The following is a 57,671-nucleotide window of genomic DNA, read 5'->3' on the forward strand; positions in this document are numbered from 1 at the left end:
TCGAAATTGGGAGGGGTTTCGCCCGCTGCCTGTCAAGAGAGGAGCTTACCACTATTACCGTCCTAATGAAAATAGCACACAGCAAGCTCAGAATTTTATTAAAACTGCTAAGCTAAAATCCGGTGACATGATTCCTGTACTGGATATCGAAAAACACAGCACGATTCAGTCAAAAGACAAGCTAAGGGAAGGATTGAAAAATTGGCTGAAAATCGTCGAAGAACACTATGGTGTCAAGCCGATGATCTACACCGGAGACCGGTTTTTTTGGGAAGTACTTCATGACCATGGATTTGATGAATACCCGATTTGGGTTGCCAATTACAATCAGATCGTAGAACCGGAAACGGAGGACTGGATCATCTGGCAATTTTCAGAAAATGGGAGTTTGCCTGGAATAGGGGAGAAAATAGATTTGAATGTTTTGGTAGGTGGGGAAGAAACACTTGAAGGGCTTTTGATTCAGTAGGTTTGTGTGCTGCTTGAGGTTTGCAACCTTGAGAAATTATCCAAGGATTTGTAATCAAAACCTTTTGCTTATCAAATTAAAATCTGGAGCTTGAACTATCGGATTTTTTTCTCTCGCTAAGCCGCGAAAGACGCAAAGTTTTGCTGTCAAGTCATTTTCTAAAAGCAGGAATTCAAAGTAATCAGATTCCACTCTTTGCGCCTTACCGTCTTTGCAAGAAGTATTTCAACTCGGCTAAGTTCAACCGCTATTCGAGGTTTGGAAGCTCGAGAACCTATCAATGGATTTATTTTCCCTATCATTTCATCAGAAAAATATTCCGTTGTAGGTCGTGATTACCTTGGTTTTATTTTAAGTCGATAAATAAAATAGGACTCCGCATAATTTGTAGAAAGCCGATGTTTGAAAGAGTCAGGAATTCGATCATAGTTCTCCAAAATCTGTTCACCAGAAATCCCAAAATATAATTCCCCATCCAACGCAATTTGAGGAAAATAAAGAATCATGTTGGAAATAGAGTTGTCAACGATGCCCGGATAAACAGTCAATTCATTGGATTGAAAATCTAGTAAACCGACTTTTCGTTTCCCTTTTTCATTGATTTGGAATAGGATTCGATTGGCATCGAGTCCATAGACTTCACCTGGCAGGTAATGGTATTTTCTTTCGTTAAAAAAAGCCAGCATATCCAAAGGATGTTGGATTTGAGTAAGTCGATCAGCTACAGCATTGGAACCGAAGTCTACGTGGAAAAGCGGACGAAATCCCTCCTGATCCAAAACGTAAATTGTGTCATTAAATGTCTGAGAAAAAAGCACTTTATCATTCCATTCAGTAAAGGATGAATAGGATTTGTAAACAAAATTATATTCATCCTTTCGGATGGGAAGTACTCTCTCAATTTCTCCATTTTGCTGGATCAAGATGTCATAATCTTCTTGATCATCAATACGATTGTTGAAGGAAATGATTTTTTCGTCAGTTATAGGGAAATGAAAATTTGCCTTAAATGGCAATTTTTCAGTATCCTGTTCTTCCAAATTCTCATCAAACCAAATTACCTTTTCACCCATCGTCACTACTCCTACACCATTTTTCCTTAAGATTACTTGAGTGATTCCATCTGCGTTTAGCTTGTCATCATGGCCGAAATCAATGCTTTTTCTGACTTTTCCATCAATATCTACTTGATGAAGTGAAGTAACAATTCCTTCTTCAAACAAATAGAAATATCGATCAGACTTAAGTATAGTGGGCGTACCTGAGATTGGGTATTTAGTTTGAATTTCAAGAATTTCCAAACTTTGACCTATATCAGAGACCAATAGCGGCTTTTCAGCAATTTTAGGTTCAAATGAAAATTGCTCAGGGGTTTTTTTGCAGGAAATAAATAATAATAAAATAATAGCTAGTACAGTTCGAGACATAATTCAAAAATTAAAAAAGCACCTTGCTAGTTTTTTTCTACCAAGGTGCAAACACAAATTTTTATCCTCCCATTCCTGGCCCTTCATCACAATGGCCTTGCCAGTTGGCAAAACACTCATCTCCGCCGACTAGTCTACATCGGATAACCATGGTGACTTCACTGCCTGGACCACAGTGTTGCCAGACGATTTTGTACGGGTTAGCCGCCAAGGCATTTGAAGTTGGAAAGGAGGTCAGAGATATAAAAACCAATCCCAAAAACCCAAAAAGCATTTTTTTCATTGTAAAATTATTTAATGTTATACAAGCTGAGATCCCCGGCGACTGACTACCTCATCAGTTGTAACAATTATATTGTTATTATTATTATTATGCAACTAATTCATGAAATTATTTTAAGAATTATTTTTTTTAGAATCTGGGATAATTATTTGACTAAATTATTTTTTACCAGAAAAGAGTAGATTAAGGGGCCTCGAGAACATATTAAGGGATTTGCAATCAAAAACTTTCGCTTATCAGATTAAAATCTGGAGATTGAACGAGCGGATTATTTTTTTCTCGCTAAGACGCGAAAGACGCAAATTTTTGCTGGCAAGTCAATTTCTAAAAGCAGGAATACAAAGGAATCAGATTCCACTCTTTGCGCCTTACCGTCTTTGCGAGAAGTACTTCAACTTGGCTAAGTTCAACCGCTATTCGAGGTTTGGTAGCTCGAGAACCTATCAATGGATCTAAAATCAAAACCTTTCGCTTATTAGATTAAAATCTGGAGATTGAACGATCGGATTATTTTTCTCTCGCTTAGCCGCGAAAGACGCAAAGTTTTGCTGTCAAGTCATTTTCTAAAAGCAGGAATTCAAAGTAATCAGATTCCACTCTTTGCGCCTTACCGTCTTTGCGAGAAGTATTTCAACTTGGCTAAGTTCAACCGCTATTCGAGGTTTGGAAGCTCGAGAACCTATCAATGGATCTAAAATCAAAACCTTTCGCTTATCAGATTAAAATCTGGAGATTGAACGATCGGATCATTTTTTTCTGGCTAAGCCGCGAAAGACGCAAAGTTTTGCTGTCAAGTCAGTTTCTAAAAGCAGGAATTCAAAGGAATCAGATTCCACTCTTTGCGCCTTACCGTCTTTGCAAGAAGTATTTCAACTCGGCTAACTCCCCAAAATCCGATATAACTCCAAATTCAAATAATAATGTCCTCCACTGATTTCCCGCTTTTCGCAGACTCCGAGTTCCACTAGTTGGTTTAAGTATTGGCGGGCGGTGTTTTCTGCATAGAGTTTTTTGTCAACCAAATGCTTGACCCTAGTAAAGGGTTGGGTGAAAATTGCCTCCAAAATCGATTCAGGTCGGGCGATGCTTGTTTCCTTTTCCAACACCTTAAGAATGGCTTCCTTGGCGTTAAGGATATCCGTAATTTTCTGGAAAGTGTCCAGAGAAGTTTCTTCAATTCCACGAAATAAGAATAGAAACCATTCCTTCCAAGCTGCCCGTTGCGTCACCCCGGCGAGGTTGGCGTAGTACTGATCTTTTTCCCGCAAAATGTATTTACTCAGATAGAGAATTGGCAAATCGAGCAATCCACTTTGAACTAGGTAATGAATGTTGAAAATCCTACCTGTTCGGCCATTTCCATCACGGAAAGGGTGGATAGCCTCAAATTGCAAATGTGCAATCGCCACTTTGATCAAAGGGTCGAGTTCAGAATTCTGTGTTTGATTGACAAACTCGACCAGATTCTCCATCAAATCTTCTAAAATACCTTCTCCCCGAGGAGGTGTATAAATGGGTTTGCCGGCATTCGGTCCGGATCCTCCCTGTCGGATGTAAGTTTGTGCAAATGGCTTCCGCAGGCCATCAGTATATTGCGTGGTCGTGCGGTAGATCAATTCGAAGTATTCCAGATCGAAGCTCTGTCGTTGGTCAAGGTATTCCTGTCCGGACCAGATAGATTCCCGATAGCGTAAGACCTCTTTTGCGGGCCCTTGGATTTGGGAAGCCTCATCACTGAATGCCTTGTACAATTCATCATCCGTGGTGAAAATGTGCTCAATTTCGCTCGATGCTTTTGCCTCTTGTAAACTGATCGTATTGACCAGAATTCCTTGGTTCGGAATAGCGATGCTGCGACCTTGAAGTTTCCCAAGTGCGGCCTTTGCTTTTCCCAAACTTTCAAACACGTCCAAATCCCTGTAAAACGAAGCGTTAATTGGAAGTTTCGGAAGGTTATTCCAAGGAAGGGTCCGGTCTGGATTAATTCGATAAAGCTGATCTGACATTAAAATTCCTTTATTTTAATGTAAGGTAGAGAATCTGACCTTAAATGCAAGGCTTGATTCAGCATTTAACCTTAAAAAATCAAAAATTTAATGTGAGTGTTGTTTTCTGACCTCAATTTTGAGGTCTAAAAAGGTATTAGCCTCAAAAAACAAGAGTTTTGAAGTTGGATTTACCTTTGTCAACCTCTCATTTTCAAGTAACTTATGTCAACTTCACAAAATGACAGCATATGAATTTGATCAGTTATGCCTTGCTTATTTTCCTCTTCTCTGCTCAAAAGCCTATCGAGAGTAAGCCGCCAAATATCCTCTTTCTCATTGCTGATGACTGGTCTTATCCACATGCCGGAGTTTATGGAGATCCGGTGGTTCGCACACCGACTTTTGATTGGTTGGCAAAGGAAGGCGCACTTTACACACATGCATTCACCGCCTCGCCATCCTGCTCACCATCTCGGGCTTCGATTTTATTGGGTCGATATCCACATCAAAATGGTGATGGAGGTAACCTTTGGTCCGAATTCCCGAATGCCAATCCCACTTACGTTCAGATATTAGAATCAAATGGCTATTTCGTAGGTTCGACTCGAAAGGGATGGGGACCGGGAGATCACAAAGTCACCGGATTCACAGACAATCCTGCAGGAAAATCCTATGAAGACTTTGCAGCATTTATAAAAAACAGACCAGAAAATCAGCCCTTTACTTTTTGGTTTGGGAGTTCGGATCCACATCGGGAATATGTGGCCAATACTGGCATTCAATCCGGGATGAAGCTTCAGGATGTAATTGTCCCGGGCTTTTTCCCCGACAATGACTGCGTGCGAAATGATATTTTGGATTACTATTTTGAGGTGGAACGCTTTGATCGGGAGAGTGGTCAACTCATCGCGCTGCTGAAAGAAATTGGTGAATTGGACAACACCATAATCGTGATGACTAGTGATAACGGGATGCCATTTCCTCGGGCAAAAGCAAATCTTTACGACTATGGAACCCGAATGCCTCTTGCGATTCGATGGCCTGAAAAAGTTAAGCCAGGGACTGTGATCGATGCTTTTGTGAATTTAGTGGACTTGGCTCCAAGTTTTGTAGAAGCGGCAGGTTTGAGTCAAAATAGCATGTCAGGTCAATCTCTGTGGGGACTTTTATCAGGTGAAAAGCAGGATAGAGCGCAGGTATTTCTTGAGCGGGAGCGCCACGCCAATGTGAGGAAAGGTGATTTGAGCTATCCTATGCGGGGAATTCGCGATCAGAATTATTTGTATATCTGGAATCCCATGCCTGAGCGCCATCCTGCCGGGGACCCTACTGTGCATCAGTCGGTAGGGCAATTTGGCGATGTGGACCATTCGATCACCAAGTTTTTGATCATGGAACTGGCAGGAAAAGCTACAGATGGCAAGCCGGATCTCTTCCAATTGAGCTTTGGTCAAAGGCCAGAAGAAGAACTGTATGATGTGATAAAAGATCCTTATCAGCTGAATAACCTAGCTACAGACTCCAAACTTTCTTCCATTAAGACAAAGATGAAATCTGATTTGCTCCAATGGATGACTGTAACTGGTGATTTGCGAGCTGATGATCCACGCTCGACGTTTTGGGATGAGGTTCGTTACACCCCAACTTACCAGATGAAAGATGCAGATGTTTCTCAACGAATCTTAGAATACCGGATTTTCCCTCCGTTTGGTTCTGCTTCGCAAAAAGGGATTCCTTGTTTTCCAGACTCGAAATGATAATTTAGTTTTCTAATTGAATTATAAACTTGCATTGGGAAAAATCACTTTGAGCACTAGTTTTCAAAGAGACAAACTAATCTTTTTCTACTAATTTCATTTTGTAGAGGATAATGCCATCCTCTTCGACTGGAGATAAACTTGGATTTTTGGAGGTCACCAATTCTCCGTTTTTGTTCACTACTGTTGGGCCATTAACTCCGGAGGGTAAGGTTAAATCTGCCTGAATCAACTTGTAGTTTTTATCAAAGACAGCGACATAATAAGGATTCATTCTATGAATTTCTATTCTTCCTTCAGGTGTTCGACGATCAATTCTTGCTAGCTTTTCCTCAGGAATTCCTTTTCTATAAATGGCTAAGACATATTCGTCCATCGCCAAAAGTTCTTCTAAAGTTGCAGCATAAATTTTTTGAACTTCGTCAAAAAAGGTTCCTGCAGCTGACGACTCCACTGCCTTATATCCTACCCAGTTTGGCACTTCCAACTCAATAGTTTTTTGGTAGGTGATTTTATCTCCTTCTTGAGCGTAAACATAAAATCTCGGTTCTAACCACATACCGAGTAGCCATTCATTGCCTTTTTGGGCGACTATCGGAATTGGAAATCCATGGACTTTTCCGTCTTTCAGCGGTGAGGTTTCGGGTAGGTACATTGTGCCTAGCGTATCTTTGGTGGTCATATCCAGCACCTGCATGATAGGTTCTTGATACATGCTTTGATAGAAATCTCCGCTCTCAAAATCGATCACTTTGCTATCTGGCCATAAATACGGGTACATGACTTTGTTATCCATTTCAAAAAAGTCAAGCTTGGGATAAAACATAAAAGCTGAAAAAGAATAGGGAATCTTAACCTCATCTACCTTCTTTCCCGATTCAAATTTCATATATCCTTTATCAGGGGTAAGGACGACAACTTTCCCCTCGACATAAGCATATCCCAATGCAGTAGAAACGGCATCAATCCCGTCTGTACTCAGGGTGACATCCTGTACGATTTTACCTTGTCCGTCCACCTCAAGGTATTTTTGAGATTGATCACTGACTAAGAGATATTGGTCGCTGGCATGATCATAATCCTGTAATCTCATTTCTCCCAAAAAATCGATTTGAAGGGAGTCACTTATCTCGAAAACCAGCTCAACTGGTTTATCGGATTCTACTTTTTCAGAACCGCAGCTACTCAAAGCTGAAAGGACTGCTCCAAGAGCAAATAATCTACTTTTTAATCGGCGATTTTCCATAGAAAACAATTAACTAAAAATACGACATGTGAAAATAGGAGATTAATCAATTGATTCCAACGCTATTAGGTAAATAGAATATTTTTTTGATCAATCACTAATGAAAGTGTTTACTTCGGTTTCAAATAATTCATCACCGCCTCATCACCAATTAACGAATGAGATGGGATCGGATTTTTATCATTGGATTATTACCGCTTTTTCACTCGGCTCAAAGCCGATCCGATGAGCATTCACATAAAGTGAATCTCCTGGATTCCCATCAAATGGAGCTGCATAGACTCTCCAGCTGTCATTTTTTGATTTTCGATATCCGATGGAAGCACTTGATGTAGCCGAACTCAGACTCACTTTTCCATTTTCAAACTTGACTTGGGCTGGCTCAGTAATCGGGGGCTCATCTTTCCCTCCCCACCAGTTTCTGACCATTTCCATTTCGTTCAAGGCGCCCAAGTCTCCATATTTAGCTATCCAATCTTCATGTGCTTTGCGAAGCTCCTTGAGTTTATCAGCATACTCAGGAATCTCAACTAAATTGTTGAATTCCCAAGGATCGGATTGAGTGTCGTAGAGTTCTTCACCCGGTTTGGTGGGAGCAAACCAGCGTGCCTGATTTTCAGTAAGAAGCCCTTTCTCATTTAGTTCCAAAAGATGCACCATCAGTGGATTTTGAAGTCGATACTGGACATTTTGATAGTTCGGCTTATCAGGCATATAGTTGCGGATGTATTTGAATCTGCCATCGGTAACAGCGCGAACACGATCGTATTCTGAATCCACTCGATCACGTGCTGCAAAGCTGTACTTTCTAGGAGCTTCAGCTTTTTGTGTACCGAGAAAAGCCTGCCCTTGCATACTTTCCGGAATTGGAACCCCAGCAAGAGAAAGCAAAGTCGGAGCAAAATCCACGAAACTGATCAATTCCTCTGAGTAACTTCCGCCCATGAGGAAAGGAGCTTTAATCAATAAGGGCGCTCGCAGACCTCGATCATAAAGCTCTCTTTTGTAGTAAGGCATCCCATCACCATGATCGGAATAGAAGAAAATGATCGTATTCTCGTACAATCCATCTTCTTTGAGTTGAGCGATCACTTCTCCCACCTGCATGTCCATTCGTATCGCATTTGTGATAAATCGAGCCAAAACATGTCGGGAAATTGAGTCGTCTGGATAAACTGGGGGAACTTTTACGTCTTTAGGGTCAACCAAAAGCTCTTCATTGGCACGCACCCAAACTTGAGATTCGTGGCTTATAGTGAAATTGAAAATTGCGAAAAAAGGTTGATCGGGATCGGGTCGGTTTCGATAGTGGGCCTTGTTGCTGCTCTCATCCCACATGGTGACCGGGCTTCGGAATTGGTAATCCTCCTTGGAATTGTTGGTGGTGTAATAACCCGCCATTCGGAGGAGTTCGGGATAGGTTTTCATTCCCTCGGGAAGAACTGTTGAATACCCCTTGAACCCAGGAGGGTAAGCATCGCCTGCGGCTGCGGATGGCGCGAGAGTTCGCATATGCATGGCGCCGATGGAAGTTTGATAGGCACCGGTGATTAGGGCTGCGCGACTTGGAGAGCAAACTCCAGCGGTGGCAAAGACCTGATTGTATTGGACGGACTCAGCGGCGAGTGCATTCAAAAATGGGGTTTTCCCACCAGTTCCACCATAGGTCTCCAAATGCTCCGGCGACAAGTCTTCGCAAACAATCCAGACGATATTTGGACGATCGGGGTATTCTAGGGTTTTGGTTTCAGTAGATCTGTTTTTGCAGGAAAAAATCAAAAGGATAGTTAACACCAAAAGATAAGTCTTCATAATTCGGGGGTTTATTGATTTTAAAAGATAGAATTTAATTTGAAAAAATCTGACCCGTTGTCTTCTTTCAAAATTTTGTTTGTTGCCATTTTTGAAAGTGGAAATACGCTGTCAGTTAAGTCACATGGCTTGTTTCGGCTTTTTGCTTCCTTACCTAGTTTCATCTCAGTTAAGAAATGCATTTGGTTAGAGAATTATATTAGAACTAAAATAATTTAAAATGGAACTGATTTTCAGGTAAATCTGTCATCATTAAGCCTATGAACTTTTCGATAGGCAATATCCCTTTATTTTAAAAAATTATAAATGAAAAAAGTAGGCGTTTTAGGCTCAGGAGTGGTTGGAAGAACTCTAGCCGATGCATTTGAAAAGCGTGGCTATGAGGTTATGCTTGGCACCGGAAATCCTAAGAAACTTCAAGACTGGCAATCTGGCACTAATGGAAAAGTGGGAAGCTTTGAAAAAGCGGCTGACTTTGGGGATCTAATCGTTCTTGCTGTTAAAGGAACTGCAGCTCATATAATCGTAGAGCAGGTCAAGGTCGGAATCAGTGACAAACTTGTCTTGGATGTGACTAATCCTCTTTCTGACGAGAAGTCCAAAGACGGAGCTCGTAAATTTTTTACCAGTGCGGAAGAATCATTAATGGAAAAACTTCAAGAATTAGTGCCCGAAGCGCATTTTGTTAAAGCCTTCAACTATTTTGACAGCAAGGCAATGGTCAATTCTGCTAAATCAAAACAACAAGTGATGAATATTTGCGGAAATGAGGCTGCTGCAAAAGCTGAAGCAAAAGAAGTTTTGGCCCAATTTGGCTTTAAATCAAAAGATTTAGGAAAGGTAGAAGCTGCGAGAGAGATTGAGCAAATGGCGATTTCAATTTAACTTATCGGAAACTTAAGTGTTCCTATAAAGAATCCAGGTCTATCAGCCTGGATTTTTTATTTTCACTCACATTGAGGAAACTTTTTCCATCATCAAAGGCACAAAAAGATTGATCCTAAGTTCAAAAATTCGATCATATTTTAATGTTAGCTTTGAGGTCTGGATCAATTGAAAGATCCATTCTTTGTCGGATTTTACTCACTCAAACCTATGATTTTACAAATTGTATTATTGGTTGTTGGTCTGGTTCTTTTGGTTAAAGGAGCAGACTGGCTGGTAGATGGAGCTTCTGTTTTAGCCAAAAAAAATAACATTTCTGACCTTGCCATCGGATTAACAATTGTAGCCTTTGGTACATCAGCTCCAGAATTGGTGGTAAATGCGGTTGCAGCATCTGGTAACTACCCCGAAATCGTCTTTGGTAACGTGATAGGTTCTAACAATTTCAACTTGTTTGCTATCCTTGGAATTGCAGGTTTGATCACCCCTCTTGCTGTACAATCAAGTACGGTTTGGAAGGAAATTCCTTTCTCGCTTCTAGCAGCCATTGTTCTATTCTTTTTGGCCAATAATTACTTCATGACCGAGTCTGGAAACTTATCCCGATATGACGGTTTTATCCTTTTAGTCTTATTTGCAGCTTTTCTTTACTATGTGGCAACCCAACTTAAAGCAGACCCGGTAGTAGAAGGTGCCGTAAACAAAGATTACTCTACGCTTAAAATATGGTTCTTAATTCTTATCGGGCTTGGGGGATTGGTAGGTGGCGGAAAATTGGTTGTGGACAATGCGGTTTCTATTGCCCAAACGCTTGGAGTGAGTGAAAAAATCATTGGGCTTACCATTATAGCTGCGGGGACTTCCTTGCCAGAGTTGGCAACCTCAGTAGTAGCTGCAATTAAAAAGAACGCAGACATCGCCATTGGGAATATTGTCGGATCAAATATTTTCAACCTCTTGTTGGTATTGGGAGTGAGTTCACTAGTGAGACCACTCGACTTTAATCCTTCCTTTAATACCGATATCTATTTGCTTTCGGCAGGTACCGTATTTTTATTCCTGTCAATGTTTATTGGAAAGAAACACCAACTGGATAAGTGGCAGGCAGCTTTGCTCTTGATGGTTTTTGCCTCTTACACTACCTACTTGGTCATGCTGGAGTTGTGAGTGGTTCAGGGTGAAGAATTTTGGAGTTTCTAGAACGGAACCCCTTTTTTTGCCATCTGTAAAAATCAGGATAAACCAATCTTGGTTTGGTTCTAATTTTGACCAGTTAATTTCAATTAATTTTTGGATTAGCTCTGAAAGCCAAACCTATGAACCCTGTTTTGACGAAATACCTACTGATTCTTCCGTGCTTTCTTATTTTAGTTTTTACTGAAGGATTATTCGCACAACAGAATAGGGGAAAGATCCGAGGATCCATCCTGGACTCCTCGAGTGCGGATCAGCTTCCATTTTCTACGATTGGAATTTATACTGAAAAAGACAGCTTAGTAGGTGGTGGGATCTCCGAAGAAAACGGAAAATTCTCAATTGATGTTCCTTTCGGCAAATTTTACGCATTGATTGAATTCATGGGATATGAAGCTCATAAGACCAATTTTTTTTCATTAACAAGAGAGAATCAAAATCTGGATCTTGGTGAAATCCGTCTTTCAACGTCAGCCGCAGACCTAAGCGAAATTGTAGTGCAGGGCGAAAAAACCATCATGGAATTATCCCTCGACAAGCGAGTTTTCAATGTTGGAAAAGACCTCGCAAATGCCGGAGGAAATGCCTCAGATATTTTGATGAATTTGCCCTCGGTGGCTGTAGACCCCGATGGAAATGTCCGGCTGCGTGGATCAGCCAATGTCAGGATCCTAATAGACGGGAAGCCTTCTGGACTGGTAAGCTTCAAAGGCAGTAGCGGACTTCGCCAATTGCCTGCCAACATGGTAGAGCGAGTGGAAGTCATCACCAATCCATCGGCACGATATGAAGCCGAAGGAATGGCCGGTGTCATCAATATTATTCTGAAAAAGGACAGCAAACAGGGATTTAACGGTTCTTTTGAATTGATAGCGGGATATCCCGTAAATACGGGATTTACCACAAATCTGAATTACCGCCACAATCGAATCAACTGGTTTATCAATTATGGACTATCCTATCGAAGTACTCCGGGAATTAGCGAACTCTATCAGGAAGTCTACAATGAAGATGGTACGACTTCCATTTTGAGCCAAAATAATTCCACTACAATCACCGGGCTGAATAATAACCTGAGAGGGGGTTTGGATTATTATTTTAACGAAAACAGCATCCTGACCCTATCTTACCTTTGGAGAAGAAGTGATGTCCGCCGGATCACTGACATTCGATATGAAGATTATTTGAACAGTTTTGACAATTATCTGGGCTATTCACTCCGAAGACAAGATGAAACGGAAGCAGAACCCAACAAAGAAGCAATTGTAAACTATAAAAGAACTTTTGCGGAAAAAGGACATGAATTTATTGCGTCCTTTACCTACCTCAATTATTGGGAACGGTCGGATCAGCTGTTTACTGAAAATGGGTTTTCTCCCCAAGGTGTGATGATCCCAGAAGGTAAATTGATTCAGACCTCCCTCAATGATGAATATGAAAATCAATATTTGCTTCAGGTGGATTATGTAAAGCCCTTTGCTGCCAAAGGAAAAGTAGAATCGGGCCTTCGAACCAGTTTTCGGGAAATGGAAAACGATTATCTGGTTCAGGAGCAAAATGAATCCGGAGATTTTGTCACGCTACCGGGCTTGGACAATATCTTCTTGTATAATGAAAATATCCTGGCGGCCTATGGAATTGTTGGAAACGAAACAGGGAAATGGAGTTATCAAGGAGGACTACGGGCAGAATACACTGATGTAGAAACGATCTTGGTAGAAACCAATGAAAATAATCCCCGGTCTTGCACCAATCTATTTCCTTCTGCTCATTTGACCTACAATGTCACGGCTGAAAATGCCTTTCAATTGAGTTATAGTAAGCGAGTAAGAAGGCCAGTTTACAACGACTTGAGTCCTTATGTCACCTTTTCAGATCAGCGAAATTTCTTCAGCGGAAATCCTGACTTGGACCCTGAGTTCACTGATGCTTTTGAATTGGGGCACATCAAGTATTTTGAAAAAGCGACCATCTTTTCAACGGTTTATTTTAGAAATACGGTGGATAAAATCCAACGTATCCGGCAGGTTCAGGACAATGGATTCTCTGTCACTGCTCCGATAAATCTAACCGGGGAAAAGTCTTATGGGGTAGAATTTAGCGGAGATTATCGCGTGAAAGACTGGTGGAAACTGGACTTCAATGCCAACTTTTTTCACGCAAGAATTGATGCAAGCAATATTGGCAGGACTGATCTGATTAAAACCTATTCTTGGCTGTTTCGGCAGACTTCTCGATTTACTTTTGGTGAAGGATGGGACATCCAAGCTAGAGCAAACTATGAAGCACGCCAAAAAACTGCGCAAGGAACAAGAAAGGGGATTTTCTTCATGGATCTCTCCGCCAGCAAACGAATTTTACAAGGTCGGGGAACTTTGGTATTGAATGTGACAGATGTATTTAATACCAGAATCAATCGGGAAATCATAGAGGGCTTCAACTTCTTCACAGAAAGAGAGGCTCAAATGATCCGAAGACAAACCAATCTTACTTTCGGATACCGAATCAAGCAATAAAACCCAAATTTGAGGCAGTGGAAGTGCATTGACCTGTACTTTCTTTGCCTTTACCCATCAGCAGCTATGCGTTTCCTTGTTCTCTTTGTCCTGTTAGGTTTCGGCTTGACATCCATTGTTTTCTCCCAAAAAATCAATTCGAACTATCGACTTGCAATCCAAAAAGCAAGTTCCGAGATCATCATTGACGGAGTTTTGGATGAAAAAGCTTGGGAAGATGCAGCAGTAGCAACTGACTTTTTTATGATCACCCCCATGGATACCAGCTTTGCACGGGTGAAAACAGACGTGCGGATGAGTTATGACGAAAATAATTTGTACCTGATCGTCGTCAATCACCATGCGATGGAGGGGCCTTATATGGTGGAGTCGCTGAGGAGGGATTTCAGTTTTGGGAAAAATGACAACTTCCTTCTCTTCATGGATCCGTTTGATGACATGACCAATGGCTTTTCGTTTGGAGCTAATGCTGCTGGGGCTCAATGGGATGGTCAAATGCACAGTGGAGGCAGCATTGATCTCAGCTGGGACAATAAGTGGGTGTCAAAAGTCAAAAACTATAAGGATAAATGGATTTTTGAGGCCGCAATTCCATTCAAATCTATCCGCTATAAAAAAGGAATCACCGAATGGGGGATCAATTTCAGCCGACTTGATTTGAAAACCACCGAAAAGTCAGGGTGGGCGCCTGTGCCACGACAGTTTCCTTCTGCATCTCTGGCCTATACAGGCACTTTGGTATGGGACAACCCTCCTCCCGATGCAGGCTCCAATATTTCCATTATTCCTTATGCCTTGGGGGGTGTGAGCAAAGATTTTCAAGGCGAGGGGTCCAGTAAATACCGAAGAGACGTGGGAGTAGATGCAAAAATTTCTTTGACTTCCTCTCTCAATCTGGATCTTACTGTTAATCCGGATTTCTCCCAAGTGGAGGTAGATCGGCAAGTCACGAATCTCGATCGCTTTGAGCTTTTTTTTCCGGAGAGAAGACAGTTTTTTCTGGAAAATGGGGATTTGTTTGCAGGTTTTGGTTACAATACCATTCGGCCATTTTTCTCCAGAAGAATTGGGCTAGATGCACCCATCCAATTTGGGGCCCGACTGAGTGGAAAAATTAATAAAGATTGGCGAGTCGGTGCGATGAATATGCAAACCGGAGAAGTATCAGAGACAGAGCTTCCGTCACAAAATTTCACCGTGATGGCCTTACAACGACAAGTCGGTGCAAGATCAAATATCGGGGCGATTTTTGTCAACAAGCAGTCGCTCAACTACAACCCAAATTCAGATTCTGAATCTCCGATTTATTCCCAATTCAACCGAAATGCCGGCTTGGAGTATAATCTGGCATCCGCCAACAATCTTTGGACAGGTAAAGCAATGGTGCTGCAATCCTTTGGTCCCGATAATGTCGGAAATGGAATTGTCCATGCCGCCAACCTCCGATACTCCAGCGGAAATCTGACTTGGAATTGGCAGCATGAATATGTGTCGGAAAACTATACGGCAGAAGTAGGCTTCGTGCCCCGAAATGGATTCTATCGGATCAATCCAATGGTCGGATACCGCTGGTTTCCAAAAAGTCAAAAAATTCTAAGTCACGGACCGGATTTCTTTTCTTCCTTGTTTTTCAACATGAATGGAGAGCAAACAGACAATACCAGCTATGGCGCCTACAGTGTTAGATTTCGAAGTCAAAGTAATCTATTGGCTTGGGTTGCATATGATTATGTAAAGCTTCAGAGGCCTTTTGACCCGACCAATTTCTCGGGTATGACCCTGGAGTCCGGAACAGAACATCGCTGGAATGCAATGGGAATGGAGTATTCCTCAAAGCCTCAAAGTGTATTTACCTATGCCTTCTCGACTCGATTGGGCGGATATTATGCAGGAGGTAATCGGTATAATTTCACAGCAGATTTGGGCTATCGTTTTCAGCCGTATGTGAGTTTGGCTTTGAGCACCAACTTCAATCAGATTCATCTTCCCGAACCTTGGGGCACTACAGATTTTTGGCTAGTAGGTCCAAGGGTTGATGTTACGATGACAAACACCTTGTTTTTCACGGCATTCATGCAATACAATGAACAGATCGAAAATATCAACTTGAACACCCGCTTGCAGTGGAGATTTAAACCAGCTTCGGATTTGTTTATTGTCTATACTGACAACTATCTGCCGGCGCCCGTCAATGTGAAAAACCGGTCTATTGTGCTGAAGTTTACTTATTGGTGGAATGTATAAAGTAAGATTTGAGACGTAAGACATAAGGTTTTAGAAAAAGAGGCAAGAACCAAGAGCCAAGAAGGATGCGGGGACAGTAGACCGAAGCAAATCAAAAGTCCATTTTAAATTGAATCAATTTTATAAGTGTTTCTTTATTATCTTCAATGGGATGAAAAAGAAATTGACACTTTCGTTGGATAAAGCTGGGATCGAAAAAGCGGAAACCTATTCAAGGGTGAATGAAAAGCCTATTTCTGAACGAATAAGTCGTATCGCTGGAAAAATTGAAATACCAGTAGATTTTAATCTTAATGAAGAATTAAGAAAAAACCTAGAAGAAAAATATCTGAAATGTCCCTGAGAAAGGCTTCTCACACATTAGGCTGATTATCTGAGGCATGCCACCTGCCTGCAGGTCTGACCGCTAAAAAACAAATTATAGCAGATGAAATCGGGGCAGGCTTTCGGTCTCCGGTCTTCCAGCTCTTTGCTATGGCACCAGCCACTGACCTTCCCAATTCTCACTTTTCGTAAATAGAATTCGCAAATGTTTTAACCCATTCAGCTGTAGCGCTTCTATAGATTCTGGGATGAATTTCAATACAGCAAAGAAACTATCATCGCCATTTTCTGGCCATTCAAATCCTTGATTTGGATCTGAAATTGGCGTACTCGGTGGCAAATTTGAGGTATACGCTTTTTGTGCATCTCCCTGAACTTTTAACCAATTAGCGGTGCTCACGTCATCTCGGTAGTGAATTTCTGAAGTAGCTTTTATTCGGATTTGCACTCTTTTTCCCGGATGGTAAAAATGAAGAGTAGCCGATGAATTGGCACTGAGTTCTGCAACTTTTTCGGAGCGGAAATCAGTGAAAATATAGAATTCTAAATTCGTATTGATTGATCTGATTACCACTGTCCGTATTTCAGGACCAGTTTTTCCGATTGTTCCCAGGTTGATATAGCGAAAGGGATGCTTGGAATCCAAGGCTCCACGGTGGAGTTCATGACTTATGGATTTCCAGATTTCTAAAGGAGATTCGTTTTCGGAAAAAAGCATTACTGTTCGATGGAATTTGCTTCGAAATATACCAATTCGCCCTCCTCTATCTCGACGTTTATTTGGATGGGATTGCAGCACACTTCGCAATCCTCTATGTATTCCTGATTGGAAACTGAGGGGTCTAAAAGCATGGAAATTTCCTGAAAGCAATGAGGGCAAGTGAAGAAGTGCTCGAGCATGTAAAAGGAACAATAAACAGGTGAGTTGGTTCGAGGAAGTTCCATATCAACTTTAACATGAAGTCTAATTTGACGGGGTAATTATACTTTTGACTCTTTCTAATTGACGCAATTTACATCAATTGAGTCAAGTAATTGACGGAATTAATATTAATTGCGTCAGTTGATTGACTGAATTAACGTTAATTGCGTCAGTTACTCTTGCTTTTATCGTTTCGTTTAATGAAATTTGACTTGATTTTCAGTAGTTTAATTCAATTTTATGTCTATTTATCCACGAAGTATTCAAGCAGTTTTCGAAAAGAAGCTCAGACCAAACAAGGTTTTGATGCTAATTGGACCCAGAAGAGTGGGGAAGACTGCTTTTATCCGAAATTACATTTCTCAATGGAAAACGGAAGATACGCTCGTCCTTAATGGAGAGGATGTGCTCGATGCGGCATTAGTTCAGGAAAGATCCGTTGCTAATTATTCTAGGCTTTTGTCCGGTAAAAAACTCTTGGTAATCGATGAGGCTCAACATATTCCGGATATTGGAAGGATTCTGAAGCTGATCGTGGATTCTATCGATGGAATTCATGTGATCGCCTCAGGGTCTTCAGCTTTTGACCTTCATCAGCAAGTTGGCGAGCCCTTGGTCGGAAGGAAGAATACACTGTTCCTATTTCCACTTGCTCAGATGGAGTTCGCCAAAGTAGAAGACTATAAAACTACCCTGGAAAAACGGGAAGAGCGACTCATTTTCGGAGGCTATCCAGAATTAAGTCAATATCCGGATTGGAAGGAAAAAGAGGACTACCTCTACCAAATCATGAACGATTACTTGTTAAAGGATATCCTAATGGTGGACGGAATCAAAAACTCAGACAAGCTTTATTCCTTGCTTCGATTGATTGCTTTTCAAATAGGGAAGGAAGTTTCCCTGGAAGAATTAGGCAGGCAATTGGGCATGTCAAAAAATACCGTGGAGCGCTATCTTGATATGCTTTCCAAGGTATTTGTAGTGTATCGGATCAGTGGATTCAGCAGAAACCTGAGGAAAGAAATCGTCAAAAACAGTCGTTGGTATTTCTATGACAATGGGGTGAGAAATTCTTTAATTCAGAATTTCAACCGCTTAAATCTGAGAACTGATGTCGGCGAACTTTGGGAAAACTACTTGGCATCGGAAAGACTAAAATTCCAGAGTTATACCCAAGTCCACTGCAACAACTATTTCTGGAGAACTTATGATCAACAGGAATTGGATTGGGTAGAAGAAGAAGGTAGCAACTTGCGAAGCTTTGAGTTCAAATACACGCTCAACAAAACTCCAAAACCTCCTGGCGCTTGGGCCAAGGCTTACCCGGATGCCAGTTTTGAAGTGATCCACTCGGGGAATTATTTGGATTGGATTGGAGGGTGAGTTGGATCAGCCCTGTTGATTTTTCATGTTTTAGTTTTCTCCCACAGATTCCCAAGGATCAACTACACAGATTTTCACAGATCTCAATTCCAAAAAACTTGTTTTATTGAAAGGGCTGTGAGGACACAGCCCTTGGTAAACCAAAAAAACTCCGTGTAAAAAACTCTTTCCCAAAACATAAAACCCTCAAGATCACCAAAGACCTTAAGGGTTCTAACCTATCTCGCGAAGTTTATTTCATCCGCGAAGCGGATTTATCTCACGAAGCGCAGCGAAGTATATCTCGCGTAGCCTATCTCACTGAGCGCAGCGAAGTTTATCTCGCGAAGCATATTTCGCGTTTATCTCTCACTATTATACATTCACCAGATCTACATTCTTGAAATAAACCTGATTCTCTGCATCCAAGTCAACCAAGACAGCAGAATCATTTTTGATATAGCCTGATAGAATCTGCTTCGAAAGTTCATTTAAGACTAATCGCTGCATGGTTCGCTTAAGCGGTCTTGCCCCGAAGTTTGGATCAAAACCAACTTCGCCTAGGTAATCCAAAACCTCTGTTGTGGCGTCGATTTCGATATTTGCCTCAGACAATCGCTTCTGAATTTCTCTCCATTGTATGTCTACAATCTTTCGAATAATGTCTTTGCTTAATGGCTCGAACATAATCGTTTCATCGATTCGATTTAAGAATTCAGGCCTCACTGCTTTTTTCAGCATCTCGTACACCTCGACTTTGGTCTTTTCCAAGATTTCCTCTTTGTTCCATTCTTCCATTTCGGCAAATCGCTCCTGAATCAGGTGCGAACCGATATTCGTCGTCAGAATGATGATCGTATTCTTGAAGTTGGCCAATCGACCTTTATTGTCAGTCAGTCTTCCGTCATCCAATACCTGAAGTAAGATGTTGAATACGTCAGGGTGTGCTTTTTCAATCTCATCCAAAAGAATCACAGAATAAGGCTTTCTTCGTACGGCTTCTGTCAACTGTCCACCCTCATCATATCCAACATAGCCCGGAGGTGCTCCTACGAGTCTGCTGACGGCGTGGCGTTCCTGGTATTCGGACATGTCGATCCGAACCATGGCATTATCGTCATTGAAGAGATATTCGGCCAAAGCTTTCGCCAGCTCCGTCTTACCAACACCGGTGGTACCCATGAAGATAAAGCTGCCAATCGGACGTTTCGGATCCTGAAGTCCAGCTCGGCTTCGTCGCACAGCATCGGATAAGGCGACAATCGCTTCCCGCTGACCTGCAACTCGCTTTCCTAATTCTTCTTCCAAATGCAGGAGTTTCTCCCGCTCGGATTGAATCATCTTAATGACAGGAATTCCGGTCCATTTCGAAACTACAGAAGCGATGTCCTCCTGATCTACTTCTTCTTTCAGAAGCGGTGAACCTGCCTGCATTTCTGCCAATTGGCTTTTAAAGGAATCGAGCATCTTTTCAGCATCCACGATTTTGCCGTATCGGATCTCAGCAACTTTGCCAAAATCTCCAGCACGCTCTGCTTGTTCAGCTTCCAGCTTCAACTTATCAATCACCTCTTTCTCTCTGCGAATGCCCATAATGACCGCTTTTTCGCTTTCCCATTTGGCTTTAACGCTTTGACGTTTTTCGGAGAGTTCAGCGATTTCCTTGCTTAGGACAGTTTCTTTGTCCCGGTTATTTTCCCTTCGGATTGCTTCTCTTTCAATTTCGAGTTGCATGATCCTTCGGTTCAGCTCATCTAGTTCCTGAGGCAAAGAATCAATTTCCATTCTCAGTTTTGCCGCGGCCTCATCCATCAAATCAATTGCCTTATCTGGTAGGAATCGATCAGAAATGTATCGCTGCGAAAGCTCAACTGCGGCAATCACCGCATCATCTTTGATTCGAACGCCGTGGTGCAATTCGTATTTGTCTTTGATCCCACGAAGTATAGAAATCGCATCAGCCGCATCCGGCTCGTCTACTATCACCGCCTGAAACCTTCTCTCCAGCGCTTTGTCTTTCTCGATATATTTCTGGTATTCCTTCAGCGTAGTTGCTCCGATTGCATGGAGTTCACCACGCGCCAAAGCAGGTTTGAGCAAATTCGCAGCGTCCATTGCGCCTTCTCCTCCACCACCGGCACCGATCAGCGTGTGAATCTCATCAATGAAGAGGATAATCTCCCCTTCTGCATCAGTCACTTCTTTGATCACGGCCTTGAGTCGCTCTTCAAACTCACCTTTGTACTTGGCACCGGCTACAAGCAAGCCCATGTCCAAAGAAATAAGCAATTTGGATTTAAGGTTTTCAGGCACGTCACCGGAGACGATTCGCTGTGCGAGTCCCTCGACAATTGCCGTCTTTCCTACACCCGGTTCGCCAAGTAAGATTGGGTTGTTTTTGGTCCGTCTTGCAAGGATTTGCAGTACTCGCCTTATTTCTTCATCTCGGCCAATGACAGGGTCAATTTTTCCTTTTTTGGCTAGATCGTTCAGGTTTTTGGAGTATTTCTCCAAAGCCCTGTATTTGCTTTCTGCGTTTGGATCGGTCACTTTATTTCCTTTTCTAAGTTCCTTGATTGCTTCGATTAGCGGCTTTTCAGCCAAACCTTGATTTTTGAGAAGTTGGGAAACGGAATCGCTCCCTGCTAATATTGCCAAAAGCAAATGCTCAATGGCAACGTATTCGTCCCCAAAAGTTTTGAGGTAATCCTTCGCTTTGGTCAGTACCTGATTTGCTGCATTTGACAAGTAAGGCTGTTGATTTCCTCCACTGACTTTAGGGAGTTTTGCCAGTTCCTGATCAAGCTTTTGGTCAATCAGTTGCTTGTTTGTGCCCAGCTTTTTGAGAAGAAAATCCGTGACGTTTTCATCCTCCAGAAAAATACCTTTCAGCAGATGGGCTGTTTCTATTGACGGAGTGCCGGAACCAGTGGCCAGCTCGGCAGCTTTCTGGATCGCCTCCTGTGATTTGATTGTGAATTGCTTAAAATCCATAGTTGGTTAGTTAGTGGATGCTTGTCTTGCTCCATGGATCAAATCCTTCGCCAAGGCAATTATTCAGACAGAATGGCTGTAAATCAGTGGGTTTGTGGATAAAAAATGGAAAAAATGGCAGTGAAATTATGGTTCACAAAGGAAATTTGACAGAAAGTATAATTGACTTTAGCTATTTTCCCTCTGAGTTGCATTTTCTGTTGCCCGCTCCTCGGAACGGAAATACAAATACAAAAACACGAAGAGCAAACAGGATAACAAATGCCATACAGCATGGCCCTGAAAAAGAGAATCCGGTCCGGTAAATCGACTTGCAATATCAAGATCACGAACTTTCGAACCCAGCAAAATGGACACTACCCCAGCAATAAACCATCTGAACTGAAGGTATTTCCCGGGCTGGATCAAACTGACTCCGGCAAAGAGAAAAAGGGTCCCCATCAGGTAATTGGAAATGACTGAAAAGGAGTACTCCCATTTATAATAGGAGAAGTAAACTGAGCTATAAACCACCAAAACAGCAATCACTGGCCAACTTGGATAGATTTTTGAATTTCGGGGGAGTTGAATCCGAGGGAGCCAGCTTCCTATTGCAATTGCGGCCATGCAGATCATCATGGCGTACATAGCGCTCACGTCACATTGTTGTCCATATCGGGTAAGGGAGGCATGAAAAAATCCGCTTCCCAATCCTAAATAAATCCCTGCTAATCCAAATAAAAACCCGATTGCCGGAGCATTGGAGAGGTAGCCACGCTCTAGTGGAAGTTTTCTTTTCCAATCGTATATGGCCAACGCAATGGCATAAAAGCCAAAACAGATGTAGACCAAGTTAGACCAGGTATTCATCCGAGTGCGAAAGATGCTATCCGGATAGATACGCTCCTCATATTCAGGAGATGTAAATTCATCTGCGGGAACCCAATCAGCCCATATTGGATCGTCTTTGAAAATAAAGAATAGGATTAGTGAAAAAATAAAAACTATGCCTGTTCCTCCCATTCCAACTCCATGAACCCATCCAGGTAGTTGGTTTAATTTTAAACGCTCAACAATCCCTATCTGGCGGCGGAATTCAATTGGTTGGACAGAGTTTTTCATTGACTTTTTGCTTGGATTGATCTGATTTCGAAGAACTAAAAATGGGAAATTTCAGCGGATAATCTTAGGCTCCAAACAATGAATGACGCGCGTTTTCGCCAGAGCGGAGTTTGATTTAAAAATTAAGAGACGGGATAAAAATGACGATGATTCATTTGGCCTCGCACAGGTTGGGGGCATCCTGTTTTCAATAAAACTTCAGGTAATCGATCCAGATCCTGAAACTTCCCTTTTGCTTATCTGCTAAAATAAATCCAATCCGCTGTATGCATTCCAAGCTCTTTGCGTCAATCCCCTCCTGCATCGTCGAACCCATCCGGCTGAGTTCAAAGTCCCGTAGGGGAATGCGTATTGTTTCCCATTCATCGCTATTGCCTCCAAATTTCGCTCGGTATTTTGGCAGGTAAAAGGGCGTTTCTTTTTCGATCAAAATCTCAAATTTCCGATCATTATTAGATTTGAACCGGATCTCGCAATATTCATAAGAAGACAAGTCATATTTACCCAAGGCACTGCGAAGGGATACGAAGCCTCCATTGTTTTGCAAAGAAACAATTCCGCTAAAGAGTAGCGTATTCGCATCCAATTGAACCTGAGATTGAGAAAGTCCACCCATGACGCCATCGTTGACAATAGTCCATCTGCCGGCATCTTTTCCCTCACCAAAATCAAAAACCAGGGGATCCTTCATCACTTTCGGATTAGCGTAAACTGTAAGAAATAGGAAAAGAGCGAGCTTCCACATGTTGTTAAAAGAAAATGAGTCTGGAATTGTTTAGGAAAAAAAATAAGAACCCTGACTATTTCAAATCAGGGTTCTTCCGAATAGTATTTTTTTTAAATTTTATCTCTTTGCTAACGCAAAATCTTCCACTGCTTTCCACACACGGAAGACGTTTTTGTAGCAAATTTTTTCAATGTCCTCTTTCGAATATCCTCTTTTCAAAAGCTCGGCAATCAGATTGGGAAACATCGAAACATCCTTCAGACCTGTAGGAAGTGAGTCGCCTACGCCGTCAAAGTCGGAGCCCAAACCTACATAATCGATTCCGACCAGGTTTTTCACGTGATCGATGTGATCAGCTACTTTTTGCACAGTTGGAAAAGGGTTATTTGCAGCAGCGTATTCATTGATGTATGCCTGAGCAGCAGAATCACGTCTGTTAAGATTGTTTTCCGCTAGCCAGTTGACAATGTGTTCACGTACTTTCGCCCCACCTGCTGCATAAGCAGAGTCGATGAAACTACCTCCAAAATTGATCATCATCACACCGCCATTTTTGGCCATCGCTTGAATCAATTCATCACTCATATTTCGCTCAAAACCAGGAGTAAACTTCCGAACAGAGGAATGAGAAGCAATCACAGGCACTTTGGTAATTGCCAAGGCATCCTTAAAAGTATTATCAGACACGTGGCTCAAATCCACCATGATTCCTACTCGATTCATTTCTGCCACCACTTTTTCTCCAAATTCACTTAATCCTCCATAGGTGGCAGTTGTATCATAGCTCGCATCTCCGATTAGGTTATCTGTGCCGTGAGTCAGGGTAATGTATCGAATTCCACGCTTGTGAAAATATTCCACATTAGCCAAATCATCCTCAATACCCGCTCCATTTTCCATTCCCATAGGCAGTGAAATCAATCCTTTTTCAAAATTTGCTTCAATGTCAGTAGGACTGTAAGCCATGGCAAATTTATCCGGATACGTAGAAGCTAGTCGCTCAGTCATCAGGATTAAAGAATCTGCCAATGCCTTTGATGCACCGGGAGTTTTTTGATTAACAGCTGGGATATAAATGGACATAAATGGAGCATCCAACCCGCCTTCTTTGGCACGAGGATAGTCAAAGTTTCCATCTGGAGTTCGGACAGAGACGTCCAAAATTTCCCGTTGAAGCGTGAATCCACCAACTTTCATCCGGTAAGGTAAATCAACATGACCGTCAACCATAATGGTGGATTGGGCAATTTCTGTGGCGGCCTTTAGGCGCTCTTCATCGCTCATTTTGGTATAGTCGACAGTTTCTTCTTTAGGGCTGCAAGAGATTGCACCTACAAACAAGGAAAGGAAAAATAGCTTTTTCATTGGGTTGGAGTTTTGCAAATCGAATGTAAGTCCTTTTCAGTTTCTCCTGAAAAATAATCCATAAACGGCTTCTCTGACAAAACAAAAGTAAAGTGATGGGCTGGAAAGCTCGAGACTTCAGAAGATTAATCCGAAATTGAATAAATTAGCTTTTCCTAACCACCTTAACCATGAAAAATATCTTTTCTCTTTTCCTACTGGGGTTTCTTTTTTGGAATTGCTCCAGCTCCAACTCAGGAAACATCGAAGTCAGTATCTCCTCCGAATTAGAATCCGAACTTAAAGACGGAAGGTTGCTCCTGATTTTTTCAAAAAATCATGATTCCGAACCAAGATTCGGCATTAATGATAATGTAGGTACCAACCAAGTTTTTGGGATGGACTTCGAGAATTATGAAAAAGGACAAGCTTTGGTTTTTGACTCAAATAGCTTTGGGTATCCGATTGAAAGAATGGAAGATCTTTCCTCCGGGGAATATACTGTGCAGGCATTTATTCAAAAGTATGAGACATTCAATCGTGCAGATGGCCATACTGTAAATCTCCCAATGGATCAAGGTGAAGGAAGACAATGGGCTCGAGCCCCAAAAAATATTTACTCAACTCCCCAAAAAATTAATTGGGAAAAAGGGAAAGGGTTGAATCTGAAAATTGATCAAAGAATTCCTGAAATAGCCGAACCCGAAGATTCCAAATATATCAAGCACATTAAATTCAAGTCTGAGAAACTCTCTGAATTCTGGGGTAGAGATTTGTACTTGGGGGCACATGTACTTTTGCCTGAAGGATTTGAAGAAAATCCGAATCAGTATTATCCATTGATGATTTATCATGGTCATTTTACATCTGATTTTGGAGGATTTCGGACGATTCCCCCCGATCCGGAATTAGGGGAAGACGATTTCAGCGCACGATTTGGAATCTATGGCTACGCCAAAATGCAACAACAAGAAGCTTATGATTTCTATCAAAAGTGGATTTCCCCCGACTTCAAGCGCTTTATTATCATTGAAATTCAGCATGCTAATCCATACTATGACGACAGCTACGCTGTCAATTCAGAAAACCTGGGGCCGTATGGTGATGCAATTACTTATGAACTTATTCCTCATATCGAGAAAGAATTTCGTGGAATAGGGGAAGGATGGTCGAGGTTTTTATACGGTGGTTCGACTGGAGGTTGGGAGGCATTAGCAGTCCAAGTATTCTATCCTGATGAATATAATGGTTGCTTTGCAGCCTGCCCTGATCCCATTGATTTCAGAGCTTACACTACTGTAGACATCTATAATGATGAAAATGCGTACTATAAAATGGGTGAATTCCGGAAAACGCTCAGACCGGGTCACCGAAATTATTTAGGTCATGTCGATGCAATGGTCAAAGATATGAACCATCGAGAACTTGCCATCGGTGGGGAAAAGTCGAGGTCGGGAGATCAATTTGATATCTGGCAGGCCGTTTATTCCCCTGTTGGGGCGGATGGATATCCCAAACCGATCTGGAACAAATATTCGGGAGAAATTGATAAAGAAGTTGCTGAATATTGGAAGGAAAACTTCGACCTTCGTCATATAATGGAGCGGGATTGGGAAACTTTGGGGCCAAAACTGGTAGGAAAAGTACATATATATTGTGGAGACATGGATAACTATTACCTCAACAATGCGGTTTACTTTACCGAAGACTTTCTCAACCAAACCCAGAATCCTAACTTTGATGGAAAAGTAGCTTATGGAGATCGGGCAGAACACTGCTGGAATGGCGACCCGGATTTACCCAATTACATCACAAGACTTAGATATAATACGATGTATTTAAGTGAAATTGAAGAGAGGCTTCGAAAAACGGCCCCAAAAAGCTTTAATCAATCAAACTGGACAATTACCAAATAAATATAATTATGAAAAACACAATCAAATTAGGTTTAGCAGCACTTTCAGTATCTATTCTTTTTGCGCAATGCGCACCTCAAAAGACAGAAGAAGTCGTGGAGGAAACAGTAGTTGAGACGAAATCGCCATCACTTACTTTACTTTGGGAAACCGAGGATTCTCTTCCTACCAATGAGTCCGTACTGTATGATGATGCTACTGGAACAATCTATGTATCTACCATTGGCGGATTGGATCCTCAGGCTAAGGATAAGAAAGGATCAATTGCGATTATCGATAAAGATGGAAAAATTGTAAACCCAGTATGGGTTGGAGGCTTGAATAGCCCTAAAGGAATGGCAATTTCCAATGGAAAATTGTATGTAACCGACATTGACGAACTTGTAGAAATTGACATCGCAAAAGAGAAGGTTTCAAATTCTTGGAAGGTAGAAGGAGCAGAATTTCTGAATGACGTTGCCGCACACAATGGAATCGTCTACTTTACAGACATGAATACTGGCAAGGTACACACATACGCAGATGGAAAAATCTCCACCATCTACGAAGGAAATGAAACAATTAATGGAATTGCAGTTTCAAAAAACGGAACGATTTATGGTCTTGATGGTTCTGGACTGAAAATGTGGCACTCGGACGGAACATCAATGATGTTAAACACAAATGTAACGGGCGGTGATGGTTTAGTTGTCTTGGAAGATGGTAATTTTGTAGCATCAAGGTGGCAAGGTGAAATCTGGTTTATATCAGAAGATGGCGAAACAAAAATGCTAGACACTAAAGACGCTGAATCCAATACCGCCGACATTTGTTATAATATAAAAGATCAGATAATCTATGTGCCTACTTTCTTCAAAAACAAAGTAGCCGCCTACAAATTGGATTATTAATTTAACAAATTTGAAGGATACGGTTCCTGACAATTGACCTTTTTATGTTTATTTCTCGTTTATAGAATGAAAGGATTTCGCTAAATCAAGTAATTTCCACTCATGGAATCTGGCATACCAATTAGAGTCATTCTATAAGCAATCCAACGAAAAGTGAGTAACTTTCCGAACCGAACAAGTCAACCCTACACAATCTAAACCTTGTGTAAAATCAAGTAACCTAATGAATACAGGCGAAATCAATTACGAATTAGAAAAGAATATAGAGGTCATTACACAATTAGATGACTTAGTAGCTGATGCTGTTGATAATATTCTGGTAGATCCAGATAAATGTTGGCAACCCTCAGACTTTCTTCCGGATTTTGGAGACCCAAACATCCATGAAGAAATCAAGTTTCTTCAAAAAAGAGCCGAAGGAATTCCTGATACGGTTTTAACATCATTGATCGGAAATATGATCACTGAGGAAGCACTCCCAAGCTATCAGACCTATTTCAATATGTTAGAAGGGATAAATCCAGAACGGAATCTTCTTTCTCCTGGCGGATGGGTGAGATGGTCTAAGTCATGGACCGCAGAAGAGAATAGACACGGTGATCTGCTTAACAAGTACCTTTATATGACTGGAAGAGTCGATATGAAAGCTGTTGAACGGACTATTCACCGACTCTTGACCAATGGATTTGATCCTAACTCAGGCGGAGATCCTTATCAGGCGATTGTTTACACGTCCTTTCAGGAAAGAGCTACTAAAATATCCCATGTGAATACGGGTAAACTTGCTGATATAGCAGGTGATACTATTCTTGGGAGAATCTGTAAGCAAATTGCTGGTGATGAGGCAAGACATGAAAAGGCTTATAAGTCTTTTATGTCAAGAATCTTCGAGATTGATCCAAATGGAGCGATCATCGCATTTGAAAAATTGATGAGAAAACAGATTGTCATGCCGGCAGTAATGATGGGAGAAGGAGGTTCTAATCCTTCCCTTTTTACTCAATTTTCTGAAATTACGCAGAAAGTGGGAATCTATACCAGTTGGGACTATGCAAGAATTATCGACCACTTGGTCAACTTATGGAAAATAGAGGCGCTGACAGGCTTGGACGCTGCCGCTGCAAAAGCGCAGGACTACTTGGCCAAATTATCAGAACGCTATATGAGAGTAGCTGACCGAATGAAAGCTCCTGATGAAGTCAAACTTGCTTGGCTTAAATAATAAGTCAATAAAATCAATTTAAAGTCCTGCTGAAAAGCGGGACTTTTTTTGTGTTAACTTGTTCATACTGAACCTTTGATTTATGAAAAAACACTTAATTTCCGTCGTATTCTTTTTGTTTTGTTTTGTAATTGATTCAATTGCACAAAATCTATCAATCAATTCTGATCGACTTCATGAAAGCCTTGTGAAACTCTCAACATTTGGAAAAAATGCTGCAGGAGGATCAGATCGACAAGCCTATACTAAGCATGATATCGAAGCTCGGGTATATGTGCAAGCGATGATGGAGGACGCAGGTCTTCAGGTTTCTGTTGACTTTGAAGGAAATATTATTGGAAGGAAAGCAGGTAAGAACCCTAATCTAAAACCAATTGCTTTTGGTTCACATATTGATGAAGTGCCAAACGGTGGAGACTACGATGGACCAGTGGGTTCGATGAGTTCCATCGAAGTGGCAAAGACTTTTCTTGAAAATGGAGTTCAGACAGATCATCCTTTGGAAGTCATCATTTTCACAAATGAAGAGGGGGGAGTTGTTGGAAGTCGGGCAATTGTTGGATCGCTCAGCAATGAAGCATTGCAGGTTGTGAGTTCGAGTGGATTGACACAATATGAAGGGATCAAAGCATTGGGAGGCGATCCTAATCGAATTGTTGAACTAAGGAGAAATTCGGGTGATTTGGCGGCATTTTTAGAATTGCATATCGAGCAAGGAGGAAATCTGTATAGTGAAAAGTTGGATATCGGAGTAGTGGAGGGCATCGTTGCCATTGAGTGGTGGGAATTTTCTTTTCTTGGAAAAGCAAACCATGCCGGCACTACTCCTATGAATATGCGAAAGGATCCGATGCTTCCTGCTGCGAAATTTGTGTTGGCAGTGAATGAAATCGTTGACAGCTTCGAGGGGTGTCATGTGGGTACTGTGGGAAAATTCCAAGCTTTTCCAGGTGCAGGAAATGTGATTCCCGGTGAAGTTAAAGTCACGCTTGAGATAAGAGATCTTTCTTCCGAAAAAATCTGGGAGATCTATTCGAAGATTGAAAAGAGAGCAAAATCACTGGCCTCTGAAAGTGAAATCGGTTTAGATATTAAGCACATTGAAGTGGCCAGTAAGCCAGCATTGGCGGATCCGTTGATTCGTGAGATCATTAAATCTCAGGCGGAAAAGTTGGGCTTTTCCACCAAAAGCCTTCCAAGTGGAGCTGGTCACGATGCACAGGAAATGGCTCGAATCGCACCGATGGGAATGATTTTTATCCCAAGTAAGGATGGAATTAGTCACGCTCCCGCAGAGTTTTCGACAAAAGAAGACATTGCAAATGGTGCAAACGTTCTCATGAATACGATTTTGGAACTAGACAAAAAGCTAAAACAGGCTGTTGAAAATTGATGCTAAAGTAAACTTCTTCGCTTCAGATGGTATTTATTGTATATACACAAAATAATGAGATATGAGAGCAATCAAAAAAATACATAAAGCTGAATACCAACCTATCGCTGACTTGGTTACCTATAGTCCTATGCCAACTCGCAGTCTTCAGCAGATTGATCCCTTCATTTTCTTAAATCATCACGGTTTCCAGACTTACCCTGAGCGAAATCAGGGTTTGCCTTTTGGTCCACATCCTCATCGAGGAATGGAGACAGTCACGTTCATTTTAGAAGGAGATATCATGCACAAGGATTCCTCAGGTCATGAGTCTATTATCGGGCCGGGGGGAGTTCAATATATGACTGCAGGAAGTGGATTGATTCATGCCGAAGTGTCTAGCAGCGACTTCAAGCGAAAAGGTGGGGATCTGGAGATATTGCAACTTTGGCTCAATCTACCTGCGGCAAAAAAAATGATTGCCCCAAATTATATTGGCTTGCAGCAAGAAGAAATTCCAACCTTGGATTTGGACGGAGGAAAGGTAAAAGTTCAACAACTTTTTGGCAAATGGAATGGTGTAAATGGCGCATTTGAAGGCACTTTTCCCATTACCATGAGTACAATTTACATTGAAAATGGTGGGAAATTTGAAAAGGAAATCTCCCCGCAGGAAAACATCTTTTTTTACATCGTCCGTGGAGAACTTAATGTAAATGGAACTGCAGTGATGTTTAGAAACTTAGTGGAATTCGAAAATTCAGGGCAAAAAATTGAAGTGGAGGCAATAGAGGATTCTATTCTGATTTTAGGCCACGCTTTGCCATTTAATGAGCCGATGGTCGCACAAGGGCCATTCGTGATGAATACTCAAAAGCAAATTCAAGAGGCTTATCAAGACTATGAGGCTGGAAAATTCGGATCTTGGAACCATTAATCAAAGGAGTGACTGTTGCTTCAGTTTGGCCGCTTGATCCAAACCATTTTGAAGCTTCCTTAAAGATTCCAAAGCGGATTGGGACTTTTCCAAATCAATCGTAAGTTCCAGTCCGCAATTAGGGCAATTTATGGGTTCTAAGTTGACCAAGTTATGAATACTTACTACCATTCTTACCCTGCACTCAGGGCAATTGATCCCCGGGGTTTTGGCGATCTCGACGGTGGGAGTTACTTCCTTTTCCGGAAGGGTGGAAGATTTGTCATGAACATCAAAAAGACTATTCCTCCAATTTTGAATTTTCTTTAGTAGACCCATTATTCATTTTTTGCATTGTCCAAAATATTAATCAGCTGAACCATTCCAATTGTCGGTTCGGCTTGCTCCATCGTTATTTTCACATTCATATTTCCTGTGATGGAATTGCCGGTAGCAGGTGCGGAAACAGAAGGTTTTCTTGCAATCAGTGCTTTTAATCTTAATGGTTTTTCAACACCGAAATTTTTTATGGATTTTGAGTCTCCTCCGCCGGGAGTATTTTCCTCAGGTTGAGTAAGTGCTAAATCCAACTCGATAACGGCTTGGGCTACCCTTAATGTAGGTATTGGAACTATAGTCAATAGTGGTACTGTGATGGATGCCATTTGAGATGTACCATCCGTATTTAACCTGTTGTAGGAAAAAGAGATGTTTTTGATGGCTCCAAAATCCGAATCGACAGAGTCAGTACTTTTTGTAAACCCAACTTCTTTAATAAAATCTGCGGTGGCCCTTGCAGCAATGGCTTCAGCTTGGACAATTGCAGCCATCGGTGCACCCAAAAGATCAGAAATAAATTTAGGAGTGATCATAATATATAAGGTTAAAGAATTGATTTCTGTCCTTCATCTTGAATCATAGTGAAGTCATTCCCAACGAGGGTAAACTTGATAGTAGATACATTTTCAGGCTTAACCTGCTTTAATTTATCAGATTCCACAGATAATTTCAATGTCGTTGTTTTAGTCTCATTGATGATTTTGTCTAGACCACTCCTCAAGTCTGGTAAATTTTTTTGCAGAATGGATTCTGAAATAGATTTCAAAGTCACATCTTCCTTTAGCGTCTCAGGTTTCTCCACAGGTGCATTTGGCCTTGTACCTACTGGAGCAGGATTTCCCAAAACCCATGAAGGGAGCGTTCGAATGGGAGTGTTTAAAACCGCTCTTTTCTCTTTTACAGTATTTTCAAAGAAAGCCTTGGGTTGAATAGTCCCAACGGTTTTACTTTCCGTTTCAAGAATTATTTCTTGATTTCCAGCCTTTACTTTTGCAATGTCCATCTTGGTACCCAGATCCCTTTTGGCTTCAATGATTTCCAGCTTATTGGATGAAATTGCGGTACTCAAGGATTTGGCTACATTCATAGCGATTTTTTCATCTGCAAAAACATCTTTTACTACAAAATCAAAAGTACCTGATTTGGTTAGCCCTACTACTTGATATTCTCCGGTAGATATTGGAATAGTGGCAAGCGATTCAGATTTAAATGCTACTGGGAAAAATTCACCAATATTCTTTTTTATCTGATCATTAGCACTTGCCAGATTTCGATTCAAGTCTGACCCTCCCGATAAAGACTTTGTAAAGCTTTCCTGAAGATTTTTAGAGAGATTTTCTTCCCAACTCTTTGACGGATATTCAGAGCCTAGACTTTTATACAAAACATTACTGAGAGCCTCTTTCGCTATAGAGGTCCGGATTTCCCTAGCCGTATTTTCAGAAAAATTCTTAATAAAATCTGCCAGTCTCTGCTGAGACTGGCTAGATTCTATAGGTTTTTCTTCGACGGATTCCACGGCATACTTTATTTCTACCTCCAAATTAGATATCCCAATTTTTGGTACTGGAAAGTACTTGAGTATTTCATCTGAAGCATAGGCCTGAGCGAGATCCCTTGAAGCGAAGTCAGCTTTTGATTTAGCCTCATTAATGTCACTCAGTATAGATGCAATGATCTGGTTCAACTGGCTCATAGCTTGTTGATTAAAAAAAGAAATAAGTAAAAATTAAGATCCTCCTCCTGGAGCGGTAGGTTTTTCCAAAATAGCTTGTTCCATTATGTCTAGAACTCTTGCTAAGCCAGCTGGCATTTCATCTTGCACGGCTTTGACTTGAATATCAATGGTGTATTGAGTCGAAGTATTTACCTTATTACTGTTACTATTGCTCCAATTATTTTTAGTAGAAACCTTTGCATTCAAATTGAATTTCACTGGAGATAAAAATCCTCCAGCTTTGAAATTCATTGTGGTATCTGTAGCCACACTTCCACTGCTTGCACTGGCACTTTTGTATTCTTGTTGTTCAGTAATATTTGCTGTGAATTGAATGGTCATCTCCTCGATCCTGATGTATGGAATCGGGACGATAGTCAATATTGGAACTGTCAAGCTAACTTCTTCCTCTCCAGCGTCATTTGCTGAGACACTACCTACTGCGGATTTTCTCCTGTATCTAAAAGTCACATTTCGGACTTCCCCCATATTTTCGTCTGCATTGCCATCTTGATCATCTGCAGCACCTCTAAAACCAACTTCTTTGATGAAGTTTACCGTTGACTTTGCAGCTAATGCCTGAGCTTGAATGGCTGCAATCATGGGTCCACCAATAATTCTTCCAAACGGAAGGGACCTAAGGGTTCGATTTACATAACTCATAATTAAAATTGTTTATAGTGTTAGGAAAAATGAATTTCAAAAAGAAGAGTCTACTCAACAAATCGTAAGTGATTGAAAGTAAAATAATTGGAAATTAAAAGTCAATAAAAAATCTATTAATAAATCTTTCTTATTAGAAAGTTTAAACTCTCCTCTTCAAAAAATTAAAGAATCTGTAAATCGTTCAATTTGGGTTTTGTTTGTTTTACCATTAGGAAGCATCAATAATATCCTGAGAGACCAATCGATAAATTTCAGCTATGCTATCATTGTAGCTGAGGAACTGATGATGGTCTTCCAGGGTTTCATAGTCTTCGCGAATCGCGGGTCCTGTTTGCGCATTTTTGGCTCCTAGTTGTAAGCTTTTGGAGATAGTTTCAATGATCAAGGGCTTTAGCATTTCAAAATCAGCCCCTTGCTTTCTCATTATTTCTTCTGCAATTCTGATCATGTGATTGGTGAAGTTGCTGGCAAAAACTGCTGCAACATGTACTCCTTTCCGGTCCTTGGATCGAACCACATAAGTTAATGGAGACAGGCTTTTCGCTAGTTTTTTTAGCTTTTGAAGTGTCTCTTCATCTTCTGATTCCAGCAAAAAAGGCACCTCATCCAACTCAACCTTTCTGCCTTTGGTAAAGGACTGAAGTGGATAAAAAATCCCGGTGTAGCTTGCTGAACTGTAGCCCAAGATGTCTAATGGCACCGTGCCTGAAGTATGGACCAAAATACTTCCCTCTGGCAAAATCACCTCATCCGAAACTTCAGGAATTGCGGAATCTTTCACCGCAAGAATAAAAATCTGGGCTTTGCTTTCAGAAAAATCTAGATCGCCCTTGGGTTCAGCGGAATATACCCGCTCAGTGATTTGCTTGGCTTTTGCAAGATCTCTGGCATACACTTCAGTGATTTCGTGCCCCGCATCTTCCAATGCTGGTGCTAAATGCCAAGCTATGTTTCCTGCACCCAAAATGGCGATTTTGAACTTCATGACGGAATTAAGCCATTTTTGGACAAAAAGAAAAAGAGGCTGTCTCAAAAGGACCGATGGTGTCAGCCTGAGCACCTGACCAACGAGAGTTGGGCAGTACAAAGGCCATTTGTAGCGAATTCAACGCATTTCGACTTCGCTCAATGTGACAAACAAGTACTATTGAGACAGCCTCTTCAGTAAAATTCAGTGTTCTAAACCTTAAATATGCAAGGCTCGATTATCTGTAGCGGCCATACAGGCTTCTTTAAAGGCCTCAGTATAGGTCGGATGTGCATGAGACATTCTAGCTATATCTTCAGCCGAAGCGCGGAATTCCATCGCCACGACTGCTTCTGCAATCATGTCAGCAGTTCTTGGGCCGATCATGTGTACTCCAAGGATTTCATCCGTTTCAGCATCGGCCAAGACTTTCACCAATCCATCGGTATCCATGGAAGCTCTCGCTCTGCCCGATGCCAAAAATGGAAACTTTCCGGTCTTGTATTTTCTGCCTTGCTCCTTTAGTTCCTCCTCGGTATAACCAACTGCTGCTACTTCCGGCCATGTGTAAACCACTCCAGGGATAAGAAGGTAATTGATATGTGGCTTTTGTCCTGCGATTGTTTCAGCAACGAAAACGCCTTCTTCTTCTGCCTTGTGCGCAAGCATCGCTCCCTTTATCACATCACCAATTGCGTAAATATGCTTCACAGAGGTTTGCAAATGTTCGTTTACTTCCACCTGACCTCTGTCGGTGATTTTTACTCCCGCAGCTTCAGCATTTAGTCCATCGGTGTAAGGCTTACGTCCGATAGAAACCAGGACGTAATCACCTTTGACCTCTATCGTTTCGCCTTTGCCATTTTCGGCTTTAACGACGACTTCTTTACCCAGATTCTCTACACCAGTAACTTTGTGCTTAAGGTAAAACTCAAAGCCAAGTTTCTTCAATGACTTCTGAAGTTCCTTACCCATGGTTTTGTCCATCGAAGGAATCAAGGAATCCATGTATTCAATCACGGATACTTTGGCTCCCATTCGACCATATACAGAACCGAGTTCCATTCCAATTACACCGCCACCAATTACGACGAGGTGTTTCGGAATTTCTTTCAAATTCAGTGCTTCAGTGGAAGTGATCACGCGCTTTTTATCCAGTTTGATAAATGGAAGTAAAGAGGGCTTTGAACCCGTGGCGATAATGATGTTTTTGCCCTGAATATCAGTGGAGGAACCGTCTTCTTTGGTCACTTTCACGGTATTGGCATCTACAAAAGACCCTACTCCTTGGTGCACATCGATTTTGTTTTTCTTCATCAAAAACTGAATCCCATCGACGTTTTGCTTCACCACATCGTCCTTTCGTGCGATCATTTGAGACAAATCGACTTTCAAATCTTTGAGGTTGATCCCGTGAGTTTTGAACGTATGAGCAGCATTGTGATAGTGCTCCGAGGAATCTAAAAGTGCTTTGGAAGGAATGCAGCCTACATTCAGGCAAGTGCCTCCCAAAGTTGGATATTTTTCAATAATTGCGGTTTTCATGCCAAGCTGTGCTGCTCTGATAGCTGCTACATATCCACCTGGACCCGAACCGATTACTATGACGTCGTACATTTCTTTAGATTTTAGATTCAAGACACAAGATTCAAGACTTGGTCTAACTAGTTAAATAAAGGACTGAAGTACCTCAGCCCTTCGTAAATCTGAATTCATAATTCGTAAATCCTTAGACTCCAAATAGCAGTCTTGTCGGATCTTCCAGCAATTGCTTTACACGTACCAAAAAGCTTACCGATTCTCTTCCGTCGATTATTCTGTGATCGTATGAAAGTGCGAGATACATCATTGGGCGGATCACGACTTGACCGTTTTCAGCGATTGGTCGCTCCACGATGTTGTGCATTCCAAGGATTGCAGACTGCGGAGCATTGATAATCGGAGTAGACATCATGGATCCGAATACGCCACCGTTGGTGAGCGTAAACGTTCCTCCAGTCATCTCTTCGATCGACAATTTGTTGTCTCTTGCCTTTCCGGCTAATCGGAGGATTTCCTTTTCGATTTGGTCAAAGCTCAAGGATTCTGCGTTTCTGATGACGGGTACTACCAAGCCCTTTGGAGCAGATACGGCAATGGAAATGTCACAGAAATCATTAAAAATCATTTCATTCCCATCGATTTGAGCATTTACTGAAGGCCATTCTTTCAAAGCGACACAAACTGCCTTGGTGAAGAATGACATAAAGCCCAAACCTACACCGTGCTTTTCTTTGAATTGCTCCTTGAACTTAGATCTCAAGTCCATGATCGGCTTCATATTCACCTCATTGAATGTGGTGAGCATGGCTGTTTCATTTTTCACGGAGACCAATCGACGGGAAATTGTCCTACGCAGAGATGACATTTTCTCTCTTCTGGTATTTCTCTCTCCAGGCTTTACTGGTTCTTCAGGAGCTGATTCTGCTGGTTTAGAAGAGGTAGTTTCTGGTTTAGCCGCAGGTTTCTGGGCACCCATTGCATCTTCTTTGGTAATTCTTCCATCCTTTCCAGAACCTGAAACTGCCGAAGTGGCTATTCCTTTTTCTGCCAAAATTTTAGAAGCCGCAGGAGAGGCATGGCCTGTTGCATAGTTCTCGTTTGAAGAAGTTGTTTTTTCAGGAGCAGAAGAAGAGGGAGCCGGAGCTGATTCTTTTGTCGGAGCTTCGTCCGTTACTTCAATTTTGCAGATCAATCCACCGATTTCCAGGACATCGCCTTCTTTCGCAACATGTCTTAGAATACCCTTGGCTTCAGCCGGAAGTTCAAAAGTTGCTTTGTCAGAATCTACCTCAGCGATGATTTCATCCAAAGTCACAAAGTCGCCGTCCTTTTTGATCCAATTGGCCAATGTGACCTCAGTGATGGATTCACCGACAGTGGGTACGATCATTTCTTTGATTTCTCCAGAGCCAGAGGACTTCTTTGCAGGGGCTTCAGCTGAGGCTTCTTTTGCTGCGGAAGTTTCAGCTGGTTCAGATTTCTCCGAACCGTCAGACTTTTTCGAACCTTCAGAATCTTCGATCACACAAATCAAACCTCCAATTTCGACAGTATCGCCCTCTTGAGCTTTGATTCTTAATATCCCCGCTGCTTCAGCCGGGAATTCAAAAGTTGCCTTGTCGGACTCTAATTCGCAGAGGATTTCATCCAATTGTACTTGGTCGCCGTCTTTTTTAAACCATTGCCCAACGGTGACTTCAGAGATCGATTCTCCCACTGTGGGTACTTTCATTTCTTTGCTCATGGTTCTATATTTTTCCCTTCTGGTTATTTTGGAAGGAGGGTTAGTATGAATTTTTGGAAAAAACCACCCCAAGATGAATCAGGGTGGTAATCAAGATTAAAGTTTTAGCGCCTGAGAAACAATGTTTTTCTGCTCTTCTACGTGGACTTTGTTATATCCGGTAGCTGGAGAAGCGCTTGGTTTACGAGCGATCAAGCTCATTGGGATTTCTTTGTGAAGTAATCTCAAGAGGTAATTCCAATAGCCCATGTTTTCGGGTTCTTCTTGTACCCACACGACCTCTGCACCTTTGTAGGATTTAAGAATCTCAAGGATTTGATTTTTAGGTAGTGGGTGCAGTTGCTCAATTCGAATGATAGCCACATTTTTCACTTTTTCTTTTTCCCGAGCTTCTTCCAGATCGTAAAACACTTTTCCAGAACATAGTACCACTCGCTTCACGTCCTTTGCTTTCACCATTGTGTCAGGAAGGACTTCTCTGAATTTGCCTGAAGTAAATTCAGAAATTGGAGAAATGACTTTTGGATGTCTGAGTAGTGACTTTGGAGACATGACGATACATGGTTTTCTAAAATCCCAAGTAAGTTGTCTTCTTAGCAAATGAAAGAAGTTGGATGGCTCAGTGATATTGGCCACGACCATGTTGTATTCTGCGGAAAGTTGGAGGAATCGCTCTGGGCGGGCATTGGAGTGCTCTGGACCTTGGCCTTCGTAGCCATGTGGAAGAAGCATTACCAAACCGTTCATTTTTTGCCATTTGGATTCTCCTGAGGAAATGAACTGATCAATCATGGTTTGGGCACCGTTTGCGAAATCTCCGAACTGACCTTCCCAGATTGTCAATGCGTGAGGATTTGCCATGGCATATCCATACTCAAAGCCCAAAACAGCATATTCCGAAAGCAAAGAATTATAAATATGGAATTGACCTTTTCTGTCTTTCAATTCCAAAAGTGAATTGAAAGGCTGATTGGTATTCGCATCGTGCAGCACTGCATGACGGTGTGAGAAAGTGCCACGCTGTACGTCTTGGCCAGTGAGTCGGACAGTTTTTCCTTCCAAAAGCAAAGAACCATAAGCCAGCAATTCAGCAGAAGCCCAGTTCAATTCTTTTGATTCAAAAAACATATCTCTTCGCTGCTTCATTTGCGCCTCAATTTGTTTGATGGGCTTAAATCCTTTGGGAATAAAAGTCAAAGCTTCGGCAACTTTCTCAATGGATTCAATTGAAACGCCAGTTTCAGGTGAAGATTCAAAATCTTCTGGATTGGATCTTCTGAGGTTAGCCCACTCTCGCTCAAACTTAGTAGCTTGATAAGGAAGCGGTTTTTCCTTCACCATGTTCAGGCGATCTTGAAGCAATTGACGGAATTCCTCATCCATCTGTGCCGCAATCTTCGCCTCGAAATCTCCCTTTTCTGTCAATCTCTTAACATAGATTTCTCTCGGATTTGGATGCTTAGAGATGATATTGTAAAGCTCGGGCTGCGTAAATTTTGGTTCGTCCGACTCATTGTGTCCGTGCCGACGGTAGCAAACCATGTCCACAAAAATGTCTTTGCTGAACTTCTGACGGAACTCAGCCGCAAGTCTTGCTGCAAATACCACTGCTTCGGCATTGTCACCATTGACGTGAATGACCGGTGCATCGATGATTTTGGCAACATCAGTGCAATAAATAGAAGTTCGTGCATCATCGAAGTCGGTCGTAAAACCTACTTGATTATTGATCACAAAGTGGATCGTACCTCCTGAGTTGTATCCTTTCAAACCAGCCATTTGAGTCACTTCATAGACAATTCCCTGTCCAGCTACTGCGGCATCTCCATGGATGAGGATAGGAAGAGCTTTGGTCGCATCATGATTATGTGAGTGATCGATTTTGGCACGGATGAACCCTTCAACTACCGGATTGACAGCTTCCAAGTGGGAAGGGTTTGGAGCCAGTTTGAGGTGTATTTTGTTTTTGCTAGGAGTGACAATGTCCGAAGAATAGCCCATGTGATATTTCACATCGCCATCACCCATCGTTAAGTCAGGCTTGGCAGTTCCTTCAAATTCGGAAAAAATCTGTTCATAGGTCTTACCCATGATATTAGCAAGGACATTTAGTCGACCCCGGTGAGCCATTCCGATCATGACTTCTTCAACACCATGAATAGAAGCAGTATTGATGACAGCATCTAGGAAGGGAATTGTACTTTCTCCACCTTCTAGTGAAAAACGCTTTTGCCCGAGGTATTTGGTATGTAAAAAGTTTTCAAATACGACAGCCTGATTGAGTTTAAAAAGAATTCGCTTTTTATCTTCTTCTGAAGGATTAAAGGCTAATGCTTCTTTTTCCACCTTGGTTTTAAACCAATCCAGCATCTCCGGATCACGGATATACAAATATTCAAAGCCCATTGGGCCTTCATAGATGGTTTTTAGAGATTCGAGGATAACGGATAGTTTGGCGGTTCCTATGCCAATTTCACTTCCAGCTTGAAACTCAGTATTCATATCATCCTGTCCTAGCCCAAAATCTTTGGGGTCGATCAACGCCTTGCGGTCACGTCTTTCTCTTACAGGATTGGTCTTGGATCGGAGGTGTGCTCTTGAACGATGCGCATGGATTAGTGCTCGAACTTTGATTTCCTTTGGAAGCTGCTCCATGTCCATGATGGTACCGGGAGTGGCCAAAGCACCGTTTTTTGGTGTCGCTTGGGTTCCCGGTTTTTCAGCTTCAGATCCGTTTTCATCCTGACCGTAATTTGCCAAGGCAAAATCAAAACCATCAAAAAACTCTTTCCAGCTTGGGTCTATTGAGGCAGAGTCACTTTTATAAGAAGCGTATAACTCATCGATGTAGGTCACATGAGCATTCGCAATGTATGAGAATTTATCCATCGTTAGTTTTTGAGAACAAGACAAAATTAAGGCCAATTATCCGCAATGAAAAATTGCTTATTTGCTTGTCCAAATATATGTTTAGTCACAAAATAATATTTGTTGTTATACATCGAACGGATTAAAGCAGTCATATGACTGGTTCATTTGACAATGATTTTGAAAGAAAAAGAAGAAAATGACATACATTTAGAAAAATGTCGTAAATTAAAGGACAAATTTCTAGATCATGAGCGATTCAGATAATCAAAAAATAAACATGGTGGCCGAAGAAATGGCTGTTTATGTGACGGGACTACCTCGGTATTCAAAGTATCCTACTTTAAAAGGAGTCCCTTTGAGCAGATTTTTCGCAAATCGGATCCTGGTCGTAGATGTGATTCGTCAGGGGATCCCTACATCTCTATTTATGTCAATCAAGGATATGGCGCCTTTTTCTGATCAGGAATGGTCAGACTTTTTGGATATTTCTTTGAAGTCTCTACAGCGATACAAAAAAGAATCGGACTATGTTTTCAGATCGATTCATTCCGAGAAAATCATTGAGCTTGTAGAAGTGACGGCTGTAGGTTTGGAAGTTTTTGATTCACAGGAGGATTTTGCCGCTTGGCTTAATGCTACAAGTCATGCCCTAGGCAATAGACGACCGATTGAGTTGCTGAGGGATTCCTATGGTAAAGAATTAGTGCTTAATGAGCTTCATCGCATAGATCAAGGGATATTTGTCTGATGCGGGTTTTTCGTCTCATCCGAAAAAAATACGGAATAGAACTATCGGGCAAAGGCGCCGCCCTCTCCGGTAACCGTTGGAATTCCAAAGGCACCGAACTCATCTACTGTGCGGACAGTCGCGCCTTGGCAATGGCTGAAGTTGCGGTGCACCTGTCCTTATCCATTTTACCCAAAGACTATGTGATGGTCGAAATCGAGATCCCGAATTCTATTTCCATCTCGTCCTTGAAAACTGATGATTTACCTCAGGGGTGGAACAGCTTCCCCCATTTGCTTGACACGCAAAAGATCGGAGATGACTTTGTTGCAGAGCGAAAAAGCTGTGTCCTTAAAGTTCCTTCGGCAGTTGTACCGGGTGACTTTAATTTTCTGATCAATCCACATCATCTGGATTTTGCCTCTATTTCAATTGTCGGTCAGAAAGAGTTTCCTTTTGATTCGAGGCTTTTTCAATAATCAATTTTCAATGACCAATTCTCAACTTTCAAGGAAACATTGAAAATTGATCGTTGAGTTTGATAATTGATTATTGAGTTTGCTCATTGAAAATTCTCTTCGCCCCATCCAAAAATTCCACAAAAGACGCAATATCGGTATTGTATCCTCTTGGTTTAGCAAGTAATTGCTCTTGGTGATCCAAAATAACATAATAAGGTTGAGCATTATTATTAAATCGGGTGATTTGCAAATCCGCATTTTGCTTGCCCAAGGTCTTTTTCACCTTATTGTCATAGGAAGAAGTGTACCATTCACTTTCGGGCAAATATAGCCGCTCATCAATGTACAATGCCACCATTACAAAGTCCTCCTTAAGTCGCTTTAGAACTTGGGGATCAACCCAGACATTCTCTTCCATCTTCCGACAGTTGACGCAGCCATGTCCGGTAAAGTCAATCAATAGGGGTTTGCCTTCCCGTTTTGCGGCTGCTAAGCCTTGTTCATAGTCAAAGTACCCAGGAATTCCATGAGGAATTTTTAGCAGGTCGCCGTATTTGACGACTTTGCCACTGGATGAAACACTTTCCTCAGACCCCACTCCACCCGTCAATTTGAACTGTTGAGTGGTGATCGGAGGTAAATAGCCGCTCAGTAATTTGAGTGGTGCGCCCCATAGTCCGGGAATCATATGGACCACAAAAGTGAAGGTCAACAAGGCTAAAAGTAATCGAGGGACGCTGATGTATTCCAGTTTGGAGTCGTGGGGCAATTTGATTTTTCCCAACAGATAGAAACCCAATCCAGAGAAAATCACGATCCAAATTGCAAGGAAAATATCCCGATCCAAAATCCCCCAGTGATAAACCAAATCTGCAATGGAGAGGAATTTGAAAGCCAAAGCCAGTTCCAAAAAGCCCAACACGACTTTGACTGTATTCAACCATCCGCCTGATTTTGGTAAGCGCTGCATCCAACCCGGAAAAATTGCAAACAAGGTAAAAGGAATGGCAAAAGCCAACCCAAATGCAAACATGCCCAATACGGGTTTGATTAATTCACCCCCAGCAGAGGAAATCAGAATGGAACCCACTATCGGTCCGGTGCAGGAAAATGAAACTAAGACCAATGTAAAAGCCATGAAGAAAATACCGCCAAGACCCCCTTTCTCGGCTTTTGCATCGATTTTATTGACAAAGCTTGAAGGCAAAGTCAGTTCGAACATGCCCAAAAAGGCTAGAGCAAAAAAGATAAAAACCAGGAAGAAAAAGACATTAGGAATCCAATGAGTAGCTAGCCAATTGGCAAATTCAGGTCCTTGAATTGCCGCAACGGCAGTGCCTGCCACGGTATAAATTGCAATGATGGAAATGCCGTAAATAAATGCCTGACGGATTCCCTTTGCTCGGGATTTTGATCTTCCGGTGAAAAAGCTCACCGTCATCGGAATCATTGGAAACACACAAGGAGTAATCAAAGCTGCCAATCCCGCCAAAAAAGCTAAAACCATGAATCCCCAAAGCGATTCTTTTTCTCCTTCGGAAGTGAAGTCTGGTGGTGCCGCAGTTAGTTGTTCTGCCCCGATAGCTACTGGTGTAGGACTTTCTACTAATTCAAATGGTGATTCTTCAGCATTCGATTCTAAAAGTTTTTCAGGGTCTTCTTCTAAGCTTCCTTTTGAGACAGTTTTAACTCCTGCTTCGGGAGAAGCAGGAGAATCACTTGCAATTGGTCGACCACTTTCCTTTGCCGTAAACCTTACCTCGATATCCTCTTCGTAATTGATGCATTTTCCGTCTATATCGGAACACATTTGATATTCAAGTGATCCTTTGATCACTCCAGTAGTTGCATTGATCGTAATTGGTTGTTCAAATCGCCCTTTTCCTAAAAAATAGGTTACATCCCCTTCCCAGACTTCGTCAAACTTCTTCTTGGGATTGATGGCCTTGAGTTTCGATGCAACTGAATAATCCCCGGATTTGGCAGGAATAAATTCGGTCAAAAGAGGACCCAAATCCTTATCAAAGTCATTGGAATACACATACCAACCAAAAGGTATCTCTGTCTCCATGACTAAGATGGCCTTTTCTCCCACTTGCAGCTCTTGAGGCTCCAATGAAAAAGTCCACTTCGGTGGCTTTACCATCTGAGCATGGGCAAAAGAGGAAATCAAAAGAAAAACCGGAAAGAGGAGCTTACCGATTTTTATGGAGTTGAAAGTCATCTAGGGATTGGATTTACTCGGGCGAACAAGGATTTAGGTCTTGTGGTTCGAATTTAGTGTCATTTAGCTGGTCAATATGCAAATTAATCACTTTCCGCTCATAGCTCTGAAATGACGGAAGAAAGCTGCGATAGTTTCTATACCGATAAAGTAGTTTTTCACACCATAGTGTTCATTCGGAGAATGCAAAGCATCTGTGTCCAAGCCAAAACCAAATAAAATCGGGTCTGATCCTAATTCCTTTTGGAACAAAGCAACAATGGGAATCGAACCTCCTTCTCGTGTCGGAATCGGTCTTTTACCAAAAGTCTCTTCCATAGCTGCCTCTGCTGCCTGATATCCGATCGAACTGTCAGACACTACCGCAGGAGCACCGCCGTGATGGGTTTTCACTTTTATTTTTACCGATTTTGGAGCAATGGATTTGAAATGATATTCAAAAAGAGTTGCGATTTCATGCCAATCTTGGTCGGGAACGAGTCTCATGGAGATTTTTGCAAAAGCCTTAGATGGCAAAACTGTTTTAGCACCTTCTCCAGTGTAGCCTCCCCAAATTCCATTCACGTCCAAGGTTGGGCGAATCCCAACTCGCTCGATCGTGGTAAAGCCTTTTTCGCCATGGACGTCATCGATGGCAAGCTTTTCTTTGTATTCTTCCAAATCAAAAGGAGCCTCATTCAGTCGGCTTCGCTGGGCATCTGTCAGTTCCTGTACTTTTTCATAAAACCCAGGGATCGTGATGTGCTCGTTTTCATCCTTCATCGAGGAGATCATTTTGCACAGCACGTTAATTGGATTAGCAACAGCACCACCGTAAGTTCCTGAGTGAAGATCTCGATTGGATCCAGTTACTTCCACTTCCATGTAGGACATGCCACGCAAACCAACGGTGATGGAAGGGTCTTTCATGCTGATCATGTGTGTATCCGAAATCAAAATCACATCAGCTTTCAGCTTTTCTTTATTTTCGAGGACGAATTTGTCCAGATTATCCGAGCCAACTTCCTCCTCGCCCTCAATCATAAATTTGACATTACAAGGCAAATCACCGGAAGCCATCATCGCTTCAAAAGCCTTCACATGCATGTAAAATTGTCCTTTGTCATCTGCTGATCCACGTGCAAAAATGGCTCCTTCTGGATGAATCGCTGTTTTTTTGATTACAGGTTCGAAAGGAGGTGAATCCCAAAGTTCATAGGGATCTGCTGGTTGTACATCATAGTGTCCATAAATAAGGACTGTGGGCAAAGCTGGATCGATGATTTTTTCTCCGTAGACTATCGGATAGCCTGCGGTTTGGCAGATTTCAGCAACGTCAGCTCCGGCTTTTTCCAAGGATTCTTTGACAAACTGAGCTGCCGCAAAGACGTCGTTTTTGAATTTTGGATCGGCGCTCACGGATGGAATTCGGAGTAGATCCAGCAATTCGTTAAGGAATCGGTCTTTGTTTTTTTCTATAAAAGCAGCTACGGACATATTTGGGTAAGTTTAGTTTCTAAAGGCCTCAAAATTATTCCTTTCAGGAGGAATTGCCTAGGAATTTTCTTTTTTTGCCACAAAGGCCAAAAGACACAAAAAAAATTTTATTGCCACGAAGGCAAAAAGGCAAAAGAAGATCAGGTATTGACAAACCTCCGAATTCCTTTTTTGATTAAAGGCACATTAAAATTAATCAGATAGCCCAAGCTTAATTTTGAGAGTTTTAGGTGACTGATTATCTGTGCTTCCCAAACAGGATTAACCAAATCGACAGCTTTGAGCTCCACAATCACTCGATCTTCGATCAGCAAATCCAGCCGTAATCCTTCATCAAACCATAATCCGTCATAGCAAATTGGAATATTGATTTGCCTTTTTACTTCAAATCCTGCTTTTTTAAGTTCATGTTCCATGCAAACCTCATAAATCCTTTCCAAAAGGCCAGGGCCAAGTTCCTTGTGAATGGTAAAAGCTGCATGAACTACCGCTGTCCCAATTTCCTCTTCAAAATCTGTAGGTTTTCCGTGATTCATAATTTTGCGACTTTTTACATTTAAATCATTAATTTAAAAAAACTTTGTGTCTTCGTGACTTTGTGGCAAAACTTAAGATCTTGAACTATGAAAGCACTTCTCTGTACCCAATTTGGCCTTCCTGAAACCATGAGTGTTCAGGAAATAGCTGATCCTACTTCTGGCCCGAATCAAGTTCTGATTGCCGTGGAGGCCTGTGGAGTTAATTTTCCGGATGTTCTGATTATTCAAAACAAGTATCAGTTCAAGCCCGAACTTCCATTTGCGCCTGGCGGAGAAGTGGCTGGAAAAATCCTTGCGATGGGCGATAAGGTTCAGGGATTTCAGGTTGGGCAGGAAGTTTTGGCACTTTGCGGCTGGGGTGGATTTGCGGAAAAAGTTGCCGTGGATTTTGACCGGGTTTTCCCCTTGCCTCCGGGACTTTCGGCAGAAGTTGCGGCTACTACGCTTTACACCTATGGCACTTCCTACTATGCACTTAAAGATCGGTCAAATCTTCAGCCCGGAGAAACTTTATTGGTTTTAGGAGCTGCTGGAGGAGTAGGTTTGGCAGCAGTCGAACTCGGAAAATTGATGGGAGCGAAAGTCATTGCAGCGGCTTCTTCTAATGAAAAACTAGCGCTCTGTCGAGAAAAAGGAGCCGATTTGACGATCAACTATGAATCAGAAGATTTGAAAAAGCAAATCAAAGAACTGACAGATGGAAATGGAGTTGATGTGGTTTATGATCCTGTGGGGGGAAGATTTACCGAGTCCGCACTCAGAGGAATGGCGTGGAAAGGCCGCTATTTGATTGTTGGTTTTGCTGATGGGGAAATTCCTCAAATTCCTATGAATCTTCCTTTGCTCAAAGGCTGCTCCATTATGGGCGTGTTTTGGGGACAATTTTCAAAAGTGGAGGCCAAGGCTAGTTTTCAGAATATCCGCCAACTAGTGGCTTGGATTCAGGAGGGAAAAATCAAACAGCATATTGGACGAACTTATAGTCTGGAAGAAGCACCGGAGGCATTGCGAGCAATTCTAGATCGGAAAATGTTGGGTAAAGGGGTGGTGGTGATTAGGTAACCGGTGTCAGGTGTCCGATGACCGATGCATCGACAAATTCAATTCATGTGTCTCAGATATTTTTCCCGCAGATCTACGCAGAAAAAGTCGCTGATTTGCGCAGACCTTCTGTAAATCAGCGTGCATCAGCGGATAAAAATCTCCGTAAATCAGCGGGAAACAAGTTTTTACATAAATATTCACCATGAAAAACGTAAATCTTACTTTCGATTTTCATGGTAAATGATTTGAATTTCTCATTGAATTCTTTACTTTTACCATGAAATACGTAAATCTTACTTTCGATTTTCATGGTAAAAGACCGAAACATCCTTCCCCTTTTGCAGGAATATCTCTCGATTTTTCCTGCTGTCGGGCTATTGGGTCCACGGCAAGTGGGAAAGACAACCTTGGTCAAAAACCTGAAACTCGCTAAAGACAGCTTATATCTCGATTTGGAAAAAGCCTCTGATCGGGCTAAGTTGGTCGATCCTGAGCTTTTCCTGAAAGCACATGCTGATAAGACTGTGATTCTGGATGAGATCCAACTCATGCCAGAGCTTTTTGCTGAGCTTCGAAGTTTGATTGACGAGCAGCGTGAACCGGGAAGGTTTATTCTTTTGGGTTCGGCTTCTCCTGATCTGATTCGCAAAAGCGCTGATTCCCTTGCTGGACGAATTGGTTATTTGGAATTGACGCCATTTTACTTGGGGGAAATTGATTCGGACGAACTCCAAAAACTCTGGATTCGAGGCGGTTTTCCCTTGTCTTTTCTCGCTAAAACGGATCGGGAATCTCAGCTTTGGAGACAAAACTTCATCAAGACCTATTTAGAAAGGGATCTTGCACAAATAGGACTCAGCACCGATCCTCGGCTGGTGGAGCGCTTTTGGATGATGTTGGCAAATGCGCAGGGAGGAATCTGGAATGCACAAAGCTTTGCCAAAGCACTTGGAATTACCCGCCCGACGGTCAACCGATACCTGGAGTTTCTGGAAGGGTCATTTATGGTTCGGGTCTTGGCACCTTTTCACCAAAACATTAAAAAGCGACTGGTCAAATCGCCAAAAGTCTTTATACGGGACACAGGTTTGCTTCATGCCCTGACTGGAATTGACAGCATGGATGCGCTTTCAAATCTGTTAATGATTGGGCCGAGTTGGGAGGGATTTGTTATTGAGCAAATCATTGCCACGCTTCGGGAGGAGTATGAATATTATTTCTACCGAACTCATCAGGGTGCGGAATGTGATCTGCTTTTGGTGAAAAATGGTGTGGTCAAAACCGCCATTGAAATCAAGAACACCCTTTCTCCCAAACTCAGCAAAGGCATGCAAATCAGCATGGGAGATACTGGAGCTGAAAAGGGCGTGATCATTTGCAGGATTGAAGGAGGCTATCCACTTTCGGAAAAAGTGAAGGCAATGGGGGTGACGGAGTTTTTGAGAGGGGTTTAGGCCACGAACCTACCTTCGATAGGCAGGGTCGCGAAGACGCTAAGTTTTTGGAAAGAAAGGGTACAAATTCCTTAGAGACTTTGTACCCCTGCCTATCGCACCTCGCAATTTGTATTTTCGAGGTCCTACTCCCGGATTTTTAATCTGATAAGTAGTTTTGGATTGCAAATCCAATTGATAAGTTCTCGAGGTTACAAACCTCGAGGAGCTCAAGCCCCTAAGTTTCTAGAAAAAAAAAGGCACAAAATCTTAGTGACTTTGTGCCTTCGTGGCTAAACCAGTGGGACCTAAGGGATTCGAACCCATGACCTCTGCTCTGTCAAAGCAGCGCTCTAAACCAACTGAGCTAAGATCCCATTTTACAAATCTCACACTAAACCTTCCGATAGCTATCGCGGATGAGCTAAGATCCCAATATGTGCTTGCGAATATAGACAACCCTCCAAGGGTTCGCAACCCCTTGGAGGGTTTTTACTTGGAGAAAACTATTTAATTTTCCTTGTAATCTAAATTCATTTTGAGCTTTCGATCAATTCAACTTCTTTCTTCCGATTGAAGACTTCGATACCAACTCGGTCAATATAAAGCACCAATTCAGGTTCCTGAATGCTTTGATAATTTACAATGTCAAACTTATAAGGCATGTTGGTTTCCTCGTTTAGGGAATAGCTGATTTTGCTTATCGTTTCAAACTCTAATTTTTTGCCATTTATTGCCAAATCAACATCGCTACCGGGCATGAAATTACCCTTGGCCCGACTTCCAAAAAGAGTTGCCTGTTCCACGCTTTCGTGTTTTCTGAGCTCCTCAACAATCGAATTCATGTCTGAATCTAAAAGACCGAATTTATTCTTCATTTGTTTTCGTTTGAAGGTGATGAGAAGCTCGTTCAGAATTAATTTGGTAATTGGTCTTTTAATTTAAGAAACACCAGAACATGGCGATCTCCAATCAGTTCTTTTTCATTTTCATTAACGAAATTATGCAAATTACTGTATGGATGATTTTCTTTAATTTTTTCTTCGGAACTCTTATATAAATTATAGATGTCTATTGAAGGAAAGTAAAGAATTAGGAAGTCTTTGTAAAAAGAAATTGGCAAGAAATAATAATTCAAACCATCTAAATCATTTATTAGATTTTTTCCTATGTATTTTGTTTCAGAGTTTTGATCCAAAAGAATTTGGAATCCATTTTTTCCAAAAAAAACTGTTATAAAATAAAATTCACCAAAGGGAATGAAAGCGTTTATAATCTTGATTTGCCCGCGAATTTCTTCTACTTCATCAATATTGAATGTAAATTCTTTAATGACTTTTAAGTTTCCATCTTCTTTAAACAATGCAATATTGTGGGAAAAAGGTAAGGTTATTGAAACTTCGGTAGAGTTTGAGTTTTTTACAAACCCATGTAATAATCTTACCCTACCCAAGGCATTTTGATTCGTTGCGGTAAAATATTGTGGAGGATTCTTATTATCATAAATTTTTACAAATTTGACTTCTTGACTATTTGTAACATTGTTTAATGAGAACAAGTTAAAATTCTTTCCTCTGTAAAAGTTTGTTGAGCTGAAATTATGTTTAATCTCTTTTATGAATTCTAAATTTTGATTAAAATATATTAGTTTCCCCAAATTGCCATCATAAATAATAATTGTGTCTCCCACAATTTGAAAATCTTCAATTTGACTAAATTCCTTTGGACCTTGACCATTTGATTTTAGAATTGTAATTAAATTTCCATTTAAATCATATTTGTGTAAATTATTTAAGTGAATATCACTCACGTAAATAAAATCATCTTGAAATATAGTTTTGAATTGATGGACTAAAGGAATTTCCTTGTCCTCTTGCAAAAGTACATATCTGACACTGTCAAATAGGTCAGAAAAATATCCGCTTTTGACATCAGTTAAATCTATAATCTGAGAGATCTTTTCCTCAAACAATTCTTTTTCTGAGGAGATTTCCTTCGCATTAGAACATGAGCCCAATGAAATTAAGCATATTATTGCTAAATAATCACTCCATTTTGGGAAAGTCTCTTTGTTCGCCATGATATTTTATGGTCCTGCAAGATAGGGAGGACCGGGACAAGGGTTCTGAGCTGAAATTTGGCAAAATCCACCGGATGATGGCAGGCAAATTGTTTGATAAATTGCCAACCAGGATGAACAGGGTTGAAACACTAATTGATAGCCCCAGACAAAATCTCCTGCTGAAGAGGAAGTTGAATTGGCTAACCCAAGTGTCAGGCTTAATGTCATCAGAAAAGGGAGCATAAACTTTTTCATGTTTTTTATTTAAAAGCTAAGAAAAAAAAACCGTAGTTGTCAAGTCTTTTAATAAAAAAAACTATTTTAGGTTATGATAATGAGATCATAAAATCTAAAAATTCTCCCTCAAATATTTCCCTGTAAAGTTCTCCTCCTCTTTTGCCAAGTCCTCAGGAGTCCCGGCAAAGGTCAAATGACCTCCTTTATTTCCTCCTTCTGGCCCTAAGTCAATCACCCAATCAGCGGATTTGACGACTTCGGTATTGTGCTCAATGATGATGACCGAGTGACCCTGATCGATGAGAGCATTGATGCTGTAAAGCAACTTACTAATGTCATGGAAGTGCAGACCAGTGGTAGGTTCATCGAAAATGAACAGGATATGATCACCGGTTTTGGTTCCACCTTTTCCAAGGAATGAGGCCAATTTCACCCGTTGAGCTTCTCCTCCTGATAGCGTATTTGAGCTTTGACCCATACCAATATATCCTAACCCAACTTCCTGAAGTGGCTGAAGCTTATTGATGATCTGAGTTTTGCCTTTGAAAAACTCTAAAGCCTCATCGATGGTCATGCCGAGAACTTCGGAAATGTCCTTGTCTTTGTACTTGACTTCGAGAATTTCATTTTTGAAGCGCTTGCCTTTGCAGGATTCGCAGGTTAGGTGGATGTCCGCCATAAACTGCATTTCCACCGTGATCGTACCTTCTCCGGAGCAGGCTTCGCAGCGCCCTCCATCCACATTGAAAGAGAAAAACGCAGGTTTGTAACCTCGCTGCTTGGAAAGTGGCTGTTCAGAAAACAGATTTCGGATTGCATCATATGCCTTCACATAAGTCACAGGGTTAGAGCGAGAAGACTTGCCGATTGGATCCTGATCCACAAATTCCACTTGGGTAATTTGCTTGAAATCACCTTCGATTTTATCGTATTTCCCGCTTTCGTCAATCACGGTTCCCAGCATTTTTCCCAAGGCAGGATAGAGCACCTTTTTGATCAATGTAGACTTTCCCGAACCTGAAACTCCAGTCACACAAGTGAGCGTATTGAGCGGAAATTGGACGGTCAGATTCTTCAGGTTATTTTCTCTTGCACCTTTTACGGTAATAGAGTCCTTCCATTTGCGATTGCCAGTTTTGTTGAAAATCTTCTCCTCGCCTCGCAAGTATTTTGCAGTATAGGTTGTTCCAGAGCTGATCAAATCCTCGATTTTTCCCTGGAAAAGCAATTCTCCACCCTTCACTCCAGCATCAGGACCGATGTCAATGATTTGATCCGAAGCTTTCATCACCTTATCCTCATGCTCCACCACAATCACGGTATTTCCAAGATCTCTCAATTCTTTAAGCACTTCGATCAGTCGATCCGTATCTCTCGGGTGCAATCCGATGCTGGGTTCGTCTAGAATATACATGGAGCCGACAAGCGCCGAACCTAAGGAAGTTGCCAACTTTATCCGCTGAAATTCTCCTCCCGAAAGTGAGGAGGTCAATCGATTGAGCGTCAAGTATCCCAAGCCAACCTGATCCATGAATTCCAATCGGCTGACAATTTCTTTGAGAAGACGATTGGCAATTTTTGCTTCATGAGCTGGTAACTCCAGCTTTTGAAAGAAAACCAAAGCATCTTCAATCGGCATTAAGACGATGTCAGTGATGGATTTTCCTTCAACTTTTACATAAGAAGCATCTTTGCGAAGCTTTGTCCCTCGACAGTCCGGACAGGTTGTCCTTCCTCTAAATCGGGAAAGCATCACACGATATTGGATTTTGTAGGTTTTCGTTTCCAGATCTTCGAAAAAAACATTCAGACCTTGGAAGTACTTATTCCCAGTCCAGATCAATTCCTGCTCTTTCTCGGTCAGTTCACCGAAAGAACGATGAATCGGAAAGTCGAATTCAATGCCTTTTTTCAGCAATGGTTCCAACCACTGTCTGCTGGATTCTCCACGCCAAGGAGCGATGGCACCTTCATAAACCGACATCTCTTTATCCGGAATGACCAAGTCTCGGTCGATGCCCAAGACATTACCGAAACCTTCGCATCGCTTGCAAGCTCCATAGGGATTATTGAAGGAGAAAAAGTTGACTGAAGGAAGCTCGAAGCTCATGCCATCGAGTTCGAATCGATCAGAGAATGACTTGGTTGCGACATCCGGAACGGTGATTTTACAGTCTCCGTGTCCTTCGAAAAGTGCGGTTTGTACAGAATCGGCGATTCGGAATTGGTTGTCCTCGTCTTCCTTTTGGACAGTGGCGCGGTCGATGAGAATTTCGTATTTGCCTTTCTTTACCTTTTTTGCTTCTAGCAGCTCCTCGACAAAAAATACTTCTCCATCAATCAGAATTCTTGTATAGCCTTTTTGCAGCAAAAGCTCCAATTCCTGCTCGATTTTTCTTCCTCGTTCGATTTGCAAAGGACAGGAAATCATCACTTTGGCCCCTTCCTCGAAAGAAAGAACATAATCTACAATGTCAGTGACCGTGTTATGTTTGACCTCTTTGCCCGAGACCGGAGAGTATGTCTTTCCAACTCTGGAGTAAAGCAGTTTGAGGTAATCGTAAATCTCAGTCGTCGTGCCAACTGTAGATCGTGGATTTTTGGTGCTGACTTTTTGCTGAATTGCGATGGCTGGAGCTACGCCTTTGATGTATTCCACATCGGGTTTTTCCATTCTGCCCAAGAATTGGCGGGCATAGGAACTCAAGCTCTCCACGTACATCCGCTGACCTTCGGCAAAAAGTGTATCAAATGCCAAGGAAGACTTACCTGAGCCTGAAAGGCCAGTGATCACAATAAATTTATTTCTTGGAAGCGCGACGCTTAGGCTTTTGAGATTGTTGACTCGAGCGTTTTTGATGATAATGAATTCCTTAGGATCGAGGGAATCGAAGTCAATTTTAGCGGGTAAAGTGCTTAAAGTCATAGCTGGCAATTTAGCAATCAAACCCTGCAAGTCAGAGAAAAGTTGTAATAAAGGGTTGTATTTGTTGTCGTGGTTGTCAGCTAAAGCTGTTGTTATGGATAATCACTTCTCCTTGTTACAAAAAGATCAATTTCTACTGAGTTTAAATCGAAGATCAATAAATTTTCGATGTCGACAACAATTATTTCTTGACAACCCTAAAAACAATTACAACTCGACAACCATGACAACATTTTTCTTTTTCTTCGCAGCATGGATATTACTTTTCTCCTCGATGGCTTTGCCGAAGGCCTGAAAAACATGACATGGCTCGAGGCTGTGGCGGTGTTTTTTGGGATTGCTTCTGTTTTTTATTCAATGCGGGAGAATATTTGGGTGTATCCGACAGGGATTGTTTCCACGCTCATTTATGTTTGGATTTGCTTTGAGTATAAGCTTTACGCCGATATGGGCATCAACGCTTACTATTTCAGCATGTCGATTTTCGGTTGGTATGTGTGGACGCATCCTAAGGAAAATCAAAAAGTCTTGCCAGTGACTTGGTTGAATGGAAAAGGTTGGTTGATTTCGATAGGACTTTTTGTGGTTGCCTATCCTATTTTGGTCTTTGTGCTTACCAGTTTCACTGACAGCGATGTGCCTTTTTGGGATTCATTTACCACAGCTTCGGCATTTGTGGGGATGTGGTTGATGGCAAAGAAAAAGGTAGAAAACTGGATTTTTTGGATTATCACCGACTTGGTTTCAGTTCCCTTGTATTTTTACAAAGGATTGATTTTGACTTCCTTCCAATTCTTGTTTTTCACAGTATTGGCAACTATGGGACTTTTCGCCTGGATCAAATCTGCAAAAACCTATGCAAAAGCCTAAGCGAATCTTAATCCTAGGACCCGAATCCACAGGGAAAAGCACTTTGGCGGAGGACTTGGCTAAGCATTTCGGCGAACCATGGGTGCCGGAGTATGCGCGTGAATATTTGGAACAGATCAATCGACCTTATCAGTTTGAAGATCTGGTTGAGATCGGAAAAGGACAGGTTGCTTTAGAAGATAAAATGGCTGGAAGAGCCAAGAAATTGCTCTTTTGTGACACCGATCTGCGAGTTATCCACATTTGGTCGGAACACCGATTTGAGAAAACTAATACTTGGGTTTTGGAGGAAATTGAACGTAGAACCTACGATCTGATTTTGCTTACTGATACAGATTTGCCTTGGACCCCGGATCCGTTACGTGAGTATCCTGAACTTGAAATGCGGCAGTATTTCTTCAAAAAGTATCTTCAATTGGCTCAGGAAAGTGGTTTCCCCTTTTTGATCGTTTCAGGAGATCGTGAAAAGAGACTAAACACTGCGATTGGGGCTTTAGAAGAGTTGATTTGACAGACCTGCCAGGTTTTCAAAACCTAGCAGGTCTATAACTCCTCACCATTTTTTGAACGAAAGCGCCGCCGCCTCCACTAAGCGCATTTGATCCGGATGATAGTTGTTGTTCAACACAATAATTGTTTTGTTTTCTTCTATAAATCGCACAATAATGGTCTTGTAGCCGGGATTGTCTCCAGTGTGCATGACCATTTTCCCAAATGGACTTTTGGGTTCTACTTCCCAACCAAAACCGTAATAGCTTCGGGTTCCGTCATTTAGTTTTGCAGGTGTAAACGCTTCCTCCAGTGTTTCCTTTTTGACGAGTTTTTGGGTATAAAGTGTCTGATCCCATTTCAGTAAATCTTGGGCAGTGCTACTGACACGACCTGGGCCTTTGCGATTGCCTAGCCAAACGGTGTAGTCAGATGAGTGGAATTTATTTGCATTGACGTAGTTTCCCAGACTGTCTTTGAGATGGCCTGCGGCAAGGTTTTTGACGGCTGCTTTTTCCTCCAAAGTTCGAATACGGGTGTCTTTCATTCCCATTGGCTTGAAAATCCATTCTTCAGCCAATTCCACAAAGTCCTTTCCACTTACCTTCTCAGCGATACTTGCCAGCAAAACATATCCTGTATTGCTGTATTCGTAATTTTCTCCGGGTTCAAAAATCATGGGGGGAGAATAGCGGTTTAAATATTCTAAGATGTCAGGGTTTCCTGCAACTTTGTTTTTGTCCCAGTGCGAATCCATGATAGCCTGGTAGTCGGGCAAGCCGCTGGTATGATTTAGCAACTGTCGAATGGTGATTCCTTTGTAAGGAATATCCAGATATTTATCAACTCGATCATCGAAAGAAAGCATCTTCTTTTCTTTACAAATCATCACGATCATAGCGGTAAATTGCTTTGATAGAGAAGCCAATTCAAAAACATCAGAAGAGTGAAGAAGAATTCTATTTTCGAAGGATCGAAAACCAATCGCTTTTTCAAGAAGCACTTTACCGTCCTCTGCCACCAATACGACTCCTGAATAACCATTGCTTTCTGCCTGAAGAATTGCCGATTCGAGAATTTTTTGCTGCGCAAAAAGCGGACTTATCCACATAAATAGCAGCGTGAATAATGTGGATAAGTTTCTCATTTTGCCAAAGAATATTTGTTAATGAATTTAAAAGTTGCATCGAAAGCATTCACCCAATTTTGATGCAAAAGGAAGGAATGAACCTCGTCAGGAAAGACCAATTGCTCCACATGAACCCCTTGTTTTCTTAAGACTTCCGCCAATTCCACACTTTCGGAGAAAAGCACATTTCGGTCATCGTCACCATGAATCAGGAGCACAGGATCCTTCCAGTTTTTGACAAAGTTCATTGGTGAAGACTTAAAAGCGAGTTCTGCCATTTCGGGAAATTTTTCGGGAGCATACCATGATGCAAAGACGGGAATGTCATTGTTCCAGTTGTGTACTCCATGAATATCGACGCCAACGTTGAATTTTTCAGGCGCTTGAGAAAGCGCATGTGCGGTCAAGAATCCACCATAGCTTCCTCCCCAAGGTGAAATTTTTGACTTATCCACATCTGTTCTAGCCGCCAGATAATCCGCTGCGGCCATCACATCCTGAACTTCACTTGCTCCACCGGCTCCATAGTTATCTTCCTCTCGGAAGTCCATGCCATATCCTATCCCACTTCGGTAATTCAATATTAATGCAATGTATCCCTGAGAAGCGAAATATTGCTGTGCAGCATATGTATGACTGTAATACATACCATAATTGAAGCCCAAAAGCATTTGTCTTCTACTGCCTCCATGTAGAAAAATGACAGCAGGATATTTCTTCTTTGGATCATAATTCGCAGGAAGAAGAAGCTGTCCATAGCTTTCAAAACCGTCTTTAGCTTTCAAGGTAATGGACTCGGGTTTGGATAGCTTTTTCGGAAAGTTTCTAGGGAATAGTTCGGCTGCAAGGATCTTAGTTTGTCCATAGGTTTGGACCATTGGCCAACCAGGCCTATCCCAATTTGATGAGAGCCAAGCCAAACCATTTTCTATCCGAACAGGTGCCCAGTTGATGGTCTGTGGATCAGAAAGTAGTTCCAATTCAAAGGTGGATAAGTCCAGTCTCGACACCTGCCGTCGATCGATATTTCCGATGTTATGGGTTACCAAAAGTTCATTTTTGGTGAAGGAAGTCTGAACCCACTCCACTTGTCCTTCTCCTGGAGTAAGGTGCTTTACCTCCTTGGTTTTTGGATTGACGCTATACAATTGCATCCAATTGTTTTTTTCCCAAGGGAAAACCAAGGAACCCGAAGGTGTCCACCAAAGTCGTTCGCTGACTGCCGGCAAATCGTCTACCATGACTGATCCATTGCCTTGATCAGCTTTCCATACTTCCTCAGCTTTCATTGTTTCGA

46 protein-coding genes and 1 tRNA gene (2 of these 47 cut by a window edge) are annotated in these 57,671 nt (G+C 41.7%); 19 read left to right on the top strand and 28 right to left on the bottom strand.

Going from position 1 to position 57,671, the window contains the following annotated elements:
- On the top strand, positions 1-469 hold the 3' portion of the coding sequence (locus ACK4HU_RS02410; protein WP_409803250.1) for a glycoside hydrolase family 25 protein. It extends 332 nt beyond the left edge of the window; only the last 469 of its 801 coding nucleotides appear in the window; its start codon lies off the left edge, out of view; the stop codon is at positions 467-469.
- A gap of 335 nt (positions 470-804) precedes the next feature.
- Here the strand turns inward: ACK4HU_RS02410 and ACK4HU_RS02415 are convergent, their stop codons facing one another.
- The 3 genes from ACK4HU_RS02415 to ACK4HU_RS02425 all read right to left on the bottom strand — a co-directional run bounded on the left by ACK4HU_RS02415 (position 805) and on the right by ACK4HU_RS02425 (position 4,185).
- Entirely contained in the window at positions 805-1,896 is a 1,092-nt protein-coding gene (locus ACK4HU_RS02415) for a 6-bladed beta-propeller (protein WP_409803251.1), read from the bottom strand.
- 61 nt (positions 1,897-1,957) lie between these two features.
- Positions 1,958-2,179 (bottom strand): hypothetical protein, encoded by a 222-nt coding sequence (locus ACK4HU_RS02420; protein WP_409803252.1) that lies wholly within the window; start codon positions 2,177-2,179, stop codon positions 1,958-1,960.
- 878 nt (positions 2,180-3,057) lie between these two features.
- The gene (locus ACK4HU_RS02425; RefSeq protein ID WP_409803253.1) at positions 3,058-4,185 is read right to left on the bottom strand and encodes a Fic family protein; all 1,128 of its coding nucleotides are present in this window, start codon (positions 4,183-4,185) and stop codon (positions 3,058-3,060) included.
- A 230-nt stretch (positions 4,186-4,415) separates the two neighbouring features.
- On the opposite strand from ACK4HU_RS02425, the gene ACK4HU_RS02430 reads away from it, so the two are divergent.
- Positions 4,416-5,924 carry a sulfatase gene (locus tag ACK4HU_RS02430; protein WP_409803254.1) on the top strand — a complete coding sequence of 503 codons (1,509 nt, stop codon included), beginning with the start codon at positions 4,416-4,418 and terminating at the stop codon, positions 5,922-5,924.
- Between the two features lie 76 nt (positions 5,925-6,000).
- Here the strand turns inward: ACK4HU_RS02430 and ACK4HU_RS02435 are convergent, their stop codons facing one another.
- Positions 6,001-7,170 (bottom strand): hypothetical protein, encoded by a 1,170-nt coding sequence (locus ACK4HU_RS02435; protein ID WP_409803255.1) that lies wholly within the window; start codon positions 7,168-7,170, stop codon positions 6,001-6,003.
- A gap of 180 nt (positions 7,171-7,350) precedes the next feature.
- The gene (locus ACK4HU_RS02440; protein ID WP_409803256.1) at positions 7,351-8,982 is read right to left on the bottom strand and encodes a sulfatase; all 1,632 of its coding nucleotides are present in this window, start codon (positions 8,980-8,982) and stop codon (positions 7,351-7,353) included.
- Positions 8,983-9,288: 306 nt separating this feature from the next.
- On the opposite strand from ACK4HU_RS02440, the gene ACK4HU_RS02445 reads away from it, so the two are divergent.
- From ACK4HU_RS02445 to ACK4HU_RS02465, 5 genes are all read left to right on the top strand, one after another.
- Positions 9,289-9,867, top strand: coding sequence for an NADPH-dependent F420 reductase (locus ACK4HU_RS02445; protein ID WP_409803257.1), 579 nt, complete (start codon positions 9,289-9,291; stop codon positions 9,865-9,867).
- Between the two features lie 210 nt (positions 9,868-10,077).
- Positions 10,078-11,034, top strand: a complete 957-nt coding sequence (locus ACK4HU_RS02450; RefSeq protein WP_409803258.1) for a calcium/sodium antiporter — start codon at positions 10,078-10,080, stop codon at positions 11,032-11,034.
- A gap of 149 nt (positions 11,035-11,183) precedes the next feature.
- A complete protein-coding gene (locus ACK4HU_RS02455) occupies positions 11,184-13,577 on the top strand; it encodes a TonB-dependent receptor domain-containing protein (RefSeq protein WP_409803259.1) in 2,394 nt (797 codons plus the stop codon).
- A 66-nt stretch (positions 13,578-13,643) separates the two neighbouring features.
- The gene (locus ACK4HU_RS02460) at positions 13,644-15,821 is read left to right on the top strand and encodes a DUF5916 domain-containing protein (protein ID WP_409803260.1); all 2,178 of its coding nucleotides are present in this window, start codon (positions 13,644-13,646) and stop codon (positions 15,819-15,821) included.
- A 151-nt stretch (positions 15,822-15,972) separates the two neighbouring features.
- Positions 15,973-16,164 carry a DUF6364 family protein gene (locus ACK4HU_RS02465; RefSeq protein ID WP_409803261.1) on the top strand — a complete coding sequence of 64 codons (192 nt, stop codon included), beginning with the start codon at positions 15,973-15,975 and terminating at the stop codon, positions 16,162-16,164.
- Positions 16,165-16,293: 129 nt separating this feature from the next.
- Here ACK4HU_RS02465 and ACK4HU_RS02470 read toward each other — a convergent pair whose 3' ends face one another.
- The gene (locus ACK4HU_RS02470; RefSeq protein ID WP_409803262.1) at positions 16,294-16,863 is read right to left on the bottom strand and encodes a pyridoxamine 5'-phosphate oxidase family protein; all 570 of its coding nucleotides are present in this window, start codon (positions 16,861-16,863) and stop codon (positions 16,294-16,296) included.
- Positions 16,863-17,090, bottom strand: coding sequence for a CPXCG motif-containing cysteine-rich protein (locus tag ACK4HU_RS02475; protein ID WP_409803263.1), 228 nt, complete (start codon positions 17,088-17,090; stop codon positions 16,863-16,865). Before ACK4HU_RS02475 ends, ACK4HU_RS02470 begins: the two co-directional genes overlap by 1 nt.
- 217 nt (positions 17,091-17,307) lie before the next feature.
- On the opposite strand from ACK4HU_RS02475, the gene ACK4HU_RS02480 reads away from it, so the two are divergent.
- Positions 17,308-18,450: an ATP-binding protein gene (locus ACK4HU_RS02480; RefSeq protein WP_409803264.1), complete on the top strand. Its 1,143-nt coding sequence runs from the start codon at positions 17,308-17,310 to the stop codon at positions 18,448-18,450.
- A 354-nt stretch (positions 18,451-18,804) separates the two neighbouring features.
- Here the strand turns inward: ACK4HU_RS02480 and clpB are convergent, their stop codons facing one another.
- From clpB to ACK4HU_RS02500, 4 genes are all read right to left on the bottom strand, one after another.
- Entirely contained in the window at positions 18,805-21,423 is a 2,619-nt protein-coding gene (gene clpB / locus ACK4HU_RS02485; RefSeq protein WP_409803265.1) for an ATP-dependent chaperone ClpB, read from the bottom strand.
- Positions 21,424-21,591: 168 nt separating this feature from the next.
- Positions 21,592-22,524 (bottom strand): ceramidase domain-containing protein, encoded by a 933-nt coding sequence (locus tag ACK4HU_RS02490; protein ID WP_409803266.1) that lies wholly within the window; start codon positions 22,522-22,524, stop codon positions 21,592-21,594.
- 187 nt (positions 22,525-22,711) lie between these two features.
- Positions 22,712-23,215, bottom strand: a complete 504-nt coding sequence (locus ACK4HU_RS02495) for a CIA30 family protein (protein ID WP_409803267.1) — start codon at positions 23,213-23,215, stop codon at positions 22,712-22,714.
- Between the two features lie 153 nt (positions 23,216-23,368).
- A complete protein-coding gene (locus tag ACK4HU_RS02500; RefSeq protein ID WP_409803268.1) occupies positions 23,369-24,616 on the bottom strand; it encodes a dipeptidase in 1,248 nt (415 codons plus the stop codon).
- 170 nt (positions 24,617-24,786) lie between these two features.
- Here ACK4HU_RS02500 and ACK4HU_RS02505 point away from each other — a divergent pair, with 170 nt between their 5' ends.
- From ACK4HU_RS02505 to ACK4HU_RS02525, 5 genes are all read left to right on the top strand, one after another.
- A complete protein-coding gene (locus ACK4HU_RS02505) occupies positions 24,787-26,511 on the top strand; it encodes a hypothetical protein (RefSeq protein WP_409803269.1) in 1,725 nt (574 codons plus the stop codon).
- A gap of 8 nt (positions 26,512-26,519) precedes the next feature.
- Complete coding sequence (locus ACK4HU_RS02510; RefSeq protein ID WP_409803270.1) at positions 26,520-27,401, top strand: SMP-30/gluconolactonase/LRE family protein; 882 nt, start codon at positions 26,520-26,522, stop codon at positions 27,399-27,401.
- Positions 27,402-27,624: 223 nt separating this feature from the next.
- Positions 27,625-28,623: an acyl-ACP desaturase gene (locus ACK4HU_RS02515; protein ID WP_409803271.1), complete on the top strand. Its 999-nt coding sequence runs from the start codon at positions 27,625-27,627 to the stop codon at positions 28,621-28,623.
- Positions 28,624-28,705: 82 nt separating this feature from the next.
- Positions 28,706-30,016, top strand: coding sequence for a Zn-dependent hydrolase (locus tag ACK4HU_RS02520; RefSeq protein WP_409803272.1), 1,311 nt, complete (start codon positions 28,706-28,708; stop codon positions 30,014-30,016).
- Positions 30,017-30,077: 61 nt separating this feature from the next.
- Complete coding sequence (locus ACK4HU_RS02525) at positions 30,078-30,932, top strand: pirin family protein (protein ID WP_409803273.1); 855 nt, start codon at positions 30,078-30,080, stop codon at positions 30,930-30,932.
- Here the strand turns inward: ACK4HU_RS02525 and ACK4HU_RS02530 are convergent, their stop codons facing one another.
- The 8 genes from ACK4HU_RS02530 to ACK4HU_RS02565 form a co-directional block, all read right to left on the bottom strand.
- Positions 30,933-31,250, bottom strand: a complete 318-nt coding sequence (locus tag ACK4HU_RS02530) for a hypothetical protein (RefSeq protein WP_409803274.1) — start codon at positions 31,248-31,250, stop codon at positions 30,933-30,935.
- Complete coding sequence (locus tag ACK4HU_RS02535; protein ID WP_409803275.1) at positions 31,250-31,783, bottom strand: DUF2589 domain-containing protein; 534 nt, start codon at positions 31,781-31,783, stop codon at positions 31,250-31,252. Before ACK4HU_RS02535 ends, ACK4HU_RS02530 begins: the two co-directional genes overlap by 1 nt.
- A gap of 11 nt (positions 31,784-31,794) precedes the next feature.
- A complete protein-coding gene (locus tag ACK4HU_RS02540) occupies positions 31,795-32,946 on the bottom strand; it encodes a hypothetical protein (RefSeq protein ID WP_409803276.1) in 1,152 nt (383 codons plus the stop codon).
- A gap of 33 nt (positions 32,947-32,979) precedes the next feature.
- Complete coding sequence (locus ACK4HU_RS02545; RefSeq protein ID WP_409803277.1) at positions 32,980-33,630, bottom strand: DUF2589 domain-containing protein; 651 nt, start codon at positions 33,628-33,630, stop codon at positions 32,980-32,982.
- 211 nt (positions 33,631-33,841) lie between these two features.
- Positions 33,842-34,618, bottom strand: coding sequence for a Rossmann-like and DUF2520 domain-containing protein (locus ACK4HU_RS02550; protein ID WP_409803278.1), 777 nt, complete (start codon positions 34,616-34,618; stop codon positions 33,842-33,844).
- A 201-nt stretch (positions 34,619-34,819) separates the two neighbouring features.
- Positions 34,820-36,217: a dihydrolipoyl dehydrogenase gene (lpdA, locus tag ACK4HU_RS02555; protein ID WP_409803279.1), complete on the bottom strand. Its 1,398-nt coding sequence runs from the start codon at positions 36,215-36,217 to the stop codon at positions 34,820-34,822.
- Between the two features lie 112 nt (positions 36,218-36,329).
- A complete protein-coding gene (gene odhB / locus ACK4HU_RS02560; RefSeq protein ID WP_409803280.1) occupies positions 36,330-37,886 on the bottom strand; it encodes a 2-oxoglutarate dehydrogenase complex dihydrolipoyllysine-residue succinyltransferase in 1,557 nt (518 codons plus the stop codon).
- Between the two features lie 96 nt (positions 37,887-37,982).
- Entirely contained in the window at positions 37,983-40,775 is a 2,793-nt protein-coding gene (locus ACK4HU_RS02565) for a 2-oxoglutarate dehydrogenase E1 component (protein WP_409803281.1), read from the bottom strand.
- Between the two features lie 229 nt (positions 40,776-41,004).
- Between ACK4HU_RS02565 and ACK4HU_RS02570 the strand changes: the two genes are divergently transcribed.
- Positions 41,005-41,505 (top strand): antitoxin Xre/MbcA/ParS toxin-binding domain-containing protein, encoded by a 501-nt coding sequence (locus ACK4HU_RS02570; RefSeq protein ID WP_409803282.1) that lies wholly within the window; start codon positions 41,005-41,007, stop codon positions 41,503-41,505.
- The gene (locus ACK4HU_RS02575; RefSeq protein ID WP_409803283.1) at positions 41,505-41,963 is read left to right on the top strand and encodes an RES family NAD+ phosphorylase; all 459 of its coding nucleotides are present in this window, start codon (positions 41,505-41,507) and stop codon (positions 41,961-41,963) included. Before ACK4HU_RS02570 ends, ACK4HU_RS02575 begins: the two co-directional genes overlap by 1 nt.
- Positions 41,964-42,033: 70 nt before the next feature.
- On the opposite strand, the gene ACK4HU_RS02580 is transcribed toward ACK4HU_RS02575, so the two are convergent.
- From ACK4HU_RS02580 to ACK4HU_RS02590, 3 genes are all read right to left on the bottom strand, one after another.
- Positions 42,034-44,169 carry a cytochrome c biogenesis protein CcdA gene (locus ACK4HU_RS02580; protein ID WP_409803284.1) on the bottom strand — a complete coding sequence of 712 codons (2,136 nt, stop codon included), beginning with the start codon at positions 44,167-44,169 and terminating at the stop codon, positions 42,034-42,036.
- A gap of 87 nt (positions 44,170-44,256) precedes the next feature.
- Positions 44,257-45,645, bottom strand: a complete 1,389-nt coding sequence (locus tag ACK4HU_RS02585) for a dipeptidase (RefSeq protein ID WP_409803285.1) — start codon at positions 45,643-45,645, stop codon at positions 44,257-44,259.
- A gap of 140 nt (positions 45,646-45,785) precedes the next feature.
- Complete coding sequence (locus ACK4HU_RS02590; protein ID WP_409803286.1) at positions 45,786-46,181, bottom strand: GxxExxY protein; 396 nt, start codon at positions 46,179-46,181, stop codon at positions 45,786-45,788.
- Positions 46,182-46,268: 87 nt separating this feature from the next.
- Between ACK4HU_RS02590 and ACK4HU_RS02595 the strand changes: the two genes are divergently transcribed.
- On the top strand, positions 46,269-47,246 hold the full coding sequence (locus ACK4HU_RS02595) for an NADPH:quinone oxidoreductase family protein (protein ID WP_409803287.1): 978 nt from the start codon (positions 46,269-46,271) through the stop codon (positions 47,244-47,246).
- Between the two features lie 290 nt (positions 47,247-47,536).
- Entirely contained in the window at positions 47,537-48,682 is a 1,146-nt protein-coding gene (locus ACK4HU_RS02600; RefSeq protein ID WP_409803288.1) for an ATP-binding protein, read from the top strand.
- A gap of 281 nt (positions 48,683-48,963) precedes the next feature.
- Here ACK4HU_RS02600 and ACK4HU_RS02605 read toward each other — a convergent pair.
- The 4 genes from ACK4HU_RS02605 to uvrA all read right to left on the bottom strand — a co-directional run bounded on the left by ACK4HU_RS02605 (position 48,964) and on the right by uvrA (position 53,886).
- Positions 48,964-49,038: transfer RNA gene (locus tag ACK4HU_RS02605), tRNA-Val, on the bottom strand.
- Positions 49,039-49,194: 156 nt separating this feature from the next.
- Positions 49,195-49,539 carry a nucleotidyltransferase domain-containing protein gene (locus ACK4HU_RS02610; RefSeq protein WP_409803289.1) on the bottom strand — a complete coding sequence of 115 codons (345 nt, stop codon included), beginning with the start codon at positions 49,537-49,539 and terminating at the stop codon, positions 49,195-49,197.
- Positions 49,540-49,577: 38 nt separating this feature from the next.
- The gene (locus ACK4HU_RS02615; RefSeq protein ID WP_409803290.1) at positions 49,578-50,741 is read right to left on the bottom strand and encodes a 6-bladed beta-propeller; all 1,164 of its coding nucleotides are present in this window, start codon (positions 50,739-50,741) and stop codon (positions 49,578-49,580) included.
- A gap of 331 nt (positions 50,742-51,072) precedes the next feature.
- Positions 51,073-53,886, bottom strand: a complete 2,814-nt coding sequence (gene uvrA, locus ACK4HU_RS02620; RefSeq protein ID WP_409803291.1) for an excinuclease ABC subunit UvrA — start codon at positions 53,884-53,886, stop codon at positions 51,073-51,075.
- Between the two features lie 252 nt (positions 53,887-54,138).
- Here uvrA and pnuC point away from each other — a divergent pair, with 252 nt between their 5' ends.
- Together pnuC and ACK4HU_RS02630 are read left to right on the top strand one after the other, a co-directional pair.
- On the top strand, positions 54,139-54,756 hold the full coding sequence (gene pnuC / locus ACK4HU_RS02625; RefSeq protein ID WP_409803292.1) for a nicotinamide riboside transporter PnuC: 618 nt from the start codon (positions 54,139-54,141) through the stop codon (positions 54,754-54,756).
- Complete coding sequence (locus ACK4HU_RS02630) at positions 54,743-55,267, top strand: AAA family ATPase (RefSeq protein WP_409803293.1); 525 nt, start codon at positions 54,743-54,745, stop codon at positions 55,265-55,267. Before pnuC ends, ACK4HU_RS02630 begins: the two co-directional genes overlap by 14 nt.
- A gap of 42 nt (positions 55,268-55,309) precedes the next feature.
- Here the strand turns inward: ACK4HU_RS02630 and ACK4HU_RS02635 are convergent, their stop codons facing one another.
- Together ACK4HU_RS02635 and ACK4HU_RS02640 are read right to left on the bottom strand one after the other, a co-directional pair.
- Complete coding sequence (locus ACK4HU_RS02635) at positions 55,310-56,392, bottom strand: serine hydrolase domain-containing protein (protein WP_409803294.1); 1,083 nt, start codon at positions 56,390-56,392, stop codon at positions 55,310-55,312.
- A protein-coding gene (locus ACK4HU_RS02640; RefSeq protein ID WP_409803295.1) for a S9 family peptidase crosses the window boundary here: on the bottom strand, positions 56,389-57,671 show its 3' portion. It continues 787 nt past the right edge of the window; the window shows 1,283 of its 2,070 coding nt (coding positions 788-2,070); its start codon lies off the right edge, out of view; its stop codon occupies positions 56,389-56,391. Before ACK4HU_RS02640 ends, ACK4HU_RS02635 begins: the two co-directional genes overlap by 4 nt.

This window comes from Algoriphagus sp. (assembly GCF_046296635.1).
In the GTDB taxonomy this organism is placed as follows: Bacteria; Bacteroidota; Bacteroidia; order Cytophagales; family Cyclobacteriaceae; genus Algoriphagus.

Bases quoted from the DNA above. Each gene is read 5' to 3' on its own strand.
- ACK4HU_RS02415 (WP_409803251.1), bottom strand. From the start codon at position 1,896: ATGTCTCGAACTGTACTAGCTATTATTTTATTATTATTTATTTCCTGC.
- ACK4HU_RS02420 (WP_409803252.1), bottom strand. From the start codon at position 2,179: ATGAAAAAAATGCTTTTTGGGTTTTTGGGATTGGTTTTTATATCTCTG.
- ACK4HU_RS02425 (WP_409803253.1), bottom strand. From the start codon at position 4,185: ATGTCAGATCAGCTTTATCGAATTAATCCAGACCGGACCCTTCCTTGG.
- ACK4HU_RS02430 (WP_409803254.1), top strand. From the start codon at position 4,416: ATGAATTTGATCAGTTATGCCTTGCTTATTTTCCTCTTCTCTGCTCAA.
- ACK4HU_RS02435 (WP_409803255.1), bottom strand. From the start codon at position 7,170: ATGGAAAATCGCCGATTAAAAAGTAGATTATTTGCTCTTGGAGCAGTC.
- ACK4HU_RS02440 (WP_409803256.1), bottom strand. From the start codon at position 8,982: ATGAAGACTTATCTTTTGGTGTTAACTATCCTTTTGATTTTTTCCTGC.
- ACK4HU_RS02445 (WP_409803257.1), top strand. From the start codon at position 9,289: ATGAAAAAAGTAGGCGTTTTAGGCTCAGGAGTGGTTGGAAGAACTCTA.
- ACK4HU_RS02450 (WP_409803258.1), top strand. From the start codon at position 10,078: ATGATTTTACAAATTGTATTATTGGTTGTTGGTCTGGTTCTTTTGGTT.
- ACK4HU_RS02455 (WP_409803259.1), top strand. From the start codon at position 11,184: ATGAACCCTGTTTTGACGAAATACCTACTGATTCTTCCGTGCTTTCTT.
- ACK4HU_RS02460 (WP_409803260.1), top strand. From the start codon at position 13,644: ATGCGTTTCCTTGTTCTCTTTGTCCTGTTAGGTTTCGGCTTGACATCC.
- ACK4HU_RS02465 (WP_409803261.1), top strand. From the start codon at position 15,973: ATGAAAAAGAAATTGACACTTTCGTTGGATAAAGCTGGGATCGAAAAA.
- ACK4HU_RS02470 (WP_409803262.1), bottom strand. From the start codon at position 16,863: ATGCTTTTTTCCGAAAACGAATCTCCTTTAGAAATCTGGAAATCCATA.
- ACK4HU_RS02475 (WP_409803263.1), bottom strand. From the start codon at position 17,090: ATGGAACTTCCTCGAACCAACTCACCTGTTTATTGTTCCTTTTACATG.
- ACK4HU_RS02480 (WP_409803264.1), top strand. From the start codon at position 17,308: ATGTCTATTTATCCACGAAGTATTCAAGCAGTTTTCGAAAAGAAGCTC.
- clpB (WP_409803265.1), bottom strand. From the start codon at position 21,423: ATGGATTTTAAGCAATTCACAATCAAATCACAGGAGGCGATCCAGAAA.
- ACK4HU_RS02490 (WP_409803266.1), bottom strand. From the start codon at position 22,524: ATGAAAAACTCTGTCCAACCAATTGAATTCCGCCGCCAGATAGGGATT.
- ACK4HU_RS02495 (WP_409803267.1), bottom strand. From the start codon at position 23,215: ATGAAGGATCCCCTGGTTTTTGATTTTGGTGAGGGAAAAGATGCCGGC.
- ACK4HU_RS02500 (WP_409803268.1), bottom strand. From the start codon at position 24,616: ATGAAAAAGCTATTTTTCCTTTCCTTGTTTGTAGGTGCAATCTCTTGC.
- ACK4HU_RS02505 (WP_409803269.1), top strand. From the start codon at position 24,787: ATGAAAAATATCTTTTCTCTTTTCCTACTGGGGTTTCTTTTTTGGAAT.
- ACK4HU_RS02510 (WP_409803270.1), top strand. From the start codon at position 26,520: ATGAAAAACACAATCAAATTAGGTTTAGCAGCACTTTCAGTATCTATT.
- ACK4HU_RS02515 (WP_409803271.1), top strand. From the start codon at position 27,625: ATGAATACAGGCGAAATCAATTACGAATTAGAAAAGAATATAGAGGTC.
- ACK4HU_RS02520 (WP_409803272.1), top strand. From the start codon at position 28,706: ATGAAAAAACACTTAATTTCCGTCGTATTCTTTTTGTTTTGTTTTGTA.
- ACK4HU_RS02525 (WP_409803273.1), top strand. From the start codon at position 30,078: ATGAGAGCAATCAAAAAAATACATAAAGCTGAATACCAACCTATCGCT.
- ACK4HU_RS02530 (WP_409803274.1), bottom strand. From the start codon at position 31,250: ATGGGTCTACTAAAGAAAATTCAAAATTGGAGGAATAGTCTTTTTGAT.
- ACK4HU_RS02535 (WP_409803275.1), bottom strand. From the start codon at position 31,783: ATGATCACTCCTAAATTTATTTCTGATCTTTTGGGTGCACCGATGGCT.
- ACK4HU_RS02540 (WP_409803276.1), bottom strand. From the start codon at position 32,946: ATGAGCCAGTTGAACCAGATCATTGCATCTATACTGAGTGACATTAAT.
- ACK4HU_RS02545 (WP_409803277.1), bottom strand. From the start codon at position 33,630: ATGAGTTATGTAAATCGAACCCTTAGGTCCCTTCCGTTTGGAAGAATT.
- ACK4HU_RS02550 (WP_409803278.1), bottom strand. From the start codon at position 34,618: ATGAAGTTCAAAATCGCCATTTTGGGTGCAGGAAACATAGCTTGGCAT.
- lpdA (WP_409803279.1), bottom strand. From the start codon at position 36,217: ATGTACGACGTCATAGTAATCGGTTCGGGTCCAGGTGGATATGTAGCA.
- odhB (WP_409803280.1), bottom strand. From the start codon at position 37,886: ATGAGCAAAGAAATGAAAGTACCCACAGTGGGAGAATCGATCTCTGAA.
- ACK4HU_RS02565 (WP_409803281.1), bottom strand. From the start codon at position 40,775: ATGGATAAATTCTCATACATTGCGAATGCTCATGTGACCTACATCGAT.
- ACK4HU_RS02570 (WP_409803282.1), top strand. From the start codon at position 41,005: ATGAGCGATTCAGATAATCAAAAAATAAACATGGTGGCCGAAGAAATG.
- ACK4HU_RS02575 (WP_409803283.1), top strand. From the start codon at position 41,505: ATGCGGGTTTTTCGTCTCATCCGAAAAAAATACGGAATAGAACTATCG.
- ACK4HU_RS02580 (WP_409803284.1), bottom strand. From the start codon at position 44,169: ATGACTTTCAACTCCATAAAAATCGGTAAGCTCCTCTTTCCGGTTTTT.
- ACK4HU_RS02585 (WP_409803285.1), bottom strand. From the start codon at position 45,645: ATGTCCGTAGCTGCTTTTATAGAAAAAAACAAAGACCGATTCCTTAAC.
- ACK4HU_RS02590 (WP_409803286.1), bottom strand. From the start codon at position 46,181: ATGAATCACGGAAAACCTACAGATTTTGAAGAGGAAATTGGGACAGCG.
- ACK4HU_RS02595 (WP_409803287.1), top strand. From the start codon at position 46,269: ATGAAAGCACTTCTCTGTACCCAATTTGGCCTTCCTGAAACCATGAGT.
- ACK4HU_RS02600 (WP_409803288.1), top strand. From the start codon at position 47,537: ATGGTAAAAGACCGAAACATCCTTCCCCTTTTGCAGGAATATCTCTCG.
- ACK4HU_RS02610 (WP_409803289.1), bottom strand. From the start codon at position 49,539: ATGAAGAATAAATTCGGTCTTTTAGATTCAGACATGAATTCGATTGTT.
- ACK4HU_RS02615 (WP_409803290.1), bottom strand. From the start codon at position 50,741: ATGGCGAACAAAGAGACTTTCCCAAAATGGAGTGATTATTTAGCAATA.
- uvrA (WP_409803291.1), bottom strand. From the start codon at position 53,886: ATGACTTTAAGCACTTTACCCGCTAAAATTGACTTCGATTCCCTCGAT.
- pnuC (WP_409803292.1), top strand. From the start codon at position 54,139: ATGGATATTACTTTTCTCCTCGATGGCTTTGCCGAAGGCCTGAAAAAC.
- ACK4HU_RS02630 (WP_409803293.1), top strand. From the start codon at position 54,743: ATGCAAAAGCCTAAGCGAATCTTAATCCTAGGACCCGAATCCACAGGG.
- ACK4HU_RS02635 (WP_409803294.1), bottom strand. From the start codon at position 56,392: ATGAGAAACTTATCCACATTATTCACGCTGCTATTTATGTGGATAAGT.